This window comes from Nocardia sp. NPDC049737, from assembly GCF_040674755.1.
GTDB lineage: Bacteria > Actinomycetota > Actinomycetes > Mycobacteriales > Mycobacteriaceae > Nocardia.
Genome location: NZ_JBFANH010000034.1, coordinates 56,523 through 102,284 on the forward strand (window position 1 = coordinate 56,523; position 45,762 = coordinate 102,284).

Annotated in this window: 45 protein-coding genes (1 of these 45 cut by a window edge); 23 read left to right on the forward strand and 22 right to left on the reverse strand. The window is 65.5% G+C overall.

The features are described 5' to 3' along the window. Both mshA and AB0J47_RS35000 read right to left on the reverse strand, forming a co-directional pair. Nucleotides 1–1,259, reverse strand: the 5' portion of a protein-coding gene (gene mshA, locus AB0J47_RS34995; protein ID WP_364356274.1) for a D-inositol-3-phosphate glycosyltransferase. 178 nt of this gene lie to the left of the window's left edge; the window shows 1,259 of its 1,437 coding nt (coding positions 1–1,259); its start codon is at nt 1,257–1,259; the stop codon falls past the left edge of the window. A 155-nt stretch (nt 1,260–1,414) separates the two neighbouring features. Then, nucleotides 1,415–2,236: an alpha/beta hydrolase gene (locus tag AB0J47_RS35000; protein WP_364356277.1), complete on the reverse strand. Its 822-nt coding sequence runs from the start codon at nt 2,234–2,236 to the stop codon at nt 1,415–1,417. Between the two features lie 187 nt (nt 2,237–2,423). Here AB0J47_RS35000 and AB0J47_RS35005 point away from each other — a divergent pair, with 187 nt between their 5' ends. Next, nucleotides 2,424–3,158, forward strand: a complete 735-nt coding sequence (locus tag AB0J47_RS35005) for an SDR family NAD(P)-dependent oxidoreductase (protein ID WP_364356280.1) — start codon at nt 2,424–2,426, stop codon at nt 3,156–3,158. A gap of 147 nt (nt 3,159–3,305) precedes the next feature. Continuing rightward, complete coding sequence (gene mscL, locus AB0J47_RS35010; protein ID WP_364356283.1) at nt 3,306–3,752, forward strand: large conductance mechanosensitive channel protein MscL; 447 nt, start codon at nt 3,306–3,308, stop codon at nt 3,750–3,752. A 52-nt stretch (nt 3,753–3,804) separates the two neighbouring features. Here the strand turns inward: mscL and AB0J47_RS35015 are convergent, their stop codons facing one another. From AB0J47_RS35015 to AB0J47_RS35035, 5 genes are all read right to left on the reverse strand, one after another. After that, nucleotides 3,805–6,213: an excinuclease ABC subunit UvrA gene (locus tag AB0J47_RS35015; protein WP_364356286.1), complete on the reverse strand. Its 2,409-nt coding sequence runs from the start codon at nt 6,211–6,213 to the stop codon at nt 3,805–3,807. A gap of 189 nt (nt 6,214–6,402) precedes the next feature. Next, nucleotides 6,403–6,813 carry a VOC family protein gene (locus tag AB0J47_RS35020; RefSeq protein ID WP_364356289.1) on the reverse strand — a complete coding sequence of 137 codons (411 nt, stop codon included), beginning with the start codon at nt 6,811–6,813 and terminating at the stop codon, nt 6,403–6,405. Nucleotides 6,814–6,833: 20 nt separating this feature from the next. Then, nucleotides 6,834–7,268 (reverse strand): helix-turn-helix transcriptional regulator, encoded by a 435-nt coding sequence (locus AB0J47_RS35025; protein ID WP_364356292.1) that lies wholly within the window; start codon nt 7,266–7,268, stop codon nt 6,834–6,836. 38 nt (nt 7,269–7,306) lie between these two features. Further along, complete coding sequence (locus tag AB0J47_RS35030; protein WP_364356407.1) at nt 7,307–8,479, reverse strand: Ig-like domain-containing protein; 1,173 nt, start codon at nt 8,477–8,479, stop codon at nt 7,307–7,309. A 139-nt stretch (nt 8,480–8,618) separates the two neighbouring features. Next, the gene (locus tag AB0J47_RS35035; RefSeq protein ID WP_364356410.1) at nt 8,619–9,710 is read right to left on the reverse strand and encodes a UDP-N-acetylmuramate dehydrogenase; all 1,092 of its coding nucleotides are present in this window, start codon (nt 9,708–9,710) and stop codon (nt 8,619–8,621) included. 40 nt (nt 9,711–9,750) lie between these two features. Here AB0J47_RS35035 and AB0J47_RS35040 point away from each other — a divergent pair, with 40 nt between their 5' ends. The 3 genes from AB0J47_RS35040 to AB0J47_RS35050 all read left to right on the forward strand — a co-directional run bounded on the left by AB0J47_RS35040 (nt 9,751) and on the right by AB0J47_RS35050 (nt 11,657). Continuing rightward, nucleotides 9,751–10,236, forward strand: coding sequence for a DUF2505 domain-containing protein (locus AB0J47_RS35040; protein ID WP_364356295.1), 486 nt, complete (start codon nt 9,751–9,753; stop codon nt 10,234–10,236). A 126-nt stretch (nt 10,237–10,362) separates the two neighbouring features. After that, complete coding sequence (locus AB0J47_RS35045) at nt 10,363–10,884, forward strand: DUF2505 domain-containing protein (RefSeq protein ID WP_364356298.1); 522 nt, start codon at nt 10,363–10,365, stop codon at nt 10,882–10,884. Beyond that, on the forward strand, nt 10,854–11,657 hold the full coding sequence (locus tag AB0J47_RS35050; RefSeq protein ID WP_364356301.1) for a class I SAM-dependent methyltransferase: 804 nt from the start codon (nt 10,854–10,856) through the stop codon (nt 11,655–11,657). The genes AB0J47_RS35045 and AB0J47_RS35050 overlap by 31 nt, the downstream gene beginning before the upstream one ends. 85 nt (nt 11,658–11,742) lie before the next feature. On the opposite strand, the gene AB0J47_RS35055 is transcribed toward AB0J47_RS35050, so the two are convergent. Together AB0J47_RS35055 and AB0J47_RS35060 are read right to left on the reverse strand one after the other, a co-directional pair. Further along, on the reverse strand, nt 11,743–13,218 hold the full coding sequence (locus tag AB0J47_RS35055) for a hypothetical protein (RefSeq protein WP_364356304.1): 1,476 nt from the start codon (nt 13,216–13,218) through the stop codon (nt 11,743–11,745). 94 nt (nt 13,219–13,312) lie between these two features. Beyond that, nucleotides 13,313–13,921, reverse strand: a complete 609-nt coding sequence (locus tag AB0J47_RS35060) for a hypothetical protein (protein ID WP_364356307.1) — start codon at nt 13,919–13,921, stop codon at nt 13,313–13,315. A gap of 123 nt (nt 13,922–14,044) precedes the next feature. Here AB0J47_RS35060 and AB0J47_RS35065 point away from each other — a divergent pair, with 123 nt between their 5' ends. Further along, a complete protein-coding gene (locus AB0J47_RS35065) occupies nt 14,045–14,776 on the forward strand; it encodes a DUF2993 domain-containing protein (RefSeq protein ID WP_364356310.1) in 732 nt (243 codons plus the stop codon). Nucleotides 14,777–15,164: 388 nt separating this feature from the next. Here the strand turns inward: AB0J47_RS35065 and deoC are convergent, their stop codons facing one another. Continuing rightward, on the reverse strand, nt 15,165–15,791 hold the full coding sequence (deoC, locus tag AB0J47_RS35070) for a deoxyribose-phosphate aldolase (protein WP_364356413.1): 627 nt from the start codon (nt 15,789–15,791) through the stop codon (nt 15,165–15,167). Between the two features lie 201 nt (nt 15,792–15,992). On the opposite strand from deoC, the gene AB0J47_RS35075 reads away from it, so the two are divergent. Both AB0J47_RS35075 and purU read left to right on the forward strand, forming a co-directional pair. Continuing rightward, nucleotides 15,993–16,541, forward strand: coding sequence for an N-acetyltransferase (locus tag AB0J47_RS35075; RefSeq protein WP_364356313.1), 549 nt, complete (start codon nt 15,993–15,995; stop codon nt 16,539–16,541). 181 nt (nt 16,542–16,722) lie between these two features. After that, nucleotides 16,723–17,613, forward strand: coding sequence for a formyltetrahydrofolate deformylase (purU, locus tag AB0J47_RS35080; RefSeq protein ID WP_364356316.1), 891 nt, complete (start codon nt 16,723–16,725; stop codon nt 17,611–17,613). 4 nt (nt 17,614–17,617) lie between these two features. On the opposite strand, the gene AB0J47_RS35085 is transcribed toward purU, so the two are convergent. Together AB0J47_RS35085 and AB0J47_RS35090 are read right to left on the reverse strand one after the other, a co-directional pair. Beyond that, nucleotides 17,618–18,652 carry an alpha/beta hydrolase gene (locus AB0J47_RS35085; protein WP_364356319.1) on the reverse strand — a complete coding sequence of 345 codons (1,035 nt, stop codon included), beginning with the start codon at nt 18,650–18,652 and terminating at the stop codon, nt 17,618–17,620. 555 nt (nt 18,653–19,207) lie between these two features. Next, complete coding sequence (locus tag AB0J47_RS35090) at nt 19,208–20,488, reverse strand: cytochrome P450 (protein WP_364356322.1); 1,281 nt, start codon at nt 20,486–20,488, stop codon at nt 19,208–19,210. Nucleotides 20,489–20,590: 102 nt separating this feature from the next. Here AB0J47_RS35090 and AB0J47_RS35095 point away from each other — a divergent pair, with 102 nt between their 5' ends. Further along, nucleotides 20,591–22,216 carry a GMC oxidoreductase gene (locus AB0J47_RS35095; protein ID WP_364356325.1) on the forward strand — a complete coding sequence of 542 codons (1,626 nt, stop codon included), beginning with the start codon at nt 20,591–20,593 and terminating at the stop codon, nt 22,214–22,216. 74 nt (nt 22,217–22,290) lie between these two features. Here the strand turns inward: AB0J47_RS35095 and AB0J47_RS35100 are convergent, their stop codons facing one another. From AB0J47_RS35100 to AB0J47_RS35115, 4 genes are all read right to left on the reverse strand, one after another. Continuing rightward, nucleotides 22,291–22,587: a DUF2516 family protein gene (locus AB0J47_RS35100; RefSeq protein WP_364356328.1), complete on the reverse strand. Its 297-nt coding sequence runs from the start codon at nt 22,585–22,587 to the stop codon at nt 22,291–22,293. A gap of 73 nt (nt 22,588–22,660) precedes the next feature. Continuing rightward, on the reverse strand, nt 22,661–23,311 hold the full coding sequence (locus tag AB0J47_RS35105; RefSeq protein WP_364356331.1) for a heparin-binding hemagglutinin: 651 nt from the start codon (nt 23,309–23,311) through the stop codon (nt 22,661–22,663). Further along, nucleotides 23,308–23,808: a helix-turn-helix transcriptional regulator gene (locus tag AB0J47_RS35110; RefSeq protein ID WP_364356334.1), complete on the reverse strand. Its 501-nt coding sequence runs from the start codon at nt 23,806–23,808 to the stop codon at nt 23,308–23,310. The genes AB0J47_RS35105 and AB0J47_RS35110 overlap by 4 nt, the downstream gene beginning before the upstream one ends. 156 nt (nt 23,809–23,964) lie before the next feature. Then, the gene (locus AB0J47_RS35115) at nt 23,965–25,182 is read right to left on the reverse strand and encodes a DUF445 family protein (protein ID WP_364356416.1); all 1,218 of its coding nucleotides are present in this window, start codon (nt 25,180–25,182) and stop codon (nt 23,965–23,967) included. Nucleotides 25,183–25,605: 423 nt separating this feature from the next. Between AB0J47_RS35115 and AB0J47_RS35120 the strand changes: the two genes are divergently transcribed. From AB0J47_RS35120 to AB0J47_RS35165, 10 genes are all read left to right on the forward strand, one after another. Further along, nucleotides 25,606–26,286: a TetR/AcrR family transcriptional regulator gene (locus AB0J47_RS35120; RefSeq protein WP_364356419.1), complete on the forward strand. Its 681-nt coding sequence runs from the start codon at nt 25,606–25,608 to the stop codon at nt 26,284–26,286. 257 nt (nt 26,287–26,543) lie between these two features. Next, nucleotides 26,544–27,983, forward strand: a complete 1,440-nt coding sequence (locus AB0J47_RS35125) for an AarF/ABC1/UbiB kinase family protein (RefSeq protein ID WP_364356337.1) — start codon at nt 26,544–26,546, stop codon at nt 27,981–27,983. A 27-nt stretch (nt 27,984–28,010) separates the two neighbouring features. Next, complete coding sequence (locus AB0J47_RS35130; RefSeq protein WP_364356422.1) at nt 28,011–29,264, forward strand: saccharopine dehydrogenase NADP-binding domain-containing protein; 1,254 nt, start codon at nt 28,011–28,013, stop codon at nt 29,262–29,264. A gap of 258 nt (nt 29,265–29,522) precedes the next feature. Beyond that, nucleotides 29,523–30,155 (forward strand): class I SAM-dependent methyltransferase, encoded by a 633-nt coding sequence (locus AB0J47_RS35135; protein WP_364356340.1) that lies wholly within the window; start codon nt 29,523–29,525, stop codon nt 30,153–30,155. 231 nt (nt 30,156–30,386) lie between these two features. After that, a complete protein-coding gene (locus AB0J47_RS35140) occupies nt 30,387–30,806 on the forward strand; it encodes a hypothetical protein (RefSeq protein WP_364356343.1) in 420 nt (139 codons plus the stop codon). 3 nt (nt 30,807–30,809) lie between these two features. Next, on the forward strand, nt 30,810–31,469 hold the full coding sequence (locus tag AB0J47_RS35145; RefSeq protein ID WP_364356346.1) for a hypothetical protein: 660 nt from the start codon (nt 30,810–30,812) through the stop codon (nt 31,467–31,469). Beyond that, the gene (locus tag AB0J47_RS35150) at nt 31,466–32,161 is read left to right on the forward strand and encodes an ESX secretion-associated protein EspG (protein ID WP_364356349.1); all 696 of its coding nucleotides are present in this window, start codon (nt 31,466–31,468) and stop codon (nt 32,159–32,161) included. The genes AB0J47_RS35145 and AB0J47_RS35150 overlap by 4 nt, the downstream gene beginning before the upstream one ends. A 120-nt stretch (nt 32,162–32,281) precedes the next feature. Continuing rightward, a complete protein-coding gene (locus tag AB0J47_RS35155; RefSeq protein ID WP_364356352.1) occupies nt 32,282–33,127 on the forward strand; it encodes a polyphosphate kinase 2 family protein in 846 nt (281 codons plus the stop codon). Between the two features lie 126 nt (nt 33,128–33,253). Beyond that, nucleotides 33,254–34,030: a thioredoxin domain-containing protein gene (locus AB0J47_RS35160; protein WP_364356355.1), complete on the forward strand. Its 777-nt coding sequence runs from the start codon at nt 33,254–33,256 to the stop codon at nt 34,028–34,030. Further along, a complete protein-coding gene (locus AB0J47_RS35165; RefSeq protein ID WP_364356358.1) occupies nt 34,027–34,593 on the forward strand; it encodes a vitamin K epoxide reductase family protein in 567 nt (188 codons plus the stop codon). Before AB0J47_RS35160 ends, AB0J47_RS35165 begins: the two co-directional genes overlap by 4 nt. Here the strand turns inward: AB0J47_RS35165 and AB0J47_RS35170 are convergent. Then, on the reverse strand, nt 34,590–35,708 hold the full coding sequence (locus tag AB0J47_RS35170; protein WP_364356361.1) for a trypsin-like peptidase domain-containing protein: 1,119 nt from the start codon (nt 35,706–35,708) through the stop codon (nt 34,590–34,592). The two genes, AB0J47_RS35165 and AB0J47_RS35170, sit on opposite strands and share 4 nt — an antisense overlap. A gap of 185 nt (nt 35,709–35,893) precedes the next feature. Between AB0J47_RS35170 and AB0J47_RS35175 the strand changes: the two genes are divergently transcribed. After that, on the forward strand, nt 35,894–36,946 hold the full coding sequence (locus AB0J47_RS35175; protein ID WP_364356364.1) for an NAD(P)-dependent alcohol dehydrogenase: 1,053 nt from the start codon (nt 35,894–35,896) through the stop codon (nt 36,944–36,946). Nucleotides 36,947–36,992: 46 nt separating this feature from the next. Next, nucleotides 36,993–38,195 carry an AI-2E family transporter gene (locus AB0J47_RS35180; protein WP_364356367.1) on the forward strand — a complete coding sequence of 401 codons (1,203 nt, stop codon included), beginning with the start codon at nt 36,993–36,995 and terminating at the stop codon, nt 38,193–38,195. Here AB0J47_RS35180 and AB0J47_RS35185 read toward each other — a convergent pair whose 3' ends face one another. Next, the gene (locus AB0J47_RS35185; protein WP_364356370.1) at nt 38,196–39,497 is read right to left on the reverse strand and encodes a hypothetical protein; all 1,302 of its coding nucleotides are present in this window, start codon (nt 39,495–39,497) and stop codon (nt 38,196–38,198) included. It abuts the gene before it with no gap. A 124-nt stretch (nt 39,498–39,621) separates the two neighbouring features. Between AB0J47_RS35185 and AB0J47_RS35190 the strand changes: the two genes are divergently transcribed. Both AB0J47_RS35190 and AB0J47_RS35195 read left to right on the forward strand, forming a co-directional pair. Then, the gene (locus AB0J47_RS35190) at nt 39,622–40,182 is read left to right on the forward strand and encodes a TetR/AcrR family transcriptional regulator (RefSeq protein WP_364356373.1); all 561 of its coding nucleotides are present in this window, start codon (nt 39,622–39,624) and stop codon (nt 40,180–40,182) included. Between the two features lie 240 nt (nt 40,183–40,422). Further along, nucleotides 40,423–41,154, forward strand: coding sequence for a ZIP family metal transporter (locus AB0J47_RS35195; RefSeq protein ID WP_364356376.1), 732 nt, complete (start codon nt 40,423–40,425; stop codon nt 41,152–41,154). Nucleotides 41,155–41,164: 10 nt separating this feature from the next. Here AB0J47_RS35195 and AB0J47_RS35200 read toward each other — a convergent pair whose 3' ends face one another. From AB0J47_RS35200 to metE, 4 genes are all read right to left on the reverse strand, one after another. Continuing rightward, nucleotides 41,165–42,061, reverse strand: coding sequence for an LLM class flavin-dependent oxidoreductase (locus AB0J47_RS35200; protein ID WP_364356379.1), 897 nt, complete (start codon nt 42,059–42,061; stop codon nt 41,165–41,167). 159 nt (nt 42,062–42,220) lie between these two features. Then, nucleotides 42,221–42,787 (reverse strand): TetR/AcrR family transcriptional regulator, encoded by a 567-nt coding sequence (locus AB0J47_RS35205; RefSeq protein WP_364356382.1) that lies wholly within the window; start codon nt 42,785–42,787, stop codon nt 42,221–42,223. Next, nucleotides 42,787–43,206 (reverse strand): VOC family protein, encoded by a 420-nt coding sequence (locus AB0J47_RS35210; RefSeq protein ID WP_364356385.1) that lies wholly within the window; start codon nt 43,204–43,206, stop codon nt 42,787–42,789. Before AB0J47_RS35210 ends, AB0J47_RS35205 begins: the two co-directional genes overlap by 1 nt. A gap of 108 nt (nt 43,207–43,314) precedes the next feature. Next, nucleotides 43,315–45,621, reverse strand: a complete 2,307-nt coding sequence (gene metE, locus AB0J47_RS35215) for a 5-methyltetrahydropteroyltriglutamate--homocysteine S-methyltransferase (protein WP_364356388.1) — start codon at nt 45,619–45,621, stop codon at nt 43,315–43,317. Nucleotides 45,622–45,762 lie beyond the last annotated feature (141 nt).

Below are 45,762 nucleotides of genomic sequence, written 5' to 3' on the forward strand. Positions count from 1 at the left end.
AAATCGGCCAACGCCGCCGAATAACTGGCGAGCAGTCCGTCCGCGGTGTGCTCCCAGGAGAAATGCCCGGCATGCTCGACCGCGCGCATACCCATCCGACGTAGGCGCTCACCGTCATCGAGCAGGTGGCCGAGGGCATCGGCCCAGTCCGGAGTCCGATGTCCGGGCACGAGCAGGCCGGTCTCACCGTGCCGCACGGCGGTGCCGAGCCCGCCCACATCGGCCGCGAGCACCGGGGTGCCGCTGGCCTGCGCTTCGATGGCGACCAGGCCGAAGGATTCGTTGTAGCTGGGCACCGCGACCAGGTCGGCGGCCCGATACACCTGCACCAGGCGGTCCGGCGGCTGCGGCGGCAGGAAGGTGACATGCTCAGCGATGCCGAGTGCGGCGGCGAGTTCGATCAGTGCATCGGGGCGCTCCAGTCCAGTGCCCGACGGGCCGCCGACAATGAGCACCCGCAGCTTGCGCGACGGGTCGCGGTAGAGCAATTCCGCGGCCGCGCGGACCAGCACATCCGGGGCCTTGAGCGGCTGGATGCGGCCGATGAACGCGACGATCCGTTCGTCGGTGGCCAGACCCAATTCGGCTCGGGCCGCGGCCTTTTCACCGGGACAGTAGCGAGTCAGATCAGCGCCGGGCGGCACCACATCGATGCGCTCGGCATCGGCGCCGTACAACTCGATGAGCTGGCGCGCCTCCTCCGCGGTATTGGCGACCATCCGATCGGCCTCGGCGATCACCTGCTTTTCGCCGATCTCGCGGGTCGCGGGTTCGGGGCAGTCGCCCTCGGCCAGCGCCGCGTTCTTCACCGCCGCCAAGGTATGCGCGGTGTGCACCAGCGGCACCCGCCAGCGATCGCGCGCCAGCCAGCCGACCTGACCGGAGAGCCAATAGTGCGAATGGACGAGGTCGTAGTGACCGGGCAGGTGTCTGGCCTCTTGACGCAGCACCTCGGCGGTGAACGGGCACAGCTGGGTCGGCAGGTCGTGCTTGTCCAGCCCCTCGAACGGGCCCGCCACCACATTGCGCACCAGGACCCCCGGGGCCGCCTCCTGTACCGGCGGTACGTTCGAGGAGGTGGCCCGGGTGAAAATCTCGACCTCGGTGCCGCGTCGGGCCAGCTGAATGGCGGTTTGCAGCACATAGACGTTCATGCCGCCCGCATCACCGGTGCCCGGTTGAGCAAGTGGTGAGGTGTGCACCGATAACACGGCGATCCGATTCGGCCGTAGGTCCGGGCGTTGACTCACACCATCCATAGTGCACGTTGAATTGCCCAACTCAGACGCCGTAACCGGGCCAAGTGACAGTCGTCACAGCAGTTTCGTGAGAGTTCTCACGCGCGGTTCGCTATCCGCCGAGATACGACAAGTCTGCTGGAGCCGAGCGTGCGGCGCCAGCGAATTTCGGACGTCTAGTTCAGACCGTCGATGAACGCGCTGACCTCGGCGATGAAGCGGGCGCGATCCTCGATGAACAGCCCGTGCTGGGCGTCCTCCCAGAACGAGCCGCGGCCATCGGGCACCGCGTCGAGGATGTAGCGACCATTCTCGATCGGCACGACCGGATCCTTGGTTCCGTGCAGGACCAGCACCGGAATGTCCAGGGCACGTAGCGTTTCGGTGTTGTCGACGGTCCGGTAGAACAGCGCCTTGCGCACCCGAGGCGGCGTGCCGAGGCTCGCGCCGAAGATGCGCTGCGCATCGACGCCCTTATCCGGACCCGGTCCGGTGTTGGCATTGCCGAAAGCACCGAATGCGCGCAACGCACGACCCGCACTCTCCTCGAAAACGCCGGGAATGGCCTCCTGCATGGCCGAACCGGTCTCCGCACCGGGTGCGCGGCCGATATTGGCCATCGAACCCGAGTAGATGACGCCCGCGACCGCGCCGGTGCCGTAGGTGGTCAGATAGTCGCTGATCACGATGCCGCCGTAGGACCAGCCGAGCAGCACCGCACCCGAGTCGACGCCCTCGGCGGCGAGCACCGCGGCGATATCGGCGGCCCAATTCTTCGGATCGTCGTAGCCGGTCGCCGGGGCGCCGGAGTAGCCGTGGCCGCGCAGGTCGACGGCGAGTACCCGGAAGCGCTCGGCCAGTTCGTCCGCGGCCGCGCCCCAGCACTGCAGATTGGCCGACCAGCCGTGCACCAGCACCAGCGGCCTGCCGTCGGCCGGGCCACTGCCCCGATAGACGATGCTCGTTCCGTCCGCACTGACCGCTTCCCGAATAGCCATGCCACCGAGGCTAGTCCGCCTCCGGCGGACTTTTGCCCGTCGTAGGTGCCGCGGACGGCCCGTCGCGGACCGGCGGTCAGTGGCCGATCGGCTGCTGGACGTACCCGGCGAGCTACCCACGTAATCAGCTCATGCGTTCCACGCGGCCGCGGTCTTCGGCAAATTTTCTGCACTTAGGATCGGGACCATGAGCATTCGCACTGCCGTCGTCACTGGAGCCAGCTCGGGAATCGGCGAAGCCACCGCCCGGGAACTCGCCAAACAGGGCTATCACGTGGTCGTCGGCGCGCGCAGGCTCGATCGGCTGCGGCGCCTCGCCGACGAAATCGGCGGTACCGCACTCGAACTCGATGTGACCTCGGAAGATTCCGTATGCGCCTTCACTGATGCGATCGAGAACGCCGATGTGCTGGTCAACAATGCGGGCGGTGCGAAGGGGCTGGCCCCGGTGACCGAGGCGGATTTGGACGACTGGCGCTGGATGTGGGAAACCAATGTGCTCGGCACGCTGCGGGTGACCAAGGCGTTGCTGCCGAAGCTGATCGCCTCGGGTGACGGGCTCATCGTCACCATCACCTCGGTCGCCGCCTTCGAGGCCTATGACAACGGATCCGGCTACACTTCGGCCAAGCACGCACAGGCCGTACTGCACCGCACATTGCGCGGCGAACTGCTCGGCCAGCCGGTGCGGCTCAGCGAAATCGCGCCCGGCGCAGTGGAAACCGAGTTCTCGCTGGTGCGTTTCGCCGGGGACGAGGAGCGTGCCGCCAAGGTGTACGAGGGTATCGATCCGCTGGTCGCGCAGGATATCGCGGAGATCATCGGGTTCGTGGCGTCGCGACCGTCACATGTGAATCTGGACCAGATCATCGTCAAACCCCGTGATCAGGCCGGTCCCGGACGCTTCGCTCGCCGCGGCTGATCGAATCGGCCTCGCAAGTAACTCACCGGGTACGCCCGAACCCAGCTGACACAAGACCGCCGGCCCGGATGTGAACTCGGGTGGCACCACCGGGCAAAGGCGCGGGGAGGCGGACAAGCATTTAACCAGATTGGAGTAGCTCGGCTCATGCTCAAGGGTTTCAAAGATTTCCTGATGCGCGGGAATGTCATCGATCTCGCCGTCGCGGTCGTCATGGGGACCTCGTTCACCGCAGTGGTGACGGCAGTGACAAAGGGAATCATCAATCCGCTGCTCGCGGTGTTGGGTAAGACCAATGAGCTGGGGCTCGGAGTTCAGCTGGTCTCCGGTAAGCCGGCCACCTTCATCGCGATCGGGCCGATCATCACCGCGCTCATCGACTTCATGCTGGTCGCCGGGGTGCTGTACTTCGTGCTGATGGTGCCGATGAAGACGCTGAAGAACCGCTTCGGCACCGCCAAGGTGGCCGAGCCGAGCGAGATCGAATTGCTCATCGAGATTCGCGATCTGCTCGCCAAGCAGCAGAAGGATTCGGTCGTCGATGCCGAATCGTTCGGTAAGGACGGTTCGCTCGTCAAGGAGAACGCGCGGTAATCGCCCCGCGTTTCGCCCCCGCACGGTTCGTCCGAGCGGGGGCGATTCTCGTTCATGCGCCGACGTATGCCGCCAGATGTTCGCCGGTGAGGGTGGCACGCTCGGCGACCAGGTCGGCGGGCGTGCCCTCGAAGACGATCTTGCCGCCGTCGTGGCCGGCGCCGGGACCGAGGTCGATAATCCAGTCGGCGTGCGCCATCACCGCCTGGTGATGCTCGATGACGATCACCGACTTACCGGAGTCGACCAACCGATCGAGCAGGCCGAGCAACTGTTCGACATCGGCGAGGTGCAGGCCGGTCGTCGGCTCGTCGAGGACGTAGACGCCACCCTTCTCCGTCATATGAGTGGCCAGCTTGAGCCGCTGCCGCTCGCCGCCGGACAGCGTGGTGAGCGGCTGGCCGAGGGTGAGGTAGCCGAGCCCGACATCGGCGAGCCGGTCGAGAATCTTCTCCGCGGCCGGTGTACGCGCCGGGCCGTCGCTGAAGAACTCCTGCGCCTCAGCCACCGACATCGCGAGCACCTCGCTGATATCGCGGCCACCGAGGTGGTACTCGAGCACCGCGGCCTGGAACCGCTTGCCCTCGCACACCTCACAGGTGGTCGCCACACCGGCCATGACCGCCAGGTCGGTGTAGATGACGCCCGCGCCATTGCAGTTGGGGCATGCGCCCTCGGAGTTGGCACTGAAAAGCGCCGGCTTGACACCGTTTTCCTTCGCGAAGGCCTTGCGGATCGGGTCCAGCAGTCCGGTGTAGGTCGCCGGGTTGCTCCGCCGAGAGCCGCGGATCTGGCCCTGATCGACCGACACCACGTCCGCGGAGCTTGCGGAGCGGCCATCGAGTCGAGCCGCGCCAGCCGGAATGGAACCGTGCACAAGTGAACTCTTACCCGAGCCAGCGACACCGGTGATGACGGCGAGCACACCGAGCGGAATGTCTACATCGACATCACGCAGGTTGTTCGTCGATGCCCCGCGAATCTCCAACGCGCCGTCGGGCTTTCGCACCGTCTCCTTCAGCGCGGCCCGATCGTCGAAGTGGCGGCCGGTAATGGTGCCGCTGCCGCGCAGCCCATCGACGCTGCCCTCGAAGCAGACGGTGCCGCCGCCGGTACCGGCACCGGGACCCAGGTCGACGATGTGGTCGGCGATGACGATCGTCTCCGGCTTGTGCTCGACCACAAGCACCGTATTGCCCTTGTCCCGCAGCCGCAGCAGCAGTTCGTTCATCCGCTGGATGTCATGCGGGTGCAGGCCCGCGGTGGGCTCGTCGAATACGTAGGTGACGTCGGTGAGCGAGGAGCCGAGGTGGCGGATCATCTTGACGCGTTGCGCCTCACCGCCCGACAGCGTGCCCGCGGGCCGTTCCAGCGAGAGGTAGCCGAGCCCGATCTCCACGAACGAGTCGAGGGTATGCCGCAGCGAGGTCAGTAGCGGCGCCACCGACGGTTCCTTCAGCCCGCTGACCCATTCGGCCAGATCGCTGATCTGCATAGCGCAGGCGTCAGCGATGCTGATGCCCTTGATCTTCGACGATCGCGCCAACTCGCTGAGCCGGGTGCCATCGCATTCGGGGCAGGTCTGGAAGGTGACCGCCCGCTCCACGAACGCGCGGATATGCGGCTGCAGCGCGTCGACGTCCTTGGACAGCATCGACTTGCGGATCCGCGGGATCAGGCCCTCATAGGTCAGGTTGATGCCGTCGACCTTGATCTTGGTCGGTTCCTTGTAGAGCAGATCGTTGAGTTCGCGCTTGTTGTACTTCTTGATCGGCTTATCCGGATCGAAGAAGCCGCAACCGGTGAAGATGCGGCCGAACCAGCCGTCCATGCTGTAGCCGGGGATGGTGAGCGCGCCCTCGTTCAGCGATTTCGTATCGTCGTACAGCTGGGTCAGGTCGATGTCGTTGACCGAACCACGGCCCTCACAGCGCGGACACATACCGCCGGTGATGCTGAAGCTGCGGCGCTCCTTCACCGTCTTCCCGGCGCGCTCGATCGCGACCGCACCCGCGCCGCTGATCGAAGCGACATTGAAGGAGAACGCCTGCGGCGAGCCGATATGCGGCTTGCCGAGTCGGCTGAACAGGATGCGCAGCATGGCATTGGCGTCGGTGGCGGTGCCGACCGTGGAGCGCGGATCGACGCCCATGCGCTGCTGGTCGACGATGATCGCGGTGGTCAGCCCGTCGAGCACGTCGACCTCGGGCCGCGCAAGTGTGGGCATGAAGCCCTGCACGAAGCTGCTGTAGGTCTCGTTGATCAACCGCTGCGATTCGGCGGCGATGGTATCGAATACCAGCGAACTCTTGCCCGAGCCGGATACACCGGTGAACACCGTCAGCCGGCGCTTCGGGATTTCGATGCTGATGTCTTTGAGGTTGTTCACGCGTGCGCCGAGCACGCGGATCAGATCGTGGCTGTCGGCAGCGTGGGGTTGCGTGTCCGTCTTCTTGGCCATGCCGATCGGTTCTCCATCTGGTTGCGCGGGCCGCCTGCGCGGTCTCCGTCGGAGTCCACTAGCTCGATCTAATCAGCTTCGAGCAGTGCGTTTCGGTTCTTCTACGGCGGGAGTCGTGGCAAGTGGCTTGCCGTTGGCTCGACGCCGGTGACCCGCGGTAGTCACCGGCGTCGAGCGCAGCGATCGCACTCAGCTCAACTGCTGGATACGGACCATATTTCCGGCGGGATCACGGAAGGCGCAGTCGCGGACCCCGTATGGCTGATCGGTCGGCTCCTGGACGACCTCGGCATTGGTGGCCTGCACCTTCTCGAAGGTAGCGTCGACATCCTTGGTAGCCAACAGGATGCTGGCGTAGGTGCCCTTGGCCATCATCTCGGCGATGGTGCGGCGCTCCTCATCGGTGATGCCCGGATCGGCGGCCGGTGGGTGCAGGACAATGGATGTGCCGGGCTGGTCGACCGGGCCGACGGTGAGCCAGCGCATTCCGTTGAATCCGACGTCTTTGCGCAGCTCGAAGCCGAGGGCGTCGCGGTAGAAGGTGAGGGCGGCCTCCGGGTCGTCCTGTGGAAGGAAGCTCGCTTGAATGATGATGTCCATGGCTTTCACGCTAATTGCTGCTAGGTGACCCGCGCTTCTCGATTCCTGATCGGTCTGGTCACCCTTTTGACGACCAGCGTCGGCAGGTCCACCGTGGCGTGTTCGGCCTGCTCCCGGTAGGCGCTGGGCGGTATCCCGACCAGCTCGGTGAACCGCGTACTGAAGGTTCCCAGCGACTGGCAGCCGACCGCGAAACAGACCTCGGTCACGCTGAGATCGCCGCGCCGCAACAACGACATCGCGCGCTCGATGCGCCGCGTCATCAGGTAGGAGTACGGCGACTCGCCGTAGGCGAGCTTGAACTGGCGGCTCAGGTGACCGGCCGATATGTGCTCGTCGCGAGCCAGCCGCTCGACATCGAGCGGTTGGTCGTATTCCCGGTCGATCCGGTCACGGATGCGACGCAGGCGCGCGAGCTCGCGTAGGTGGTCCTCCGTGGCTGGTTTGCTGGTCACCTGACCGATCGTCGCATGTCGCGCTGGGTTTGCCTAGCTCAGCGACCACCGGCCGGCAGCGGCGGCACGGGTGTCGCGGATACCGGATTCTTGGGCTCGCCCTGCAATGCCGACAGCCCCGTCCAGGTATTCCAATCGATGGTCCAGTCGTAGAGATCGCCGTCGGCGGCCGACAGCGCGATCGATGTGCCGGTTACCTCGACCGGATCGCCGTAGAGGGCGGTCGGAAAGAAGGCCTGCGCATCGGTCGGCGACAGGTTGATGCAGCCGTTGGTGACATTCGAAGAGCCCTGTGCCGAAAGGGATTCCGGGTTGGCGTGAATGAATTCGCCGTTATTCGAGATGCGTACGGCCCAGCGTTCGCGAACGTTGGTGTAGAACGGCGGATTCGACATCATGAAGTCTTCGTACTTCTCGGTGACGACGTGCACACCGGAACGGGTGACGTTGCGCGCTTCATTGCCCTGGCCATAGCTGACCGCGAAGTCCAAGATGATCTGTCCGTCGCGAACGACCTGCATGCGATGGCTCGGTGCGTTGGCCTTGACGATCTGGCTGCGGCCGATGCGGAAATCCGAAGTGAGATCCGAATATCCGTAGTTTCCGCCGCCGAGATCCAGGCCGTAGAGCTTGGCCGTGACGTGCACGGTGGTGCCGGGCGCCCAGTAGTCCTTCGGCCGCCAATGCACGCGCGAGCCGCCGTTGTCGTCCGGGAACCAGGCCCAGGCGCCCTCGGTCGGCGGGTTGGTGGTGACCGTGAGCGCCTTCTCCACGGCGGCCTTGTTCTGCACAGATCCCTTGAACTGCAAGATGATCGGCGCGGCGATGCCGACTTCCTGGTTATCGGCGATATTGAGCGTCGCGGGGAAGGTGTTCTTCGGCGCCAGGGTGGTGAAGGTGCCCTCGATCGGGGCCGGCCTGTGGTCGGGGCCTACTGCGGTGCCGGACCAGGTGTATTCGGCGTCGTAGCCGAGCGGTTCGGTGGTCCGGTAGCTGTGCTTGTCCGCGGCGAGTTCGCCGGCGACCTGCTTGCCGTTGGCATTGGTCAGCGCGATCTGGTCGATGGTGCCGTCGGTGACGGTGACCGAGATCGGTGCGGTCGGATTGACGTTCTTGGCGTCGGCGGCAGGTGTCAGCGTGACCTTCGCGACGGGGGCGTTGTCTTCGGCGGAGTCACTCTTACCACCTTTGTCGGACGTGCATCCGGCCATCAGCGCGACTACCACGAGCAGCACGGCGGAGACGGCGGCGGCCGGTCTGTGAATGACTGGGCGATGGCTCACTTCATCGAATTTACGCGGCGAAAACCGGGTGCCCGGCCAGCGAAGAGTGTGGTGTCCGTTTCACCGTTTAGAGAGCCACCCCGATGGGTACCGGCTCAGGTTCCAGCCGGATCCCGAATCGCTCGGCTACACCGTCGCGGACCGTACGGGCCAGTGCGACCAGATCGGCGGCGGTCGCGCTGCCGCGGTTGGTCAAGGCCAGCGTATGTTTCGTAGACAGCCGGGCCGGGGCGTCCGGGCCCGGAAAACCCTTGGCGAAACCCGCCCGTTCGATGAGCCAGCCCGCGGAGAATTTGACGCCGTCGGAAGCCGGATAGGTCGGGATCGTGACATCGCCCACATGGGCGGTGATCGCAGCCTTCACTTGCTCGACCCGATGGTTCGCAACGACCGGATTGGTGAAGAACGAGCCCGCGCTCCAGGTGTCGTTATCGGCGGGGTCGAGGACCATGCCCTTGCCCGCGCGCAGCTTCAGCACCGCCGCCCGGACTTGGTCGGCGGGACGGGAGTCACCATTGTCCGCGCCGAGTGCGTTCGCGAGTTCGCCGTAGCGCAACGGTGCGCTCGAGCCGTCGGGATTGAGTGCGAAGTCCACCTCGAGCACCACGGCGGTATCGCGATGCTTGAGGGCGCTGGTGCGGTAGCCGAAGCCGAGTTCGGCCGGTTCGACCCAGCGGATCTCACCGCTCGCGCGGTCCAGCAGGCGCACCCGGCGCAGCAGGCTCTCGACCTCCACGCCGTACGCACCGACGTTCTGTACCGGCGTCGCACCGGCGGATCCGGGAATGCCCGACAGGCATTCCAGCCCCCCGAGACCGGCCTCGATCGTGGCCGCGACCACCGCGTCCCAGTTCGCACCTGCTTCGGCAACCACACTGTCCGCGCCGATCTCGACCGTCTCGTTGCGCACCAGGACCACCACACCGTCGAAGCCGTCGTCGCCGACGAGCAGGTTGGATCCGCCCGCGAGCAGCAGTAGTGGAATGCCCGCGGTGTCCAGCGTCCGGACCGTCGCGATCAGCGCTTCGGTCGTCGCGCACTCCGCGACCGTGGCCGGACCGCCGACCCGCAATGTAGTCAGCTCGGCCAGCCGCACCGATTCGCGCAGCCGCGCACCGCTATCGACCAGCAGCTCGCGCAGCTGGTCCGCCGACACCACCCGTGAAGTTCGCACGCCCCAGACGGTAGCCTGTTCGACCATGGCTACACCCCTGGCGTACACGGCTCACTACTCGTCTCCGGTTGCCGCCGTACGCGCGGCCTTCGCCGATGAGCAGTACTGGAAGGACCGCATCGCCGAGGTGGGTGGCGATAAAGCCCGGCTGGATTCGGTCACCGCCAACGGCGACCAGGTCATTGTCGAGATGGCGCAGATCATCGCCGCCGAACTGCTGCCGCCGGCGATCACCGCGGTGCGGCCCGGCGATCTGATCATCCCGCGCACCGAGCGCTGGACCGGCGATTCGGCCACCTTCACCGCGCGGGTCGAGGGTGCGCCCGCCGAGGTCCACGGGACAATCGAGCTCACGGCCGACGGCTCCGGTTCGGTGGCACAGACCAAGGGCACCATCGAGGTGAAGATTCCGCTGTTCGGCGGAAAGATCGAGGCCGCGATCGCCGAGCGGTTGACCGAACTGCTGGCGAACGAGGAAGAATTCACGAACAACTGGGTCGGCAAGCACTGAGGTTGGTCGGCAGGGCAGTGAACACGATGTGCTGATTCCGCGTGGCGTGGGTGTGGAGTTGTGGCGAATCCCCAGACCCACCGCCGAGCGATGCGGCGGCATGCGGTCCCGGTAACGTACATCTTCATGGCTCGCCGACTGGACTATTCAGCCCGCTTCCCGCTGCACACCACCAAGGAGCTGTACGCGGCGATGTCGACCCGGGAGTACTGGGAAGACCGGTGCGCGGAGATGTCGAAAATAGCGCCCGGTAACGAAGTCGCGAGCCTCGATGTCAGCGACTCGGGTATCGATGTCGTGCTGAACCACATCCTGCCGCGCGACATGCTGCCGGAGATCGCGCAGGCGGTCATGCGCAAAGATATGGTCATCACCCGCAAGGAGAGCTGGGGACCGTTCGACGAGAACGAGTCGGTCGGCAAGTTCTCGGCCTCCATTCCGGCCGGGCCGGGCAGCCTCGGCGGCACCATTCGCCTGTTCCCCACCGACACCGGCTGCACCATGCGATTCTCCTCCGAGGCCAAGGTGTTCATCCCGATGGTCGGCCCGCGACTCGAACAGCTGATGCTGGTCAACCTGGTCGACCTGTTCCGCGGCGAGGCCGAGCAGACCGTGAAGTGGCTGGAAGAGCAAAACCCGACCCGCTGAGGCCGGTCGGCACCATCACCAGGGGCACCACTGGTGTCAATCGATTACGACGTAGCGACCGCTGGCTGATCCACGACGAGTTGGTCACCGGTCGACTGCGCGATGCGGCCGATCCACTGGTCGTCGACCTCGGCTATGGGGCGAGTCCGTGGACCACGCTGGAGTTGGCGGCCCGCCTGCGCACCGTCCGCGCGGACGTGCGGGTGGTCGGGCTCGAGATCGATCCGGAACGTGTGGTGCCCGCCCGCGACGGCGTCACCTTCGCGCGCGGCGGCTTCGAATTGGCCGGACTACGGCCGGTGCTGGTGCGCGCGTTCAATGTGCTGCGCCAATATCCGGAGCCGGCCGTTCCCGATGCGTGGGCCACCATTCTGTCCGGGATGGATCCGGCCGGTTTACTCGTCGACGGCACCTGCGATGAGCTGGGCAAGCGTTGCGCTTGGGTGCTGTTGGATCGATCCGGACCGCTCTCGCTCACCCTGGCGTGGGATCCGTTCACGGTCGAACGTCCGTCCGATATCGCCGAGCGCCTGCCGAAGGTGTTGATCCACCGCAACGTTCCCGGCGAACCGATCCACGCGCTGCTGACGGCCGCTGATCGCGCGTGGGCTCGTGCCGCGCCGCTCGCCCCCTTCGGCCCCCGAGTGCGCTGGCGTGCAGCGGCCGAGACCCTCCGCCAGGAGGGTTACCCGGTCCGCACCTATCGCCGCCGCATGCGCGACTGTGTGCTCTCGGTCCCCTGGCCCGTCGTCGCCCCCAACCCAACGCCTTAGATCAAGATCAGGTCGCACTGGTGGCGGGGGCTTCTCGGTCGGCGACGCGCGCCCGAGAAGACCCGGCGGCGATCGGCCTCGGTCGTCAGGGACGGCCGAGGAGCGTGCGGAAATAGCCGGTCAGCGCCGCGAGCGGGAGGATCGAGGTCGGCTCGAAGGGCTGACGCCAGAGGCCGCCGTGGGCGGCACCGGCCACGAATATGTTCTCGGGGTTCGAGTCGGCTTCGGGTGGGGCGGAGAGATCGGCAACGAGCTTGGCCGCCAGCAGAGTTCGGGCGGTGTCGGGGTCGAAGACTTCGATGCCGAAGTGCCGGGCGCCGCGGTAGGAGGCGGCGAGGGAGCGTTGGGCGCGGAGGGATTTCGTCATGGCGGGTGGTGCGACGACACATGAGACCGTGCGGCCCGCGGTGTGCGCGAGGACCGTGCGCCAGCGCAGGAGGCGTTGGGCCAGTGCGTGATTCGGCCCCTCGGCGGAGAGCAGTGTGTCGGCGACGCTCCAGGTCGCGCCGAGGTGGTCGGGGTTCGTGGTGCGGTAGTGGGGCCGGTACAGGGCTGATGCGGTGAGCACGCGCAACAGGTGCGGGCCGACGCCGCGCTCGCGCAGACGGGCGTGAGCGTCCGCGATGACGTCCTCGGGCACGGCGTAGCAGTCGGTCGGCGAACCGAGGTATGCGATGGCGGCGTCATCGCGGTGCTCGAGCAGATCCTCGACGAGGACATCCATGGCCGCGGCCAGTCGAACCCCTTGCGGTCCGGGACCATTCGCGTACAGGCCGAATACCGGGCGGGCGTCGCGGTCGAACTGGGCGCGGATCCAGTGCACCAATGCCGGGAACTGCCTGGTGATATCCGCGCCGGGTCCCGCCGTGACGGGGTAGCGCAGCCGACCCGCTCCCGCCTTCGCGAGGTCCGAAATCTCGCGCCATCGCTGCGCTCCGGGTAGGTCTATCGCGAGAACGTCAGCGCCCCAGTGCAATAGCGGCCGTAGCGGACCGAGTTCGGCCGCCGCCCCGGTCACGATCACTCGAAAACCGGGCAGCGACAACCACTCCGGATGATCGATCACCCGCTCCACCGCCGCTGCGAAGGCAGGCTCGATTATGCCGCGGCGACGCCAGTCGGTCAGCTGCTGCCACAGCGCCTCTTCGGCCAATAGTTCTCCACGGAACGGGATTTCGAGTCTGGGGGCAGGTTTCGCAGTACCGTCGATCCGACCGGTTTGGAGTCCATCGGGTGTGGCGATCGCATCGATGTCGACGCTGTGCAGCGGTGCGATCGTGTGCCCGGTCACGAAACGCAGCAGCTGGCGTGCGGCCCGCAAACCGTCGGTCGCGGTCCCCACCGACACCGCGGGCGAGCTCGCGGCCAGCGCGGTCAGGCCACGGAAGATGCCGCGGTAGCCGCAGCGCCAGTCACGGCAGGTTTCGACCTGTTGTGCGAGGTCGGCGTCATATCTGCGCACCGCATCGGCGACCACGGCGGTGGCGAACATATCGCCGATGCGCTCGGGCGCTCCGGACGGAAAGACGAGATCCCACTTGCCCTGACCTACCGTCCCCATGGTCAGTCACCCTGCCATGATTGCGCGCCGGGCAAAACCGGAGATCGACCGAATTGATAGCCGAATCGGATCATTCGCGACTTCACCGCGCCGATCACACAGCGGTGAGGGCCCGGCGCACCCGTGCCGCCGCACGCGGCGGTAGTCGCACACTCGCGGACCGGATTTCGTCGCTATCGCAGCGATGGATGGCAACCGCATCGCCGACCACCTCATCCAATGCGGATTGCCCGATATCGGCCTCGGCCAGATCGAGCACCGTGCGCACCGGCGTGGTCACCAGAAATGCGCCCGCTGATTCGAGATCGGCCGGAATCAGCGGGCGGCGCAGCACCACCAGTCGCGGGGTGACCGGCGGTCGTCCGGAACCGACCGACAAATGCAGGAATCGCGGCCGTAGTCGACCGAGTCCATGCAACTCCGCAGCACTCTGATGCGATACCGCGGCGGCCCCGTCGAACCAGGCCGCCCACATGGCGTATTCGTCGAGGGGGCCGGTGGGCCACTCGGCCAACCGCAAAATCCCGACCCCGGCTCGCGACACCGAGCCGTCGCCCAGACCGACGCGAACACGCGCCTCACATCCGGCGCGCAGCACCTGCCTGGTAGTAAAGAACCCGGCATGGCGCCCAGCCAATCGCCGCAGCACACGCCACCCGTGCTCGGCGGAATCGCGTGCACGGCCCGCCGCATCGCCAGCCATGTCGACCAGGCTACGCTCGAATTCTGTGTCACATGTCACAATCGAACCCCTCACAGCGCCCTCATAGCGAGCACAGAAAGGTCGGGAAGAATCGAGCGCATGAGCCAGCCCAACGAGCGACCCATGAACACAGGAACGCAGAGCCCACCGCCCCGGGCGGTCAACCGGCGGGCACTCGTGATCGCGCTCGTCGTGGTCACGATTCTGCTCGCTACCGTGCTGGTCGGCGGGGAGGCATATGCGCGCTACCAGGTTTCGCGGTGCATCAGCACACAGTTCGAGAAGGATATGGGTTCGAAGATCGATGTGAGCTTCGGAGCCAAGCCGATGCTGATCACCTGGATCGACGGGAAGGTCGATCACTTGAAGGTGAACAGCGACGATTCCAAGTTCGGTCCGGCCGTCGGCATGGTGGTGCACGCCAAGTTCAACGACGTCGAGATCAGCGATAATGGCAGCGGCGGCACCATCGGCAGCTCCTCAGCCGACGTCACCTGGGGCAACGACGGCATCCGGGAGACGCTCGGCGGCCTGGTCAGCGGCGTGTCGTCCGCATCGTCGACCGGGATGCTGACCCTGGATGTGCTCGGCGGACTCGCGCAGCTGCAGGTGAAGCCGGAGATCAAGGACGGCACCGTGCAGATCGAGACGAAGTCGGCGGCGCTGCTCGGCATGGGGATACCGACCGATGTGGTGTCGGGCATCGTCGAAGTGTTCACGCAGAGTCTGCAGAGCTACCCGCTGGGCCTGAAGGCCACCGATGTCAAGGTCACCGATAACGGCGTCGTGGTGAAGCTGGCCGGTGGGCGCACCGAACTGCCCGCCGCGCAGAATAACGGCAATGTCAGCTGCTGAGGCGGCTCATCGGGCCGCGCGGTGCAGCGGACTTTCGGTCGGTGAAAACGCGTTCTAGGTAGGCATTTCCATAGCTGGGTTGTCGAATCCCCGGGGTCCGTAGTCGGATCCGCCATGCACCGCCCGACCCAGGCCTCGGTTCCATCCGGTTCGACCGACCGCCGCCGCGTCATCAGTCACGTTTGCTGTACCCAGGTCCGCCAGCAACGCAGGTCTGGGTTGCCAACGGTGCGCAGCAGGGGCACGAGCGGATCAAGCCCGCGACGACCGCCCGCGGTGGCGATCGTCGTCGCGGTCGAACCAGCGGCATACGCGATCCGACCGAGATATCGCAATCAACAGAGGAATTAGCCCACACGCTCGGCATGCTTCGACGACGCGTTCGGCATCAGGCCGGGAAACCCTCCAGCACCGCACGGGATTTCGACAGTCCGAGACGAGTCGCGCCCGCAGCGATCAGTTCGGCGGCGGCCTCGCAGGTGCGGATGCCACCGCTGGCCTTCACACCGAGACGTCCGCCGACGGTCTCGGCCATCAACTGGACCGCGTGCACGCTGGCACCACCGGAGGGGTGGAATCCCGTGGAGGTCTTCACGAAATCGGCGCCGGCACGTTCGGCGGCGCGGCAGACCTCGACGATCGCGGCATCGGACAGCGCCGCCGATTCGATGATCACCTTGAGCACCGCGCGATCCCCCATAGCCTCACGCACCGTCACGATATCGGACAGCACCGCGCTGTAATCGCCTGCGCGCGCTGCTCCGACATCGATCACCATGTCGACCTCGGCCGCACCCTGCTCGACCGCGAGGCGCGCCTCGGCGCCCTTGACGAGCGAATGGTGCTTTCCAGAAGGGAATCCGGCGACTGTGGCGACCACCACGCCGGATGCCCGAATCGGCAGCATGGACGGCGATACGCAGATCGCGTAGACGCCGAGTTCGCGTGCTTGCGCGACCAACGCGTCCACCTCCGCGGCCGTCGCCTCCGGCGCCAGTAGCGTGTGATCGATCATGGCCGCCACTTCGGCCCTGGTCAGCGACGCGGAATTTGCCACAAGGTGAGAGTCTGGCACACCGGTGGCGAATTCCGTTGCGTGCCTCCGACACATCGCGCACACTCGATAGTGTCGGTGGAGCTAGACAGCGCTTGCGACTGCACGGCCGAGGTGTTGCGCAGTTGCGGATGGCCCAATCGTTCAGGAGGAGAAGACACCGTGCTGATCCGTCGCGAACGCGCCGACGATGCCGCCGCGATCGCGGCCGTCCACCGCAGCGCCTTCGGACCGCAGTACGCGAACGCCGATAACGACCGGGAGACGGCCGCACTCACCGAAGACCCACCCGAGGTCGACCTCGTCACCCGGTTGCGCAGCGACTCCGGCTGGATCCCCACCCTATCGATGGTCGCGGTGGAACACGACACCGTCATCGGCCACGTCTGCCTCACCCGCGCGGGTGTCGGCCCGTTCCCGGTGCTCGCCCTCGGCCCGATCGGCGTCCTGGCCGAACATCAGGGCAATGGTGTCGGCGCGGCCATGATGCACGCCGCTCTCGGCGCCGCCGACGCCCTCGACGAACCCCTGATCGGCCTGCTCGGCCACCTCGACTACTACCCCCAGTTCGGCTTCCTGCCCGCCGCCCGCCTCGGCATAACGCCGAACGAACCGGCCTGGGTTTCCCACTTCCAGGTGCGCACGCTGTCGGCGTATGACTCGCAGATCACTGGTGAATTCCGTTATGCGGAGCCGTTTTACGAGTTGTAGGTGGGTCGCTGCGGGGTTTCCGGGCACGGGTCGGGGCCGACGATTTCAAGATCAGCATGTCTCGGTGGAGGCAAACACCGACAGCGGCCCGCCAAGAGCGCTTTCTCGGCGGCGAGGTCGCTCAACACCTGGTCCCGCAGGTGGTGCGAATTGCACATACTCGACCTGGGAGGATGAGCCCATGAGTTCCGCTCCACCTGCCTCGGACGACCGACGCTACGTGCTCACCCTCGGGTGCCCGGACCGTCCCGGCATCATCGCCAGGATCACCTCCTTCATCGCGGAGTTCGGGGGGTCCATTGTGGAGGCGGGTTATCACTCCGATCCGGATATCGGCTGGTTCTTCACCCGTCAGGCGATCAAGGCGTCGACGGTGCCGTTCGGCATCGCCGAACTGCGCGACCGGTTCGCCGGAGTCGCGGCCGACTTCGGCACGGAGACAGAGTGGCAACTGCTGGACTCCGGTGAGCGTCGCCGAGCCGTACTACTGGTCAGCAAAGACGGCCACTGCCTGCACGATCTGCTCGGTCGTGCCGCGAGCGGTGAACTGCCTGCCACCATCGAAGCGGTGATCGGCAATCACCCGGACCTCGCTGGGATGACCGAGGCGCACGGCGTGAAGTTCCACCACGTGCCCTTCCCGAAGGATCCGGCCGAACGCGGCCCCGCCTTCGAGGAAGTCCGCGACCTGGTCGATGCCCACGACCCGCACGCCGTCGTCTTGGCCCGCTTCATGCAGGTGCTGCCCGCCGAACTGTGCGAACACTGGGCAGGCAAGGCGATCAATATCCATCACAGCTTCCTGCCCTCGTTCGTCGGCGCCCGGCCCTACCATCAGGCCTTCGCTCGCGGCGTCAAACTGATCGGGGCGACCTGTCACTACGTCACCGCCGAACTCGACGCGGGTCCCATCATCGAACAAGACGTGATCCGCATCGACCATGCTGACGAAGTCCGCGATATGGTCCGCCAGGGCCGCGATATCGAACGCGTAGTCCTGGCCCGCGGCCTTCGCTGGCACCTCGAGGGCCGCGTCCTGGTCCACGGCCGCCGAACCGTGGTCTTCTCCTGACCCCTTACCCGGCTGCTTTGGCGAGCTGACGCATCGAATCGAGGATCAGAACCAGTTCCTCGTTGAACCGCTCGTACATCTCGGTGTTTCCCAGATGTCCCTGCGGGAGCACCTCGTACTTGACCAGGCTGCCTGTCTCCCTGAGCATTTCGGCGATTCGCTCGGCGTGTACCGGCGGGGTCATATCGTCGAATTCGCCGGCCAGGATTGTGGTCGGTACGACGAGGTTGCGGGCCGATTCGCCGAGATCCAGTTCGGCGAGCAGGATTCCGAATTTCGCACGGACGCGGGCGGGGCAGGAGCGGACGACCGCCAGGCTGTAGTCGACTACGTCGCCGGTGGAGCGCGAGCTCATGATCTGTCGGGTGAACGCCCACTTCACCGGGGCGATCGGCGGGAAGACGAGCGCGGCGCCGAGGCCGAGGCGGCCGAGGGCGTACGGCAGCGCGATTCGCCAATTCAGCAACGGGAGTGGGGCATTGAGGAACGGGAGGACGGTCGTCTCGGCGATCAGTCGACCCGGCGCAGTGTTGGTCAACAGTACTGCGCATGCCTGCTTCGCGACTCGGTCCGGATAACGTCCGGCCCAGGCCTGCAGGGTCATGCCGCCGAGGCTGTGGCCGACCACAACCGCCCGCTCGCCCGGGCGCAGTGTGGCATCGAGCACAGTGGCCAGATCGTCGGCGAGCAGATCGGTGGTCAGAGGGCTGGAGCCGAGTTCGCTCTCGCCGTGACCGCGCACGTCGTAGACGACTACGCGGTACTGATCGGCGAACTCGTTGATCTGCGCATTCCAGTATTCGATGGCGCAGGTCCAGCCGTGTACCAGCACGATCGTCTGCGCATCGGCCGGTCCGTAGACGTGTACGCGCAAACGCGCACCATCCCGAGTGACCACCGGAACGACCTCATACGGCCCGGTCGGCGGATTGAAGGCCGCGGTCGCATAGGTACGCGACCGCAGGTTGGCGCGGTGTGTGTGAAGCAACCCCCGGACCCGACCAGGGAAGTCCACCAGCGCAGGCGACATTGCACGCATCGGACACTCCTTTGTGTTACTCCTCGATACACTAAACGCAAACCGCCGTGCTTGCTAGTGCAAGCACCCCAAAAGTTATCCCCACTTCTCCCCGCCCATCCTTGTGACCGATCACAAATCCGGGCCCATCCGCCCAACCGCTCGAAGGTTCAAACCTGCCGTCACCAGCACGAACCAACCATTGCGCCCACCTGCGGACCACACTCGAATCGAATCTCCGTTCCTCCGACCAGATCTCTCCAAGTCGATCGAAAATCCATTCCCGCCGCCCAGCCGAATCTCCGACCAGCACCCGCCGCCCACCGAATTCGCGCGCCCGGCATCCGCCAGCTGCCGAATTTCCCGCCCAGCACCCGCCACCCACCGAATTAGCACGCCCCGGCATCCGCCAGCTGCCGAATTTCCCGCCCAGCACCCGCCACCCACCGAATTCCCGCCCAGCACCCGCCGCCCAGCTACCTCTGGGGCCGAGAGCCCAATCTCCCGACTAGCCGACCACCGCGCGCAGACCGCGAGCGCTCAATACGGCCATCCCCAATTTCAGCCGCGACCGGCTCAAGCACTCAGTTTGACGGGCATGGAGCGGTAGGCGTGCAGATTGCGCAGGGGATGCGGTATCGGCGGACCGTCCAGAGACAGATCCGGGTACCGCTCGAAGAGGGCTCGCAGCGCGATGGAGCCCTCCAACCGGGCCAGCGTGGCGCCCAGGCAACCATGCAACCCGCTGCCGAACGCGAGATGATCCGCGGCGTTGGCCCTGGTCACATCGAATCGTTCGGGATCCGGGAAGACGGCGGGGTCGTAGTTTGCGCCCGCCAACGACAGCAGGACCAGGGATCCGGATTCGACGCGCTGATCGGCGATGTGAACCTCACAGTTCGTGACTCGGCCCGTCATCCGCACCGGTCCGTCGTAGCGCAGGATTTCCTCGACCGCGCGTGGCCACAGCTCCGGCCGCGCCGCCAGCAGTTCCAGCTGGTCACGATGGCTTGTCAGCAGGGCGATTCCGTTGCCGAGCATATTCACCGTCGTCAAGAATCCGGCGTCCAGCAGCAGCGCCGCATTGGCCATCTGCTCGCGGCGAGTCAGCTCACCACCCTTCACCAGCATGCTGAGCACATCTTCGCCCGGCTGGGTGGTGAGTCCATCGAGGTGTTGGTCGAAGTACCGCTGCACCTCGGCCAAGTCGTCGATGGCGTGGCGGTAGGTGCTCCAGCTCAGGCCGCGTTCGAGCAGCGGTGCACCGGAATCTCCCCACTTCAGCAGGGTCGAATGCATATGCGCGGGCAACCCGAGAATCTCGGCGATGATCGCGACCGGCAACTGTGCGGAAAAGTTGACGATCAGATCCGGTCGCGGCTCCGATTCCAGGCGTTCGAGCAGGTCATCGGTCACTTCGACAACCCGCTCCCGTAGTTTGGCGATCGCCTTCGGGGTGAACGCCTGCCCGACCAGGCGTCGGTACCGGGTGTGGTCGGGCGGATCGGTCACCAGCATCGAGGGTGGCTCCGCGAGGTTGGGAAGTCCAGGATCCGTTTTGGTCATCACCCAGCGGATGGGCTTCGGCAAGGCCGAATGGTTGGGCGTGACAACGCTGAAGCGACGGTCTCGCAGGATGAGTCGGCACAATTCGTAGTCCGCGGTCACGCGCAAACCCGACACCTTGGGCATCCGGCCTCGCTGGCGGATCTCCTCGATGTACTGCGACGAGCCGAGCAAACGATCCGGACCGACCGCGATCTGTCCGAGGGGATCGCCCCGACGCGCCGCCCACAGGAGGTAGAACCGTGGCACGCCATGCATCATCAGCCACCGGATCCATACGCGTATCCACATGTTGTCACCTCCGACTCCCCCTTTTCATATGATAGATAGCCGCTATGGACGGACTGGAGCTATCGGCTGCTGGAGCAACTTTCGGATCGGGTGAGAGGCACCATGGACAGGCGCGGTTTCGTCAAGGGCGCTGGCCTGGCGACGATGCTGGGTTTTGCGAGTGGAAGCACGCTTGCGGCGCGGGCCGATGACTACAGCCCGAGCCCGAGATCGTCGGTGTACCGCACGCTGGTGCCGGAGATCTTCGCGCCGCTGCCGGACCCGGCCGATCATGTGCCTGCGATCGTCATCGGATCGGGATTCGGGGCGTCGATCACCGCCCTGCGTCTGGCGCAGTCGGGGACCCAGGTCGCGGTGCTCGAGCGGGGGTCGCGCTGGCCCAGTGATCCGTGGCGCAACATCTTCGCCACCGACACGATTCCGGATGGCCGCGGCTTCTGGCACCGCGCCACCTTTACCGGCGTGAACAAGATCCCGGTGCAAATCGATCCGTTCGGCGGGGTCCTCGACGTTTCCAGTTATCCGGGTATCGACGTGTGGCACGGTGCATGCGTGGGCGGTGGTTCGGTGGTGTTCACCGGAGTGATGATCGAGCCGGAGCAGCGGTTCTTCGACAGCGTGTTCCAGGGTGTGGTCGACTACCGCGAGATGCACGACGTCTACTACCCCAGGGTCCGAAATACGTTGCGGCTGAGCTCGATACCGAACGATATCTACGACTCTTTCGCGTTCACCCACTCGCGGGCCTGGGACGAGCAGGTCCGCGCGGCCGGCTACACGCCGCAGCGCATCGACGGCAGTTGGAATTGGGACGTCATCCGCGACGAGCTGACCGGACGATCGATGCCGTCGGCGACGGTCGGCTGTTCGAACCTCGGCAATTCCAACGGCGCGAAGTTCGATCTGAGCCAGAACTACCTGCGCTATGCCGAGGACACCGGCTGCGCCCAGATCTATCCCGGCCATCGCGTGGACGCCGTCGCCAAGGAACCGGGAGCGTCGGGTCGCTATACCGTCACCGTGACCAAACTCGCACCTACCGGCGAGGTGCTCCGCATACGAACACTGACCTGCGACAAGCTGTTCCTCGCCGCGGGCTCCATCGGCACCTCCGAGCTGCTGGTATGCGCGCGGGAAACCGGAGCGCTGCCGAACCTGAACGAGCATATCGGCGAAGGCTGGGGCAGCAACGGCGACGTCGCCTTGGCGCGGCCTGCGAACTCGCTCGAGGTCGGTACGCAGGGCACGCCGTCCGCGAGCCGGATTCTGGACGAGGCGGGCGCACCCGTGTCGCTGGAGAACTGGTTCGTCCCCGGCACGACGCCCTTCGACATCGGTATCGTCGCGTCGCTGGGCATTGTGCTCGACGACACCCGCGGCCGTTTCGTCTACAACCCGACCGACGGGAGCGTCGAGCTGCAGTGGCCAGCAAACGGTGCCACCGACTACCTGGCGCGAGCGCGGGAAGTCAACAACAAGGCGACCTGCCAATGCCCGTCCATCGCCCAACCGGCCTTGGAGGCGGACGCCTCATTCACCTCACATCCGTTGGGCGGCGCGGTGATCGGACGCGCGACGGACCCGTACGGTCGGGTATGTGGTTATCGAGGCCTGTACGTGATGGACGGGGCGGCTTTACCCGGCAGCACCGGAACAGTGAACCCCTCGTTGACGATCTGTGCGCTGGCTGAGCGCAATATCGAAGAGATCATTCGTTCCGGGGAGTAGTTGGCGGACGTGCCGAGCACGACGCAGCCAACCGCGAGCGCCGCACTCCCCCGACAGCTCAACCGAGCGCACTACTACCAGCGCGGCCCGCGCTGAACCTCGTCCACCTTCGGCCGCACATCGGCCAGGTACACGCCGGTCGCGATAATCGACACCAGCGCAAGCAAACTCGTGACGCTCAGCGACAGCAGCAGGAACAACAGCGCCGCACCGAGGATCGCGATCCAGATCGGTTTGGTCAGCTTGTCGACCGCGGTGAAGACGTCGGGACGCTGGCGGATGGCGTGGATGAGCGCGAAAATCGTCGCGCCGAGCGCCAAGAGCCGCAGCCCGTACAAGATCCAGCTGGCCAATCCGTGCGCTGTGTCCACCAGCCCATCATAGAAGCAACGACCCCGCACACGTCGGGTGTGCGGGGCCGTCGGCGTGGAGAAGGTAAGGGCGTCAGGCCTTCTTGGGGGCCGCCTTCTTGGCCGGAGCCTTCTTGGCGGCGGGCGCCTTCTTGGCCGGAGCCTTCTTGGCGGCGGCGCCGTCGGTGGCGGGCGCGGTCTCGGTGATCACATCGATGACCTCGGCCTCGACGACCGGCTCGACCTCGGCCTCGTCTTCTTCCTTGACCGGACGGCCGATCAACTCGTTGACCTTGGCGAGGGCATCCTCGGCGCGGCTGGCCGCATCCTTGTACAGCGTCTCGACGCGCTCGATCTGATCCTCGACCAGGTGGTTGGCGCGGAGCCGCTCGACGGTCTCCTCGCCGCGCACAGCCAGATCCGCGTAGATGTCGAGCACCTGGGTGTAGTACTTCTCGGCGAGCGCCTTCAGCTCCTCCGGGGTGAACTTCTCGCGCAACTCGGCGAGGTCCTCCGGCAACTCCGAGGGCAGTCCGGACAGCCGCTCGCGCAGCGTCTCGAACTGGGCCCGGACATCGGCGGGTACGTTGGCGAACCGCTCGCGCGCCTCTTCGACGCGACCGCTGACATCGGCGGTGGCGGCGCGCTCACGCACCTGGCTGACGGCGTCGACAACCGCGGTGTACACGGCATCACCGGCACCGACGGTTGCGAACAGTGGCTTGATGGTTGCGTTTTCGGTCATTCTTCGCTCTCCTGGCGTGGCGGAGTTGGTGATGTGCTCGGAACGTCGCTGTCCCACTCGTTCCCCCCTGGCTCGCTTCCTCCGTTTTCCCGGCGAAACGATTCATAGATTTCCAGCAGCACCTGCTTCTGCCGCTCGCTGATCGACGTATCGGCAAGCAGGGCATCCCGGACCGGACTGTGCGGCCGTTGCTCGAGATAGCCAGCCCGTACGTACAACACCTCCGAAGAGACCCGCAGTGCCTTTGCGATCTGCGCGAGTACTTCAGCGGACGGATTACGCAATCCGCGCTCGATCTGGCTGAGGTACGGATTGCTCACTCCCGCCAGCGTGGCGAGCTGACGCAACGAGACTTGCGCGGCTTCTCGCTGTGCCCTGATGAAACCTCCGATGTCGTGTGCCGCGTTGGCCACACGCGCCGCCTTTTCGCCGACACCGCTGGATCTCTCCTGCGAATCGTCGGTGTACTCGGCGGAACCTTCGGGCTGGTCTGCCATCACTCACCTTCTGGCGGTTGTACGTATCCAATTCTAAGGCAGGGTGCTAGCTATTGCAAGCACACTGTTAGCACCGTTCCGGTAACAGCGCGCTCCACCCAGTTCGCCATGGTTACGCAGGCTGCTGCCTCCGGGCCTGAACTCACGCCGCGGCGGTCAGCCGCCGAACATCAAATGCGAAATCGTGTAGATCACCAGCCCTGCCAGCGATCCTACGACGGTGCCATTGATGCGAATGAATTGCAGATCACGCCCAACCTGCAATTCGATCTTCTTGCTAGCTTCCTCGGCATCCCACCTGGCAACCGTATCGGTGACCAGAGTGGTGATCTCCCCGGCATAGTTTTCCACCAGATACCGCGCGCCGCGGTCGATCCAATCGTCGACTTTGGCACGCATCTCGGCATCGTCGCGCAGCCGCTCCCCGAGCTGCTGCACATTCTCGGCGACCTTGCGCCGCAACGTGGAGTTCGGATCGTCGGCGGATTCCAGGATCAGCCGCTTGGCCGCGCGCCAGGTCGCCTCGGCCATGCCGGTGATCTCCTCGCGACCCATGATCTGCGCCTTGATCCGCTCGGCCTTTTTGATCATGGCGTCGTCGTGCTGCAGGTCGTAGGCGAATTCCTCGAGGAACCGATTCGCCGCGAGCCGCACCTCGTGTTCCGGATTCGACCGCACCTTCCAGGTGAACTCGACCAGTTCTCGATAGATCCTTTCTGAAAGCAGAATGTTTACGAATTTCGGAGCCCATTGCGGCGCGTCCCGCAAAACGATCCGGTCGATCGTTTCCTGCGAACCGAGCGCCCACTGGTGCGCACGCTCGGCAAGCATGTCGAGCAGCGGCAACTGCCGATTGTCGGCGAGCAGCTCAGCAAGCACCCGTCCGATCGGCGGACCCCACAGCGGTTCGGCGATCCGCTTGACGATGGTGTTGTCGATCACCTGCTCGACATCCTCGTCCCGCAGCACCCCGACCACCGCGCGCAGAATGGTCGAACTCTCCTGCGCCACCCGGCCCGCATGTCCGGGATCAGCCATCCAGCGCCCCACCCGCCAGGAGACCTGCGCCGAATTCACCTTCGCCGAGACCACATCCGGAGCAAGGAAATTCGAGCCGACGAAGGCGCCGAGACTGGCACCGAGCTGATCCTTCTTCTTCCTGATGATCGCGGTATGCGGGATCGGCAGGCCGAGCGGATGGCGAAACAGCGCGGTCACGGCGAACCAGTCGGCGAGTGCGCCGACCATGCCCGCCTCGGACGCGGCCCGCAGGTAACCGACCCAATCATCACCCGCCCCGCGCGATTCCAACCAGCGGCAGAACAGATAGATCGCCGTCGCGAACGCCAAAAACCCGGTGGCCAGGGCCTTCATCTTGAACAGATCGCGACGCTTGCCCGCCTCGTCGACGAAGGCCGCGAAACTGGTCGGTGCTGCGGACCTGGGCGTATCCAGCACCGCTGTACTGGATTGGCGGCGTTCGCGGGGCCCTTCGTGGTTACGCTCCGCTACCGCCTCCGGGCCCGTCGCTCGCGCCGCCGTGTTGCCGGGAGCTTTCTCCATGACATCCATTCTGCTGTGTGTCACCGACCGAGCTCCCGGCCGATCTCGAGCGACACGCAACCGACGCCGAATGGCCCGATTATGTGCAACCTGTCGCAACCCACACCCAAACGCGCATGTCGGTCGTTGCCTGGACCTAAGCTGGTGGTCCACGAACCCATACAAACGAGGGAGCTCACGCTGTCCACCGATGACCTTGTCGATGTCGGCGAGCTTGCCGAACGACCGGCGGCGGTGCGCACCGGCCGGACGGACGGTCGCAAGCGCCGATGGCGGCAGCACAAGATCGACCGCCGCGAAGAGCTGGTCGATGGCACCCTCGCGGCTATTCGCACGCGAGGCAGCAATGCGGGCATGGACGAGATCGCCGCGGAGATCGGCGTCTCGAAAACCGTGCTCTACCGGTACTTCTCGGATAAGAACGACCTGGTCCACGCGACCATGCAGCGGTTCATCGAGAGCACCCTGATGCCGCGGGTGTACGAGGCGATCAGCCTCGACGCGGACGAGTACCACCTGGTCCGTTCGGCCCTGGCCGCCTACGTCGGCACGGTCGACGAGGACCCGGAGGTCTACCGGTTCATCATGGGCAACGGCTCGACCGATCAGTCCTCGCTGGCCGAATTCGAGAAACTCTTCGCCGAGGTCGTCACCACGGTCATCATTGATCGCGGCGCCGAGCACGGCTTCGCGACCGAGGGCGCGCTGCTGTGGTCGTATGTGCTGGTCGGCGGCATCCAGTTGGCAACACACTGGTGGACCACGGATAAGGCGATGTCGCGCGAGGAAGTCATCGACTACCTGACCATGATGGCCTGGAGTGCCATCGAGGGCATGGCGCGCGCTGGCGGCTCCCGTGCGATCTTCAACGCACAGCCGCACATCCTGCCGGACCCGCCGCAGACCGGCGCCTGAGCGCTAGCTCGTGATCGCCAGCTGATCAATCGCCCGACTTCGCGCGCTAACAGGCCGCTAGCTGGGGCGCTAGCTGAAATAGTGACGGCGGTCTCGACACCGCCGCGAGGTTGGCTACTCTGAAGCCCAGCGGTACGCGGGTGTCCCACGTCACCGCGCTCTGCCTGATGGCGGTCTGCGCGGGTCGCTACGTGGTTACGCAAGCTACCGCCTGCGCGCCCGTCGCGCCGACCGCTGGCACCAATGGAGGTACCTCGATGGCGAAGCAAGTGCCGACTTCTCGGCTTGCTCGTGGCACCAAGCTGGGTGCGGTGGCAGCCAGTTCGGTAATCCGAACCCAGCGCACACGCCTATCCATGCGGGGCAGGTCGGAGGCCGTACGCGCGAAGATGGCCGAGGAGTCCATGATCCGCACCACCGAGCAGGTGGTCACGGTCCTCGGGACCATGAAGGGCGTGGCCATGAAGCTCGGCCAGATGATGTCGGTGCTCGATCTGGATCTGGTACCGGAGAGCCATCGGGAACGCTTCCAGAAACGACTCGCTGTGCTGCGCAACGCCGCGCCGACGGTCTCGTTCGAATCGATGCGACAGGTGATCGAGGAGGACTTCGGGCAGCGGCTGGACGCGGTATTCGCCGAATTCCAGCCCGAGCCCATTGCCGCGGCCTCGATCGGGCAGGTGTATCTGGGGCGGCTGCACGACGGACGTCAGGTCGCGGTGAAGGTGCAGTACCCGGGCATCGATGCGGCGGTGCGCGCCGATCTCAAGAATCTGGCCATGTTCCGGCGCGTACTGCAATCGGCGATGCCATGGGTGACGCCCGCCGTACTCGACGAGTTGCGGCTGAATATGGAGAGCGAACTCGACTATCACGCCGAGGCCGATACCCAACTCCAGATCGCCGAGCTCTACGCCGGACATCCGTTCATCATGGTGCCGCGGTCGCTGCCCGAACTCAGTACGACGCGCGTGCTGGTCAGTGAATATGTGGCGGGCAAGGGATTCGAGGAGATCCGGCAGCTGCCCGCGACCGAACGCAATCGAATGGGCGAGATCATCTACCGCTTCTATGTCGGTTCGCTGTTCAGCTTCAACGAATTCTGTGGCGACCCACATCCGGGAAATGTGTTGCTGGCCAACGACGGCCGGGTCGGCTTCCTCGACTTCGGCCTGTTCAATCGGATGGATCCCGGACATGTGCGGTTCGAGACGATCTGTCTGCGCGCGGCGGCCGAGGATCGGGCCGAAGACCTGCGGCAGTTGATGATCGAGCGTGGCGTGATCGATTCGCCGGACGAGATCGGCGCCGAGGAATGCCTGGAATATGTGCTCGCGGCCTCGGAATGGTGTCTGACCGACGAGGAGCTGACCATTACCCCGGAGCTGGCAAGCGGTGCGTTTCTGCTCGCTGTCGATCCGCGGGCCAGTGAATTCGCCGGGATGAAGCAACAGAATCTGCCGCCGGAGCACCTGTTCTCCCGGCGCGCCGACTTCCTCACCTTCGGCATGCTCGGCCAACTCGAATGCACCGCGAACTGGCACAAGATCGCCCGCGAATGGCTCTACGACGAGGAACCGGTCACCGATTTGGGTAAGGCGCATCGGGAGTGGTTGATCGAGCGCAAGCCGACGCCGACCAAGAAACCGCGGGCGCGGGCGAAGAAGCCGACCCCGCGCGGTTCCGGCACCAAATAATCCACCACAGCGGCTATCGAACGGAAGATCATGGCAGACAACCGAGAATTCGACCTAGTGCTCTTCGGCGCAACGGGTTTCGTCGGCAAGCTCACCGCGGAGTATCTACTCGGCGCGGCGCCTGCTGAGGCGCGCATCGCATTGGCGGGTCGCTCGCTCGACAAATTGACCACGGTCCGTGACGAACTCGGCCCGGCCGCCGCGAATTGGGGTCTGGTGGTCGCCGATTCGACCGACCAGGCCGCTCTGGACGAACTGGCCGCGCGAGCCGCGGTCGTGGTGACCACTGTGGGCCCGTACCTGCGCTACGGCCTGCCGCTGGTGGCCGCGTGCGCGAAGGCCGGGACCCACTATGCCGACCTCACCGGTGAACCGCTGTTCATCCGGGACGCGATCGACGGGTATCACGAGCAGGCGGTGGAGACCGGCGCAAAGATCGTGAATTCCTGTGGCTACGACTCGATTCCGTCGGATCTGAGCGTGTACCAGCTGTACAAGCGCACGGTCGCGGACAACACCGGCGAGCTCGAGGACACCACGCTGATCGCATCGCTGAAGGGCGGCGTGAGCGGGGGCACCATCGACTCCGGCCGGGCCATGATGGAGGCCATCGCGGCCGATCCGGCCAAGGGTTCGGTGATGAGCCACCCGTATTCGCTCAGCCCGGATAAGTCGATGGAACCCGATGTCGGCCGTCAAACCGACCAGGCGCTGCAGCGGGCAAGCAGCATCGATCCAAGCCTGGACGGATGGGTCGGCACCTTCGTCATGGCCGCGCACAACACCAAGATCGTGCGCCGCACCAATGGCCTGCTCGGCTGGGTCTACGGCAAGAACTTCCGCTACCGCGAGGTGATGAACGCGGGCAAGTCTGCCGCGGCACCGCTGGTGGCCGCCAGTATGGCAGGCGGCATCGTGGCGACGATGGCCGCCGGTGCGGTGCTGTCGCGAGTCTCGGTGGGCCGCAAGCTACTCGACCGGATCGTGCCCAAGCCCGGCACCGGACCGAGCGAACAGGCGCGCACCAGTGGCTGGTTCAGCATGAAGACCTACGCGCGCACGTCTTCGGGCGGGAAATACGTGGCGACCTTCTCCGGCACCGGCGATCCCGGCTACCAGGCCACCGCCGTCATGCTCGGACAGGCCGGACTGTGCCTGGCATTCGACGGTGCGAAGCAGCCCGAATTGGCAGGCATCCTCACCCCCGCATCCGCGATGGGCGACGCGCTCACCGAGCGGTTGCGCGCCACGGGCATGACCATCGAGGTCGAGCGCACCTAACTGCCTTCCGCGTCGCCCGACCAGCCGCCGCCTCACATACCCTCCGCGTACGTGGCAGACCGTCGGCAGATCTCGCACATCGACTCGCCGCGCGACACACCGCACCCGAACCGGGAGGTTATGCGAGAGCTCGAGATGCGGACACTTCGATCGCGTGATCGGAACTCCCCAACGACGAGGAGCACAAATGAGATCCGGACCAGTCGAGCGTCATAGACGGGTCACCGCACCGCTACCAGCCGACCCGAGGTCGGTGCGGTGAACCTCGCTCGACGCACCATGAACGCCCCCGCCCTCGCCGCGATCTACGAAAAGGCTTGGCGGCCTGCACTGTTCTATCTGGCGAGCGGCCGCAGCACCACCGCCGACCGCCGCGACGCCGTCACCACCCTGCGCCTCGACGGGTCGCAGAAGGTACTCGATATCGCCTGCGGCCCAGGCAACTTCACTCGCTACCTGAGCAATGCCCTCGACGGAGACGGCTACGCCATCGGTCTGGACTACTCCGCACCGATGCTCGCCCGCGCCGTCGCCGATAACGCGGGCCCGCGCGTCGGCTACCTCCGCGGTGACGCCCGCAACCTGCCCTTCGCCGAGGGCACCTTCGACGCCGTCTGCTGCTTCGGCGCGCTCTATTTGATCCCCGATCCGATTGCGGCAACCCGCGAAATGATCCGCGTCCTCGCCCCTGGCGGCCGCGTCGCCATCACGACCAGCCACCGTTGGGACCCGCCCTTCAGCCGCGCCAGCCAAATCGTCGCCGGCTGGGCCGGTCTACGCGTCTTCGACACCGACACCTTCCCCGAACTCTTTGCCGAACACGGCCTCACCGACATCGACCAACAGATCCACCGCTCCCTCCAATACCTGAGCGCCACCCGCCCCACCTGACCCCACACCTCCGCGCATCCCGCACACCTTCGCTACACCTCGCACACCGACTCACCGCACGACACGCTGCACCCCAAGCACCAAGGTGTGCGATATGCCCAGAACGTATGTGAGGGGGCACATTACGGCGGAGTGTTGGTTGGGGATGGGGATAAGGCGTTACGGGGCGGTGGGTGGGGGCGGTAAAGTGCCCGCAACGGTGGGTGGACCGAACGTGAGGGGGCGACCCAGATGGCGGTACCGGATACCGGTCAGCGGATGGCCAGACAGTTGTATGCCGCAGCCACCGGAACCAGCGGCGGCGCCCCCTTCGAATTGGCCGAGGATGTCGCCGAAAACCTTGCCGCCGCATGCGACAAGCTCGTCGAGGATCTACAAAAAGCCACGGCCACCGGACATCTCGTCACCGATGTATCGGGCTTCCCCAATCTGCCGACGGGCCACGGCCTGGCAAAAGGCTTCGGCGACAAGGGCACTCAATTCCTCGACACCGTCACCGCATTCCAGGAGACCGCCCTGCTGTACAAGGCCGCCTATCTGGCCGCGGGCAAACGTTTCGAGGATGCCGAGGCCGCGAACCGCGCCGCGCTACAGCTGATCACCGACTACCTGGAGTCGCCGCGCGGCGAACAGGCCGACGGAAACCACTGACCCATGGCCGATTCCGTCACCAGGGCAGCCGCCGACGCCATCCGGGTCCAGCAGCGCGCCGTCGCCGCCTCCGCCCGATCGGCCAGCGGCGGAACCGATCCCCCCTACGCTCCCGAGCGCGAACTGTTCGGCGCCTTTACGCACCAGGAGATCTGGGATCTGGTGCACGAGGTCATCGATCCCGCGGCTCTCGGCCGGGTCGCCGATGCCTGGCGCGCCAATGCCACCGCGGTCGCCGAGGCATTCCAGGCTTTCTCCGATGCCACAAATCGCGAATTCGCGCACTGGTCTGGTCGTTCCGCCGATGCCGCACTGCGCGCCACCCGCGAATTCGTCCGCGCCGGCACCGAGGCGCACGATATCTGCCGCGCGGTAGAGCGCCTGATGGAGCTCAATTCCGATGCGGCACAGGCCATCCGAGCGGCGATTCCGCCGCCGCCGCAGTATCGTGCTCTGGAAGATCCGGCCGCCGAGGCGATCCACGGCGGACAACGCAGGATGGACCACGACATGGCCGCTGCTACGGCGCAGGCCGATGTCCAGGACACGATGACCTATGTCTACACCCCGATCATGCCCACCTCCGGCGACCGTGTCCCCCGATTCACCCCGCCACCCGATGGACCACAGATCGCGCGGGCGGATCCCGGGGGCACACGGTGAAATGGGTATTCACCCCGGACGAATTCACGCATGTCTGGGAGAACGAAACGAGTCTGGACCGCCGCCCCTACCCGGTCAATCTGGCGCCCGCCGCCACCGTCCGCACCGAATCCGAGTACGCCGCACTGCGACTACCCCAGCGTTTCGCTCGCCAGGCCGATGCCGATCTGGCCGCCGCACTCATGCTGTGCGCGCGCACCGACGCCACCACCATCACCATCTCCGGTGAGTCGGGGGCCAAGCGGATCCTTGTTTTCGCAGCGGTGGTGCACAACCACGCGGGCATTCTGATCGCCGATATCGACAAGGTGACGGTGCGCATGTCCCACGCCCGCAACCTCGGCAAAAATCTGGTCGAGATCATCGGTCCAGCCGAGCCGGGCAAGCTAGCGCCCATGCGGGAGCCGCAGGACGCGGTATTGAATTGCGACGAAGGCGACAGCGCCACCAATGGCCATCGCCGTGCGGCCCGGTTCCGCCAGGCCCTGCGAAAACCGGTGGACGGTCGCGGCTTCATCACCGTGACCGTGGAACCGGAAAACCCGATGTCGCCGCCCACCCGGCACCGCAGCTGGCTCGATTTCACCGGCGACGGACGCTATCTGCTCAGCACCTCGCACGAGCTGACCCTGACCCCGGTCACCGACGAGGATTTCGCCGCTCAGCTGCTCCGCTTGGCCCAGGTCAGCTGACCGTCGCCAGGCACTGGCAGTCGCCACGTCGCAGCATCCGCGCACCCGAACGGAGCGAATCTTACGAGCGACCCGTTCGCGCCGAAGGCGCGGCCACGAATACAGCCATAAGATACATCGATGGCGAAGAAATGGTCTCTGCCGCCCAGTGAGGCCCTGCGGGCCGATGGCTTGCGCATCGCTGATCTCGACGCCTCCGGTACGCCCGGATTCAATGGTGACAAGAGGCAGGGCCAGAAGCTGCTCGCCGAACGCACCACCGTGCTGTCGGATCTGCAGGAGAAGCTCTATGCCAACGGCCGTTCCGGCGATACCCGCAGCGTGCTGCTGGTGCTGCAGGGGATGGATACCGCGGGCAAGGGCGGCATCGTCCGCCACGTGATCGGTTCGGTCGATCCGCAGGGCGTCGACCATGCCTCCTTCGGCGTCCCGACCGAGGAGGAGAAGAGCAACCACTTCCTCTGGCGCATCCGCAAGGCCCTGCCGCGTGCCGGCCAACTCGGCGTCTTCGACCGCTCGCACTATGAGGATGTGCTGGTCGTGCGGGTGCATAATCTGGTGCCGCCGCAGGTCTGGGAACCACGCTACGACGAGATCAACGTCTTCGAGCGGGAACTGGTCGACCAGGGCACCACGCTGGTGAAGGTCGCCATGTTCGTCTCGCTCGACGAACAGAAGAAGCGGCTGCGCGAACGGCTGAACCGACCGGATAAATATTGGAAGTTCAATCCCGCCGATATCGACGAACGCGGCTACTGGCCTGCCTATCAGGAGGCCTACCAGGTGGTGCTGGACCGCACCTCGACCGACTACGCCCCATGGCATGTGATTCCGTCCGATCACAAGTGGTTCACCCGCCTCGCGGTCACCGAACTGCTCATCGATGCGCTGGCGGGGCTGAAACTCGACTGGCCGCCGGCCCTATTCGATGTCGAGGATCAGCAGCGCAGGCTCACCCGGGCCTGACCAAGGTTCCTCTCAGGTTGACCACGGATGATGTGGCCGTGCCCGTCCACGCCCCGGGGGTGTTCCGGATCTACCATCGTGGCGGCAGGAAACCGGCAGGCAAGCGAAAGGCGTGGTGAACGCACGGTGAGCAAAAAACCGGGTGGTAAAACGAATCCGCTCGCGGCGGCGGAGCGCGCCGACCGCAACCGCAAGATCCTCATCCAGGTGGGCGTGGCCGTTGTGCTGGTCGGGCTCATCGCGGCGATCGGCATCGGTATCGCGGTGAAGAACGCCGACAAGAACGATCTCGGTGCCACCCCGTCCATCGCCGCCACCGCGAGCCAGCTGCCCAATGGGGCCGCCGCGACCATCACCGATAACGGTGCGGTCCGCATCGGCAAGCCGGACGCGAAGGTGACCGTCCGTGTCGTCGCCGACCTGCAGTGCCCGGCCTGCAAGGCCTTCGAAGCCGCCAACGCGCAGGTCATCAAGGATGCCGTCGACAAGGGCACGGCCATCGTCGAATACAACATCATTTCGTTCCTGGACAAGGCCTCCACTACGAAGTACTCCTCGCGCGCGGCCAATGCGGCCTACTGCGTCGCCGAGGCGGATCCGTCGAAGTACCTCGGCTGGTTGTCCACCATGTACGAGCAGCAGCCCGCCGAGGGCAGCGCGGGGCTGAGCGATGACCAGCTGATCACCATCGCGAAGGGCCTCGGCCTTCCCGATTCGGTCGGGCAGTGCATCATGGACGACAGCTACAACAAGTACATCGGGGCCAAGACCAAGGACATGCTGACCAGCGGAATCAAATCCACCCCGACGGTCTTCGTCAATGGCAAACAGCTCCAGTCCAGCCAGGAACTGATGGTTCCCGGCGGCCTCGCACCCGCGATCGCCGCCGCCGCGGGCCAGTGAACACCGCGACATCCAGGTCCGCCTGGGTGCTGCTGATCGGCGGGCTGGCCGGCTGGCTCGCCTCGGTCACGTTGACCATCGAGCGGTTCAAGCTGTTCACCGATCCGAGCTACCGGCCCTCGTGCAGCATCAACCCGATCCTGTCCTGCGGCAGCGTAATGACCACCGAACAGGCCGCCAGATTCGGATTTCCCAATCCGATCATCGGCATCGTCGGCTTCTCGGTGGTCGTCACCCTCGCGGTGCTCGCCGTCGCCAATGTGCGCTTCCCGCGCTGGATCTGGGGCGGGCTGTGGGTGGGCACCGTGCTCGGCACGATCTTCATCTGCTGGCTGATCTTCCAGAGCCTGTACCGGATCGGCGCGCTGTGCCCGTACTGCATGGTGGTGTGGGCGATCATCACGCCGCTGCTCGCGGTGGCCACCGAACAGCTATGGGCTGGTGCGCAGGGGCCGATGCGGATCGTCGTCGAGTGGCGCTGGACCTTCGTCGCGGTGTTCTACGCCGTGGTGCTGCTGCTGATCTTCCTGAAGTTCCAGGATTACTGGCTGTCGCTGGTCTAGTTCGGTGTGCCCAGCGCGAGCACCACGGTGATCTTGCGCTGCACTCCGCCGACACCGAGGACACCCAACTGCACGGTGTCAGCGGGTTTGTGCACATTGATCGCGGCCCGCAACGCCGTCGCGGTTGTGATGTCACGGTCGTCGATCGAGGTGATCACATCGCCATCGATGAGCCCGGCGGCGCGAGCCGGCAACCCGTACAGTGCGACATCGATCCGTGCCCCACTCGGTTTCGCGTCGGAGATCAGTACACCGAGCGTCGCGGTCGGCCCGATGTGCACGGTTTCGGTGGGCGTGCCGGAACGAATCTGGCCCACCACCCGCATCGCGGTGTCGATCGGCACCGCATAGCCGTTAGGGGTGCGCCCGACCTCGCGTGAGGTCTCGCCGGAGGCGGCGGTGATCACCCCGACCACCGTGCCATCGGGATCGGCGAGCGCACCGCCGGACTGTCCGGCGGTGACCGGTGCCGCGATCTCCACCATCCCGGTCAGCGCTTTGCGGGTCAGATCGGAGGAATTCAGCGCGACGATCGAGCTGTTCAGATCGGTGACATTGCCCTGGATCGAGGTCGGCGTGCCACCCGCACCGCCCGCATTGCCGATGGCGAGCACGTCCTCGTGCACGCGCAGCTCGGCGGAGCGGCCGATGCGCGCGATTGTCAGATCGGTGGCGCCGCTGAGCTCCAGCAGCGCGATATCGGCACCGCCGTCGTAGCCGAGCACCTTCGCGTCGTAGACGGCGCCGTTGCCGACATCGGTGACCGTCACGGTTTCGGCGCCCTTGACCACATGATGGCTGGTCAGCACCTGTCCGTCGGCGGTGAGCACGATCCCGGATCCGGCCGCACCGAGTCCGAACGGCCGCGAGGACGTGCTGATATTCACCAGCGCCGGTTCCACGGCCTGGGCGACCGCCACCGGATCCAGCGGCGGCAGCGGCTCGAGTAGGGCGGGCGGGGAGTTGTCCGCACCAGAGGTCGACGACCAGTCGGGCAGTTCACCGCGGAAGCCGAAGAACGCGGCCACGGCGAGCAGGAAGGCCGCGATCAGCGCCAACGCGCGCCCGCCACCTTCTCGCTGCCGCTCGGGCGCGCGGTGCCGCTCGTCGTCCATGCCGCTCTCCCGCCTCCGGCTGGGCCCTTGACCAATTCCATTGTGGCCGGAGATCAATATTCGGCGGCGCGTTTGGCAAACCTCCGCTGCGGCGGTAGGCATGTACGCATGAGCGAACGCAGTGAGCGAATTATGACGCGGCGCCCACCGCGCATGCCGAAGCCGAGCACCAGTGAGGCGCGGGCATGAGCGTTGCTGCTGCGTATGCGATGTCCACGCCCGATGGGCATTTCGAGAAGCTCACGATCGAGCGGCGCGAGCTCGGACGACGCGATGTGCTGATAGATGTCGAATACGCGGGCATCTGCCATTCCGATATCCACACCGCCCGCGATGAATGGGGCGGCGCCAAATACCCGTGCGTCCCCGGACACGAGATCGCGGGCATTGTCGCCGCGGTCGGTCCGGAGGTGACCAAGCATCGGGTCGGCGATCGCGTCGGCGTCGGCTGCATGGTCGATTCCTGCGGCGTTTGCGGTCCCTGTCTGGCCAATGAGGAGCAGTACTGCGAAAACGGCGCCACCATGACCTACAACACCCAGGTGGACGCATCCATCCAGCCGGGTGGGTACACAATGGGCGGCTATTCGAGCCAGGTCGTGGTGACCGAGAACTTCGTACTGTCGATTCCGGAGGGCATCGGACTCGATGTCGCGGCGCCGCTGCTTTGCGCGGGTATCACGGTGTTCTCCCCGCTGCGGCACTGGAATGCGGGGCCGGGTAAGCGGGTCGCGATCATCGGCATGGGTGGACTCGGACACGTCGGGGTGAAGATCGCCGCGGCGATGGGGGCCGAGGTCACCGTGCTGAGTCATTCGCTCAGCAAGCAGGACGACGGCAAACGCTTCGGCGCGCACCACTACTACGCGACCGGCGATAAGCAAACCTTCCGCGATCTGCGCAACCACTTCGATCTGATCCTCAATACCGTCTCGGCCGATCTGCCGATCGACAGCTACCTGCGCCTGCTGAGGCTGGACGGCACCCTGGTGATCCTCGGTATGCCCGAGAAGCCGTTGAGCGTCAAGCCTTTCACCATCGCCGGATACCGGCGGGCGCTGGCAGGGTCGATGATCGGTGGTATCGCGCAGACCCAGGAGATGCTGGACTTCTGCGTCAACCACGGAATCGGTGCGGAGATCGAGCTGATCTCGGCCGATGAGATCGATGGCGCATACGACCGGGTCGTCGCCAGCGATGTGCGGTACCGGTTCGTGATCGACGCCTCGACGATCTAGTCCGTGTCGTTACGCCGATTCGTCGCCGGTTCGCTAGCTTGGCGATGTGTCTGCGGATGAAGAGCAATCCCCACCCGCCGAAACGGCGGTGGTCATCGCCGATGTGACCGCAGGGCCGCCGCCGTGGCTGTTGCGAGCATTCCTGCTCGCGGCGGCGACGGTGGCCGGGCTGGTGTGCGGCTTCTGGATTCTGCAGAAATTGCAGGGTTTCCTACTGGTGCTGCTGGTTTCGCTGTTCCTTGCCTTTGCCATCGAGCCAGCGGTGAATTGGCTTGCCGCGCGCGGGGTTCGGCGCGGGTTGGCGACCGGGGTGGTGTTCCTGGTGTTGGCCGTCGGCACCGTCGCATTCGTGTGGACGCTCGGCGCGCTACTGGTCGACCAGGTCACCACCCTTGTCAAGAACGCGCCCGAAAACGCGGATCAGGCCGTCGACTGGGCCAATCGCAACTTCAAGACGAATCTGTCCGGCAATGATCTGCGGAAGTATCTTGGTGAGTGGAGTTCCACCATCGACCGCTATCTAGTCGGGCTGGCCGGTAATGCCTGGGGTGTCGGCACCGCCGCGGTCGGGGCCATCTTCCAGTCCCTCGGCGTGCTGTTGTTCACCTACTACTTCGCCGCCGACGGACCGCGCTTCCGCAATGCGGTCTGCTCGTTGCTGCCGCCGCGCCACCAGCGACATGTGTTGCGCGCCTGGGATATCGCCGTCGACAAGACCGGCGGCTATATCTATTCGCGCGGGCTGCTCGCGCTGTGCTCGACGATCGCGCACTATGCCGCGCTGCGCATCCTCGATGTGCCTTCCGCATTCGCGCTAGCGCTGTGGGTCGGCGTTGTCTCCCAGTTCATTCCGACCGTCGGCACCTATCTCGCCGGTGCGCTGCCGGTACTCGTCGCACTGGTGCACGGTCCGTCCACCGCGCTGTGGATTCTGGGCTTCATCGTGGTGTACCAGCAGTTCGAAAACTATGTGCTGCAACCGAGAATTACCGCGACCACGCTGGATATGCATCCGGCCGTGGCATTCGGCGCGGTCATTGCGGGTGCGGCGATACTCGGGCCGACCGGTGCGCTGCTGGCGATTCCGGTCACCGCGACGGTGCAGGCGTTCGCGGGCGCCTATATCCGCCGTTATGAGGTCGAAACGGACAGCGATACCGAAAAGACCGAGCAGCCGCCGAAGAAACAACGGAAATGGATGCGCCAGTTGACTATTCGCCTCAGCGGAAGCGGTCGGTCACTGGAGTGATCATTCGGCGCGAATGCCCTGCAGTGCGTCGATCAGCGCCAAGCTGACCTTGCCCATTTGGGCGCGGCTGTGCTGGGCGGTGTCGTACTCGACCTGGATGGTCAGGCGCCCGCCGATGGTGAAGGCGGTGAGCTTCGGCGGCATGCCGGGGCCCATGGCGTAGACGTCGTCGCGAATGTGGCGGATACCGGCTGGCGTCGAATGTGCGGGCAGACGACCGATATTGGAGATGGCGACGGTCGGCGGGGCCGCGAAGATCGCGGCAATTGCCGCGTCCTGGACGCGCTGTGAGGCGAGCAAAAATATTGGGGCTTCGCGCTGCTCCAATGCGGTCGCCATGCCCGCGGCCACCTCGTGTGCGATATCGATCGGGCTCGCATTCTCGGCGACGAGCGCGAAGGTGCCAACACCGGACGCACAATTCAGCATCGCGTGCGCGGGCAGCGGTGGATTCAGCTCGGATCGCACGTCCACCGCGTGGCCACAGAATACCGGGAGCTTTCCCCGCATAGGTTCGAGCTGGGAACGGAATGCGACGAGTGCGGCGCCGCTGAGCAGGCTGTTGATCGAAAGCCCGCGCGCGCGAGCGGCGTCGATCAGGATCTGGGTTTCCTTGGTATCCAGTTCGATTCGCTGCACCGCGAATCGGCCCAGCGGATCGTCGCCGATCCCGTCACCGTCGATCGGCAAGGTGCGCGGAGCCGATTCCGGACCCATCATCGAGGCCGCCGCGAGGACCCCGTCGAGCGCCCCGGCTACCTCCGCATCCGAAACCACCTCGGCAAGTTGGATATCGATGCCCTCGGGCAACCCCTGATCGGCATCCGCCTGTGGCAGCGCGGTTCCCGTCGCATGCGCGGTGTAGCGCTGCCACATCTGCGCGAGTAGCGCGAAAGCCGACCTGCCATCGGCGATTCCGTGATGGATGACCAGGACGATCTGATCGCGCTCACCGTCGCGGAGTAGATGGGCGCGGAACAGGCCGTCGCGCCAATCCCGTGGTCCGTTCACCAGATTCAGGTACTCGGCTTCACCGCCCTCGGCTATCTCGAGGCGGGGCCGGTAGGCGTCGTCCCGGCGGAAATACAAGGTTCCGTCGGCATCGGCCACCGGCTTGCTGCGCAGCAGTGGGTGGTCGGCCGTCAGTTCGTCGAGCACTCGGCGCAGGATCTCGACATCCAGCAGGCCGTGCACGGTGGAACCGATGAACAGCGGCATACCGCCGGTCGGCACGCTGCCGAGTCGGGTTTCGGAGCCGAAGTAGGTGAGTTCGAACGGAGAAAGCGGTCGCTGTGCGGTCATTGGTCGTCTCGTACTTCTGTGTGGTGGAGCAGGCTACGCCCTCAACATACAGTTGTTTCAAACGCTTGTCACAAACAATCGTTTGAAACGTGTGTCATAAACAGATGTATGCCACGCTGATGAGGTGGGAACCCGAGAAGATCTGCTCGCCGCGGCCAAGCAGTGCCTGGCCGAACGCGGATACGCGCGCACCACCGTGCGGGATATCGTGGCCGCCTCCGGCACCAACCTGGCCGCCATCAACTACCACTTCGGCACCCGCGACAAGCTGCTCAATCAGGCGATGATGGAATCGAGCGCGGATGCGGTTCAGCGGATTCTCGATTCACTCCCCGCCCGCGACACCGCGGATCCGGTCGCGCGACTGCAGGACTTCTTACAGCAGCTGATCACCTCGTTCACCGAGGATCACGCCCTTTGGACCGCCAATGGCGAAAGTCTGGCCCAGGCACTGCACTCCCCCGAACTGCGCGCCGAACTGGGTGCCGCCCAGGAACGGGCGCGCACCGAACTATCCGACTTCTTCGGTGGGCAGAACCCGCAAGTAGGCGCCGTCCTGCAAACCATGATCGGCGGGCTGCTGATCCAACACCTGGTCGACCCGGAAAACGCCCCCACCGCTGCCGATATCACCGCAGGTCTGCGCACTCTCGGCGCACTGCTCCCAGCTGAGAGCGGTACTTGACCGCCGCACCGTTGTCTATGCGTGCTTCCGGGTGCTCCCGCTGGGCACGAAACGTCGCTCGCTCACCCCTCTGTGCGCCGTAGCCCGCTCACGCGTTGATCCGCTCGGCCACATCCACGCTCTGCGCGCCCGAAATGGCGGCCGCTGCCAATGCGTCGTGCCGCTGGCTTCGCGAACAGGTAGCGAACTTACTGCGCGAATATCGCATCGCCTCGGCGACGAGTGACCGATGCTGGACCGATGGCGATTCTGCTCGCGCTGGTATCGATGTGCTCGACCTTGGTCGGCGGGCTGGTTGCGGTGCGGATCGGCGACCGCAAACATCTGGTGCTGGGACTGGCGGCGGGTGTCATGTTGGGTGTGGTGTTCTTCGACCTGCTACCGGAGGCTTTGGAGCAATCAGGGGAGATCGTGCTCGGTGTCCCGGCGGCGCTCATCGCCACCGTCGTTGGTTTTGTCACCATCCACATCATCGAGCGCGCGGTCGCCATCCACACCGGCCATGAAGGCGAATTCGGTTCACACAAGCACGGTTTCGAATCCGTCGGTCTGCTCGCCGCGGCGGGGCTGATCTTCCACAGCACCCTCGACGGTCTCGGTATCGGTTTGGGCTTCCAAGCCGGAGCCACCGTCGGTATCGCGGTCGCCATCGCCGTCATCTGTCACGACTTCGCCGATGGCTTCAACACTTTCACCATCACCACGCTGTACGGCAGCGCCCACCGACGCGCGCTGATCCTGCTCACGTTGGACGCCATCGCCCCGGTAGTCGGTGCGGTGATCGGCACCGTCATCCGGGTTCCGGCCGCAACCGTGGGCCTCTACCTCGGCTACTTCGCCGGTTTCCTGCTCTACCTCGCCACCGCTGACATCCTCCCCGAGGCCCACGCCGAACACCCGTCCCGACTGACCCTGGCCTGCACCGTCACCGGCGCGATATTCATGCTCGTCGTCGCCACGCTCAGTCACTGACCAGCAGTGGTCAGCGCTCGTCGAGTTGCGGCAGCACTTCCTGGGCCACCCAGGCCACGGCCTCGGCGAATGCGGGACCGGGCACCGGCAGCCAGATCGAGCAGGCGTGCAGTCCGGCTTCGTGGAGGGCACCGAGTTCGTCGACGATGCTTGCGGCCGTCGGCTGCCCGCCACCGAGCAACCGTCCTGGATCGCGGCCGATGGCGGTGAATCCGGGTGGGACCACGAAGGCGACAGAAGTCAGTCGCAGCGGCTGCCGCTCGATGGCGGATGCTTCGGCGAGCTCGGTGAGCCGGTTGTGGATTCGCCGCAGCTCGGCCGGATCGGCGACCGGACCGTGCCATGCGCTGCCGAAGCGCACGGCTCTGCGCAGTGCGGCATCGCTGCTTCCGCCGACCCAAACTGGTGGTCCACCGGCCGTGCGCGGCGCGATACCGAGCCGTGGCTCGGCCTCACCTCGCCACAACGCGGCCAGCACTTCCAGATGCTCGCCTGTGAGCTTGCCGCGTTCCTTGAATGGCACTCCCACGGCATCGAATTCCGCACGGTCCCAACCGGTTCCGACGCCGAGCGCAAACCGCCCGCGCGACAGTCGGTCGAGTGTCGCGGTCTGATGGGCCAGCACGACCGGGTTGTACAGCGGCAGGATCAGCACGCTGGTCGCGATGCCGATGCGCGAGGTCGCGCCGGCGATGGCCGACAGCATGATCAGCGGCTCATGCGTGACACCCAGCTCACCAGCCAGCACATGGCTGCCTGCGACAATATGATCGAAGCCCAATTGCTCTGCGGTACGAGCGGTTTCGACGACATCGTCGAGGTCGTCGGCGTTCTCGGGCCATAACCCATGCGGTGCGATACCGAGCCGAAGGCCCTTGCTCTCACCGACTGTTTCTCTCAAAGGCATGGCGTTGGCTCCCGATCCGTGTCTTGACAGCGGCACGCCGGGCACCCTGTCGATTCACCGCGCGCCCTGTACACCGGTGCCCGGTTGGTAGACGAGCTGCCCGGCCCATCAGATCAACACCGACAGTCGCCCGCCGATTCCGGCGCAGACTCGGCTGGGTCAGCGAGCGATAGCGCGCAGCACGGCATCGACCGACTGGTCGGCGAGGGTTTCGTTCAGCGGTAGATGGCCGAAGAGGGCGCGGTAGTAGATCGGGGCGGCGACCGCGTCGAGGACGAAATCGAGGTCGACACCCGGATCGATATCACCACGGTGGATGGCCGACTCCAGGGCGATCGCGGTACTTCGTCTGCGTGGTTCGAATACCGTTGCAAGGAAATGCGCGCGTAGTTCCGGGTCGTTGGCGAGATCCGCCACCAGGGCGGGAAGGACGTGGTTCAGCGAGGTATCGCGTAGTGCGGCAACCAGATTGCGCATTGCGATGGTCAGATCGGCGCGCAGGTCGCCGGTGTTCGGAGTTGGTCGCAGTCCCAGTAGGTCGGCGACGACATCGACAACGAGGTGACGTTTCGAGGGCCAGCGGCGGTAGATCGCCGGGCGGTGCAGTCCGGCTCTGGCCGCGACCTGGCCGATGGACAGTTCGGCATAGCCGTTCTCGTCCAACAGCTCTCGAGTCGCGGCGAGCACCGCGGTATCTATGCGGTCTTCGCGGGCGCGTCCTGGCATCAGAACACTGGACGCGGCATCAGGACGACTCGCCAACCGTCCGGATCCGGAAAGGTCAAGCCGCCGTTGGCCGCCCAGTACGGATTCTCGGCGGGGACCGGCTGCACGCCGAATTCACCGAGGCGCTGTGCGACGTCGTACATCTGGGTTTCGGTCGAAAAGTAGAGCACCAGCAGGTTTTCCGCGCTCGGCGCATCGCCGGGACTGCCGTCCACGTGGGTGGTGAATTCCAGGTGATATCCGGTGCCCGGCAATCCGAGCATCACACCGTCGTAGCCCGCGTGATTTTCGAATCGGTAGAGCTCGCGCAGTCCCAACCCCTCGACGTAGAACCGCACGACCTCTACCAATCGATCGGTGGGCCTGGCAATTCGAACCTGGGCCACCGGCAACGACTCGGGCCATGTCTGCTCAGCCATATCTAAACGATACAGTACGCACTGTACCGATTTGATATGGCATTCATCACCGAGCCGCAAAAGACCGCCGCCACGTCCGAGACATGGCGGCGGCCTTCGTCTTCGGTATTACTCCGTCGGCGCGGCCCGCCGGCGAACGCGGCGAGCGGCCGCGACCATATTGCGCAGCGAGGGCTCGAGCTGCCAGTAGTGCCGGGTCTTCAGACCGCCGTCCGGATTCGCCCACAGGCGTTCCGGACTGATGGCTTCGGCCGCGGCCGTAAGCAATTCGTCGAGCTCATCGATATCCGGGATCCGCGCCGAACGGCTCTCGTAGACACCGGGACCGACGCCGTGACTCAGGCCGTGACCCGATACGGAATCTTCCTTGAGCGCCTTGAGCACCCATTCGATCGAGCGGGTCGCGACGATCGCGGTGACATCGGCGTCGAGTTCCTCGATCGCGTCGACCACCTCGGTGCGACCGGAATAACCGATATGCGTATGAATCTGGGTCTCCGGCTTGACGCCGGAGGTGGCCAGGCGGAACGCCGCGACCGCCCACCGCAGATATTCGGCGCGCCCGTGCGGTCGCATGGGTAGCAGCTCGCGAATGGCGGGCTCGTCGACCTGGATGATCGAAATCCCGGCCCGTTCCAGATCCACGACCTCATCGCGAATGGCAAGCGCGACCTGATCGGCGGTCTCGTACAGCGGCTGATCCTGGCGCACGAACGAACGCGCGATCATAGTGACCGGACCGGTCACCATGCCCTTGACCGGCTTATCGGTCAACGACTGGGCATAGCTGATCCACTCGACCGACATCGGCGCGGGCCGCGACACGTCACCGTAGATGATCGGCGGTCGCACACAACGGGATCCGTACACCTGCACCCAGCCGAAGTGGGTGGTCGCGAAGCCGTCGAGCAGCTCGGCGAAGTACTGGATCATGTCGTTGCGCTCATGCTCACCGTGCACGAGCACATCCAGGCCGATGTCCTCCTGCAGGCGGATCGTGGCCTCGATCTCGGCCTCGATCTTCTTGCGGTATTCGTCGTAGGACAGTTTGCCCTCGCCCAGGTCGTAGCGCGCCTGACGAATCTTGTTCGTCTGCGGGAAGGAACCCAGTGTGGTCGCGGGCACCGGCGGCAGATTCAGCTTGCGCTGCTGAGCTTCGCGGCGCACCTCGTACGGTTCGCGCGAGCGCATGCCGGGCGTGATCGCGTAAACCCGTTGCCGCACCGCGTGTTTCTGCTTGAAATGCACCTCGGTCGGCCGCTTGCGCCACTTGTCCGACGGTCCCTCGGTGAGCGCCTTGGCGAGCGAAACCACCTCGCCCACCTTCTGTCGCGCGAAGGCGAGGCGGTCGGCGACATTGCCCTCGATTTCGTATTCGGCGAGCACGTCATAGGGCACATGCAGCAGTGTCGTGCCGGTGGACACCACCAGATCGGGGCACACCTTGGCCAGCTCGTTGAGGTATTCCAGCGTCACATAACGATCCGCGCGCCAGACATTGTGACCGCTGATCACGCCCGCGTACAGGCGCTTACGCCGAATGCCGGGAATCTCGGCGAGCTCTTCCGGCTGGATCCGATAACTGGCCAGATCCAGTCCGATGGCCTCGACATTGGTCTCGGCCAGGATGCGCAGCGCCTCACCGAAATCACCGTATTGCCCGGTGACGAGCATGCGCGGACGCAGGGCAGAGGTCGAAAGTCGTTGGTAGGCACGCTCGAACGCGGCGAGTTCCGCAGGCGTGCGCTCACTGGTGAAGCACGGCTCGTCCAACTGCACACAGGTGGACCCGCGCTTGGCGAGGATCTCGAACAGCTCCTCGTACACCGGAAGCAGCTTGTCCAACAGGCTCAGCGTGTCGAAACCGCCTGCCTCACCGGGGATATGGCCCGCCTTGGACAGCAGCAGCAGCGACACCGGGCCGACCACCACCGGACGCAACTCGATATCACCGGCCTTGGCGCGATCCCATTCGTCGAGCAAAGCCTCTGGGTGCAGCGAGAATTCGGTGTTCTCGTCGAGCTCGGGCTGGCGGTAGTGGTAATTCGTACCGAAGAACCGCACCAGCTCCAGCGGCGGCAGATCCGGCCGACCGCGCGCCATCAGGAAGTAGAAGTCCAGCGGATGCAACTCGTCCTGGTAGGGCTTGAACCGCGCGGGCACCGCACCGAACAGCAGCGCATTGTCGAGAATGTGGTCGTAGAAGGAGAAGGTGTTGCCCGGCACCTGGGTCAGCCCGGTGGCGGCCAACCCGTTGTACTGCCGCTCCTGGATATCGCGCCCGACCGCGAGCAGTTCGTCGCGCGAAACCCCACCACGCCAATAGCCCTCGAGGGCCCGCTTGAGTTCCCGGTGCGGCCCGATCCTCGGGTAGCCGAGAATGCTGGATCCGTAACCGTCCTGAACGTTGACCATGAGCGGGGCACTCCCTTGCTGTGTTGATTGGCCGCGCCTGCGGCGCGGCGTGTTCGCGGCCCCCTGGTGTCTCGCGTCCGAGCCGACGAGACTCGCGCCTACGGCGCATGCGCTTCGACGACTCGGACGCGAGACGGGCCG

Coding starts and splice junctions, on each gene's coding strand:
- mscL (WP_364356283.1), top strand. CDS start 3,306: ATGCTCAAGGGTTTCAAAGATTTCCTGATGCGCGGGAATGTCATCGAT.
- AB0J47_RS35170 (WP_364356361.1), bottom strand. CDS start 35,708: ATGGACGACGAGCGGCACCGCGCGCCCGAGCGGCAGCGAGAAGGTGGC.
- AB0J47_RS35045 (WP_364356298.1), top strand. CDS start 10,363: ATGGCTCGCCGACTGGACTATTCAGCCCGCTTCCCGCTGCACACCACC.
- AB0J47_RS35060 (WP_364356307.1), bottom strand. CDS start 13,921: ATGGCTGGCGATGCGGCGGGCCGTGCACGCGATTCCGCCGAGCACGGG.
- AB0J47_RS35030 (WP_364356407.1), bottom strand. CDS start 8,479: ATGGCCGGATGCACGTCCGACAAAGGTGGTAAGAGTGACTCCGCCGAA.
- AB0J47_RS35155 (WP_364356352.1), top strand. CDS start 32,282: ATGGCGAAGAAATGGTCTCTGCCGCCCAGTGAGGCCCTGCGGGCCGAT.
- AB0J47_RS35195 (WP_364356376.1), top strand. CDS start 40,423: ATGGCGATTCTGCTCGCGCTGGTATCGATGTGCTCGACCTTGGTCGGC.
- AB0J47_RS35015 (WP_364356286.1), bottom strand. CDS start 6,213: ATGGCCAAGAAGACGGACACGCAACCCCACGCTGCCGACAGCCACGAT.
- AB0J47_RS35095 (WP_364356325.1), top strand. CDS start 20,591: ATGGACAGGCGCGGTTTCGTCAAGGGCGCTGGCCTGGCGACGATGCTG.
- AB0J47_RS35210 (WP_364356385.1), bottom strand. CDS start 43,206: ATGGCTGAGCAGACATGGCCCGAGTCGTTGCCGGTGGCCCAGGTTCGA.
- metE (WP_364356388.1), bottom strand. CDS start 45,621: ATGGTCAACGTTCAGGACGGTTACGGATCCAGCATTCTCGGCTACCCG.
- AB0J47_RS35145 (WP_364356346.1), top strand. CDS start 30,810: ATGGCCGATTCCGTCACCAGGGCAGCCGCCGACGCCATCCGGGTCCAG.
- AB0J47_RS35140 (WP_364356343.1), top strand. CDS start 30,387: ATGGCGGTACCGGATACCGGTCAGCGGATGGCCAGACAGTTGTATGCC.
- AB0J47_RS35185 (WP_364356370.1), bottom strand. CDS start 39,497: ATGACCGCACAGCGACCGCTTTCTCCGTTCGAACTCACCTACTTCGGC.
- AB0J47_RS35200 (WP_364356379.1), bottom strand. CDS start 42,061: ATGCCTTTGAGAGAAACAGTCGGTGAGAGCAAGGGCCTTCGGCTCGGT.
- AB0J47_RS35125 (WP_364356337.1), top strand. CDS start 26,544: ATGGCGAAGCAAGTGCCGACTTCTCGGCTTGCTCGTGGCACCAAGCTG.
- deoC (WP_364356413.1), bottom strand. CDS start 15,791: ATGATCGATCACACGCTACTGGCGCCGGAGGCGACGGCCGCGGAGGTG.
- purU (WP_364356316.1), top strand. CDS start 16,723: ATGAGTTCCGCTCCACCTGCCTCGGACGACCGACGCTACGTGCTCACC.
- AB0J47_RS35110 (WP_364356334.1), bottom strand. CDS start 23,808: ATGGCAGACCAGCCCGAAGGTTCCGCCGAGTACACCGACGATTCGCAG.
- AB0J47_RS35000 (WP_364356277.1), bottom strand. CDS start 2,236: ATGGCTATTCGGGAAGCGGTCAGTGCGGACGGAACGAGCATCGTCTAT.
- AB0J47_RS35090 (WP_364356322.1), bottom strand. CDS start 20,488: ATGTGGATACGCGTATGGATCCGGTGGCTGATGATGCATGGCGTGCCA.
- AB0J47_RS35085 (WP_364356319.1), bottom strand. CDS start 18,652: ATGCGTGCAATGTCGCCTGCGCTGGTGGACTTCCCTGGTCGGGTCCGG.
- AB0J47_RS35205 (WP_364356382.1), bottom strand. CDS start 42,787: ATGCCAGGACGCGCCCGCGAAGACCGCATAGATACCGCGGTGCTCGCC.
- AB0J47_RS35115 (WP_364356416.1), bottom strand. CDS start 25,182: ATGAAGGCCCTGGCCACCGGGTTTTTGGCGTTCGCGACGGCGATCTAT.
- AB0J47_RS35040 (WP_364356295.1), top strand. CDS start 9,751: ATGGCTACACCCCTGGCGTACACGGCTCACTACTCGTCTCCGGTTGCC.
- AB0J47_RS35105 (WP_364356331.1), bottom strand. CDS start 23,311: ATGACCGAAAACGCAACCATCAAGCCACTGTTCGCAACCGTCGGTGCC.
- AB0J47_RS35175 (WP_364356364.1), top strand. CDS start 35,894: ATGAGCGTTGCTGCTGCGTATGCGATGTCCACGCCCGATGGGCATTTC.
- AB0J47_RS35055 (WP_364356304.1), bottom strand. CDS start 13,218: ATGGGGACGGTAGGTCAGGGCAAGTGGGATCTCGTCTTTCCGTCCGGA.
- AB0J47_RS35020 (WP_364356289.1), bottom strand. CDS start 6,813: ATGGACATCATCATTCAAGCGAGCTTCCTTCCACAGGACGACCCGGAG.
- AB0J47_RS35065 (WP_364356310.1), top strand. CDS start 14,045: ATGAACACAGGAACGCAGAGCCCACCGCCCCGGGCGGTCAACCGGCGG.
- AB0J47_RS35005 (WP_364356280.1), top strand. CDS start 2,424: ATGAGCATTCGCACTGCCGTCGTCACTGGAGCCAGCTCGGGAATCGGC.